The organism is Vibrio agarilyticus (assembly GCF_012641465.1).
GTDB classification, from domain to species: Bacteria; Pseudomonadota; Gammaproteobacteria; order Enterobacterales; family Vibrionaceae; genus Vibrio; species Vibrio agarilyticus.
In genome coordinates this window covers 57672-115342 of the sequence record NZ_JABAIK010000007.1, presented here as the reverse complement: position 1 = coordinate 115342, position 57671 = coordinate 57672, and the positions used below count along the sequence as shown (strand labels likewise).

Here is a 57671-nt window from a genome sequence, read left to right as displayed (position 1 = left end):
GCTGAGTTAACTGATGTAGCACTTCTCGGTAGCGAAGTTCGTCTTGAAGTGCGGCGGAAATCGGCGTTTTCTCGGCGGCGACTTTGGTACTTTGCCAACCTTGTTCATCAAGTTGCATCCAAAGCTGCGCTTCGACAGTGTCCGCTTCATCGAGCTGGGAGACGGTAATATCAAGCCTCTCATCATAAAGCGTAATGGCGTTATTGGGCGCTTGCCGCTCTGCCGCGTTTCCTACACGATTTTGAGCGCTCTCATTTGCGATGACAGCCGCGCTGAGGGTCATGGATGCGATTGAAATTAAAGCGATAGGAGTGTTCATTTACAAAACCTCTCTTGATATGCGATGTGTGCGAGCAAAACGAGACTGTCGGAATAGTAGTCTTGACCAGAGACACGCTGGTGGATCCCAGAGGATTGAGATGGTGCAACGATGGAGGCTTGAACCAATTCACCAACGGCAAAGGCACCCGCAGGCGGTGCGTAGTTTGCGGTTTTTCCCGAAAGAAGGTTGACCCACGCAACATTGTTTTTTTCCAGCCAATCGAGGTATTTGAGGCTCAAAAGGTGTTGATTGCCGCCCCAAATGAGATACAGCGGAATGCGATAACTTGAATAACTAAATTCGCTCAAAAAACCATCGGCAGGTTGCCATTGCTGGCGAGAAAACTGCAACCAATCGGTGGGCAGGCGAGCGCCACCATATTGATTCTTGCCCAATATTCGCAGTCCACTTTGCGCGACTTGCTGCCATTCCTGGCCAAAATAGACAAATTCATTGAATGCGGGATAGACCCAATAGGCTGGATTGACCACAGTGGCATGAGGCTTTTCAAAACCAATGGTTCCCGGTAGAAGCACTTGCTCGTCATCCAATGAGCGCAACTGAGTTGATTGCAGCTCGGTAATAATTGCTTTTGCATCGCCGAAATAGGGTTGATGACGCCATTTATCAAATGCTCGCAGCAGTGCCCAGGCAATAAAAACATCACCGTCAGAGGCGTTATTTTCGTCCGGCACATTGGGCGGCTGTTCTTGCCATTTCCAAGAAAATAAAGAGTCTTGCTCGCGTTGCAGGTGGGTTTGCGTCCAACGCCATAAGGTCTCAAAACTTTCTCGGTCACCAAAATAGACCGCCATAAGCATGCCGTACCCTTGGCCTTCACTGTGTGAAATGTTTTTATTACCGTTATCGATAATCCGCCCATTTTCGCTAAGAAAGCTGGCCTTATATTGCTGCCATTGTGCGTAAGGTTTTTTGCAGACTTTATCGATTTCAAGTGCATGCGTTAAAGGTGATTGTGCGAGCCATCCGAGAGCAACTGTGATGCCAATGGCTTTGGTGCGGAGGCGAAAATCGCGCGGTGTTAAGTTGGTCTTCATCGTTTGTTCTCCACAGCTCGAGCAATTATCCATGACAGCAGCCATGCGATTAAACAGACCATCACCGTAAGCAATGCGGGATAACCCCAAAATAACGCGGTGAAGATTTGATCAAATCCGGCAGCAAAAATATCTTCGGTTAACATACCGTTAGGTGTGTTTTTTTCTGCGGCGTTAAAAAAGTGCTGCCAACGCTGCAAATCGTAACTTTGCACACGGATGCCATACCAGTCGTTGTCGTTGTCTTGGTAGACAGATGCAATGGCGTCACGTGAGTGATGTTCGAGCGGACTGTGGCTTGAATATGAGAGCGGCGATGACGATTGAGCGCCGTTGGTGGTGCTGATAATGTCAAACAGCGCTTGGCGAATCGCAATTAAATGGGTCTGAGATTTGACCGATTCATCGTGGGTTGGAAATAACGGTGTTTTGTGCGCGGTTAAATCGAGACTGAATGGACGCTCAATTTGACGATTGTCGCTGATCAAAAGCTGAGTTAATGGCTGCTCGGTTTGGAGTGCCACATTGGCCAAAATGTGCCATAAAAGTTGCTGCTGGTCTGCCGCGCTGCTATCAACAATGATCTGAGCGTTGGCGCCGAATTGATCGCTGAGCGCAAGAAAATCATGCGCCGTAACGTTGTGCCCTTCGGTCGGAACATAATTGAGCCATGGCGCAAGCACCAAGTTGGATTGCTCTGCCATCAGCACTGGAAACGCGTTTAGGCTCTCATCGTTTTGCGCAGGACCAAAGACTTCTATGGTGATGTCATTTAATCCGGGGCGAAAGTGCGCCATCGAAATGTTGAGGCGATAGTGCTGCTGCTCGCGCCAAATACTTGAACGCAGTCGAACACTGCTAGCGTATTCGCCACCGACTCGAATCACCAGATTGCCGTCACCAGGTTGCACTTTGGGGTGGGTTAGCAAAAGGTTCATTTTTGCGATGGCACTACTGTCCATCACGGTATTTGCTGGTATGTGCACTTGGAAGTTGAGCGGCACACCAGTCAAATTTTGTTGCGATGTAAAGTATGCCATGGGGTATGAAATTGTAGGTTCAACATACCGTGTCGCAATGGTTTTCATCGGCATCGATGTGGTGTAGGTCTGATTTGGCAGCGACGAATGATGCGATGAAAAAAAGTGAATTGCTTGAGCGAGTTGCGTTTCATTATTTCCGCTGATGACGAGCTGGTACGATTCAAACTCACTGTCAGGATGCAGTCCAATGTATGGGCCTGTGATGGCTGCGGCGGCAGCCTGACTCAGCCGATTGTTCTCGATTAAAGCCGCTTTAGTACCAAACCATAGCGTGAGTGTTGAAAGCTGCGCTTTGGTTTTGTTCTCATCGTTCTGTTTCATCGATGCAACATGTTCAGTTAGTGCCGAATTATAGTGCAATGAACTCAGCTCAAAACCAGCTCTCAGCGTTAAGCCTTGAACTAACATGGCGGCATGAGACAGTGAAGTCGGGGCGGTATTATCGCCAACCGATTGCAGATGAACCGTATGACGGTGGAAATAGCCATTGCGCAGCATTTTTTCAAAGTTTGCCAATGTGTTGCCAAGTGGCATCGTCGATTGTTCGCTGGTGAGCCGATAGAATGAATCGGTATTGCTGATCGTGGTGACTAACTGGCTGCTGTCGAGCCACTCTGCGCCACTGGGTACCGTATGTTTAATTTGCACCGTCAGCACCGCGTTTGGCTCACTAAAGACCGATTTTGGCACCACCATATTGATGTATTGGTAACGATCGACCTGTTCAAGTTCGACTTGAGCCAGTGGTAAACCGGCCTGAAACAGCCACAATTGAGAGCTCAAAATCGGGTTGTTATTGTAAACCGCGAGGGTTAATTCGAGGTTTTCAATGGCTTCATTTTTGAGCAGTTCAAACGGAATGTCGACACTTTGGCTTTCTCCGCGCAGCACGGTTTGCGCGTCAATGCCTGACGCGAAATTAAGCGGAACGGTGAGCGCCCAAGCGCTGGAGTGCCATATGAGCATCGCGATGGGTAGAAGTATCAGTTGTAGTAGTCTCATTTTTCAATGACTCCCTTCATGGGTTTGCGTGAGTCAACGTGGCGGGTATGCCAAAACATTCGCAGCAAACGTGTCACGTGCGACGCTGCGAGAGTGAGCAGATGGTGAATCGAACCAACGACCGAGCGCGCCATTTGTTCACTTGCCAATCGAGAGTCGCGCCAGGGCTGACTATCCGCATAGGTCTTGCGATACAGCGCTGTGAGCATCGGCAGCGTCGTGTTTTCGGCTGAGGTGGCGTGTGATGTGTTGTTTGGTCGGTCAATCTGGCAACAGAGCTGAATACCTTGAGCACGTGCGTTTGAGCTGCTGACCATCATGGGCACAGTGACGCGTGTGAAATGCGGTTTCGCCGCGTGACTTGTCGCTGAATTCACCATGTACTGTACATCGATGCGATCGTTGCGTTTGGGCCATTGTGGCGGTGCCGCTTCGATATGTTTTTTGTCTACAATTGACCCGAGCTGGTTTTCAGCCACACTATTTATCGGCTTTAAGCTCAAACGGGCGCCATTCATTGAAATGTCTTGCAGTTTTGCGCTAAATCTGTGGTCACCAAATCTGACTATCGCCCGTTCATTTGTGGCCATTCGCGGGGCTTGGCGGCGCTGTTGGCGCTCAAGCATGCCTCCGAGGCAAAGCACCACAAGCACGAGGTTAATGCTGTTAAAAATCAGCACCAAAATTAATTGGCTTTGCTGCTCTGCGAAGCTGAAATAACGATACAGCCCCCAAAGTTGCGCCGCGCTTAATAAAGCAAGCGTTGTCACCATAATTGGGGTCAGCTTTGAAAACGTGGTTTGCTGAGTGGTTTCTCCTTTTGGTGTCACCTTAAAACTGGGTTTTTTCGGCTGCACTAACACCGCAAGGGTCGGCAGAAGTAAATAAATTGAAAGTGCGGTTTCATAAAGTTCCGAAAAAAAGGCTTGTCGCGTGCGGCCGAAAATTTGCTGGGTGAGCGCCATACTGATTAGCAGATGCGGAATGACGTACACCATGAAATCCCATGCGCTGCCGACGAAAATCTGTAAATCGAACAGCAGGTAAAGCAGTGGCGATAGCAAAAAGACGCTGCGGAAAATCGGAAAGAACCAATAGAGCGTTGAGTTGAGGTAACACAGCCGCTGTGGCAGTGTTAGCCCTGAGCGCAGCATAGGGTTATTAAGCAAAAATATTTGAATCATGCCTTGGGCCCATCTGGCACGCTGGGTCACGTAGGCGCCAAACGTATCGGGTGAGAGCCCGGCAACCATAGCGATGTTGAGATACGCACTGTCCCAACCTTTGGCATGAATATTCAGTGCGGTATCGGCATCTTCAGTGATGGTTTTGGTATCAATGCCGCCTACCTCAAGTAGCGCTTCGCGTCGAATCACCGCCGCTGAACCACAGAAAAAGCAGCCGTTCCAATAATCCATGCCAAGGAGGATTTTGTTATAGAACATCTCGTTTTCGGGCTGCACTTGGTTATCGATGCCAAGGTTTCGATCAATTGGGTTAAGCGTGACAAAAAAGTGTGGCGTTTGAACAAAGCCAAGCTTAGGTTTGGCCTGAAATAGACCGACGGTATTGGTCAAAAAATCTCGCGTCGGGACATGGTCGGCGTCCAAAATCAGCAGCAATTCACCGTGAGTACACCGCAGTGCATGATTGATGTTTCCCGCTTTAGCGCCCTCGTTATTCGGCCGTGTGAGGTACTTTGCGCCCACATCAGCGCAAAATGCCTGAAGGGTATTCGCACGACGTTTGGCCTGTTGCGCGGTTGCAGTATCGCCATGGAAAAGCTTTTCGTGTGTGCCGCCGTCATCCAACAGGTACACATTGACAACACCTGCGTAATCAAGCTGGGTGGCGGCTAAAATCGTGGGTTTGACCACGTCAGGGCTTTCGTCATAGGTTGGAATGTAAACGTCTATGCTCGGCAGTGGTTTGCTCTTATCTATCGGCGTCACTTTTCGCTCATAGGTCTTGAGTGTGACCACCATCCCTAATACATAAATCAGCACGCCATAACACTCGGCAAACAGCAGCAGTAAGGCAAAAGGCAAGTCCAGCGCGCTTTCCCAAGGCAGGGATTCGGAATAACGCCAGACAATGTAACGAATGGAAATAAAGGCACCGAGCAGCATCGTAAACGCGCGAAGATGGCTCGATGTGGTTTTTGTAAAGGCGACCACGACGACAAACGCACTGACGGAGAGCCACAAATGCGTTTCAACCGACACGTCCATTTGCACCAAATAAAGTAACACTGTCACAAACGCGGCGGTTAATAGAACTCGACCGAACGTTTTAAGTGGGGAAGCGTTTTGTTGAGCCATTTTATTGCCCCCAGCTTAAGGTTGGTTGAGAGGAAGGTGCAAGCCATGTTGGGGTTGGTTGTGCACTGATGTCACTGCAGACGTGAGTAAACAAAGAGATCCATTGTTCTTGTCGCCTTTGATACTGACTGGTGATAGTGCAAATTTCATTTTTGGCTTTGCTTGAGCGCCACACTTCGAGTGGGCCAAGAGCATTAAGCGATTTTTGACTATTGCTATCAGGCGTAACAAAACCAAAACGCGAAGGAGGTTGCTGTATCGGCTCTTCTGCCACAATTTGGACGATGATGTTTTCACCTTGTTGGCTGGATTCGTTGGGCAATAGACTCCAAAACCATGTTTGTTCGGGTTGGGTTTGTCGGTAGCTTTGTAAAATAAACCCATCGCTGATTGGAACGGGCAGCTCATAAGCGCTGATCCGTTCTGGGTCTTGATAAGCGTGGCTGAGTTTCGGGCTGGATTGGCAGCCACTCAGTATGAAGATACTGAAGGCTGCGGCCAGCAGTGTCCTTTGGGCCATGATGTTATTTCCTCTTCCTGATAAGCCGAACTTAGTAAGAGCAAGGGGTCTGCCAAGCTTGAGTGGATAAGGAGACTTTTTAATAAAGCGGAGAGAGATCAGCGGATTGGCACGATTAATGTGCTACTTGACTCATAATTTTATGTGCTCATTTGCGTATGTTTTGCAATATGCCACTTATTTTGACAATGAAATTTCAAAACGCATCAGCGTGGAAAGGGAAGTGATACGTTTGTTTGCGTATTTAAGTATTTACTCAAAAGCAGAGATGGTGTGTTATAACTGCGGTCGTCAAGTAGGACGGATATATACCCAAACAACTTAGAGATGCAGGTAGGCGGCAAACGAACAAAGCCTCTGAGCACTTCGTGAACATAGATACACTATGTGATGAGGCTTGTGAGAGCCAGCCAACGCCGCGGCAACGCCAAGTAGGACAGATATAAAATCAAGGATGATGATGGAACATATAGAATGGAGTGACTTCCTAAAAGTCGATATTCGTGTCGGAACGATTGTTGAAGTCGAGGCGTTTCCTGAAGCGCGCCGCCCCGCTTACAAGTTGATGATCGATTTAGGGCCAGAACTTGGCGTCAAAAAATCCAGCGCACAAATTACCGCTCTCTACACCAAAGAAGCTTTACTCGGTAAGCAAGTGCTGGTGGTGGTGAATTTCCCCCCCAAACAGATTGGGCCGATCATGTCGGAATGTTTAGTCACAGGCTTGTATCGAGAAGATGGCGCAGTCGTACTCTCTAGTGTTGACCTACCCATGCCAAACGGCGCGCGATTGGCCTAAGGTTGATGACGCGCGCCGTTTAAAACTAACGCTAAGCTTTGCGCTGGAACTGCTTAATACTTTTTTTATTTTGAGTGCGCCGATTGGCTTTTTTGTCTTTAGGCGCGCGCTTTGCCGTTCCCTCGGAAGGGGTGTCAGTAACAGGAAACCCATCGAGCGGGCGTAGTGGCAGTTCGCGCTTGGTTAGCGTGCGAATGGCTTCTAATGCGCCCGCCTCACTGTGACAAACCAGAGATAACGCGGTCCCGGTTGCGCCAGCGCGTGCTGTGCGACCGATGCGGTGAACATAGACTTCACTGTGCTGCGGTAAGTCAAAATTGATAACCAAAGGCAGTGCATCAATATGAATGCCTCGTGCTAACACATCTGTCGCTAACAATACCGACACCTCGCCAGCTTTAAATTGCGCCAGGGTTGACTCTCGCTCGGCTTGTGTCTTTGCACTATGGAGTGCCTGAGCTGAAATACCCGCTTTAACCAATTTTTTGCATAGGCTATCGGCGCTGCCTTTTTCACCGATGAAGGCCAACGCTTGAGCGTCACTATGCTGTTTGAGTAATGCAATCAGTGCCTGTGGTTTGCTGCCCTTATTGACAAGATAAAGGGTTTCATCAATCGGGCTGCTGTGAGCGTCGTGACCATGCGTGGCATCATCAACACCATGAGTTGGCGCAGCGTGTAGCTCGACAGCGTGTGGCATAAGCTGCTTGGCTTTGGCCTTAAGTTCATCTGAGAAAGTGGCAGAAAACATCGCAATTTGGCAATTTGATGGAATACGCGCAAAAATCGCGACTACATCGGACCAAAAGCCCATATCTAACAAACGATCCGCTTCATCGAGTGTCACCATAGCCAATGCAGATAGTGGAAGAAGTGCCGCGCTCTCATCGTCTTTCATCAAATCGAGCAGTCGCCCGGTTGTGGCAACCAATAGACGCGGGCGTTGTTTTAGTGCGTCGATTTGGGCGGATTTGTTTTCACCACCACACAATGCCATTGTTTCAATACCCAAAGGCTGAGCAACGCGCTCAAGGGTCTCTTTCACTTGGATCGCAAGCTCTCGAGTGGGGACTAAAATCAACGCGCTGACAGTCGGTGACGCAAGCAACTTCTCAATCACAGGTAAGCCAAAGGCGAGCGTTTTACCACTGCCAGTATTTGCTAACGCCAGCACGTTATTGCCTGTGAGCAGTTTTGGAATCGCAAGGCGTTGAATTTGAGTAGGTTGCTCTATATCGCGTGGCAAAGCGCTAAGCACTTGAGGGCTGAGTAATACGGAAAAAGACATGTGCGTTACCTATGAGTGTGCCTTAAGCGTCAAGTTGTTTGGGTATGTACCACAAAATGTGGATAAAAAAAGTCAGCCATTTTGACAAATCGCTGACTTATCTTCAACTGAGGTGACGCAGTGTCTGCATTCTCAAGTGGATTAGGTTATTTCTGCGTTGCGGCCTTCATCGCGCTAATGAATTGGGTCAGTTTTGCTAGCATGGTTTCAGGGGCATCGCGATGTTGCTCAATTATTTTTACAACCGCCGAACCGGAAATGGCGCCAGCCGCTCCAGCGGCAATCGCTTGAGAGACTTGAGCTGGCTCGGAGATGCCAAAACCAAGCAGCGCTGGTGGCGCATGGTAGTCACGTAATTGGTCGAGCAGATGCTCCACTGGCATATTGGCTTTGGTCTCAGCGCCAGTCACGCCAGCGCGCGAAAGCAAATAAGTATAGCCTTGGCTCAATTTGGCCACTTGCTTCAATGTTTGCGCACTTGCCGTTGGTGGTGCAATAAAAATAGGGTCGATATCGAAGCGCTTAGCGGCATCAACGAACAGTTCGCTTTCATTAGTCGGAACATCGGCAATCAGTACTGAGTCGATACCTGCGTTTTGACAGCGTTGATAAAAATCCTCTACGCCACGAGCGTAAACCAAATTGGCGTAGACTAACAAACCGATGGGCAGTTGCGGGTAGCGCTGACGAATGGTTGCAATGATCTCAAAACAGATATCTGGGGTCGCACCTGCGTTAAGAGCGCGCACGTTTGCCCCTTGAATTGTCGGGCCATCGGCGAGCGGGTCGGAAAACGGCAGACCTAATTCAAGTGCATCGGCACCGGCGCGCACAAGCGTGTCAATAATCTCAAGTGACAGCTCCGGATTTGGGTCGCATACCGTGACAAAAGGAACGAATGCCCCTTGATTTTGGCTGGCTAGACGATCAAATAGATTCTGATAACGACTCATTAGAGCACTCCTTTCTCTTCGAGGATCTTGTGGACGGTGAAAATGTCTTTATCACCGCGGCCAGAGAGATTCACTACCAATAACTGTTCTTTCTCTGGGTTGTCATGCGCCATACGCAGTGCGGCTGCAAGCGCGTGAGACGATTCCAGTGCGGGAATAATGCCCTCATGGCGAGCGAGCGCTTGAAACGCCTCCAGCGCTTCATCATCAGTGACGTTATCGTATTCTGCGCGACCAATGGCGTTGAGATAAGCGTGTTGCGGCCCAACCGATGGAAAATCGAGGCCGGCTGAAATCGAGTAGGACTCTTCCACTTGACCATATGAATCTTGCATTAACGGCGCTTTCATACCAAAGAAAATGCCGGTTTTGCCATGTTTTAATGGCGCGCCATGCTCGCTGGTGTCGATGCCTTTGCCAGCAGGTTCAACGCCAATCAAGCGTACACTGGGTTCGTCGATAAAATCAGCGAACATGCCAATGGCGTTTGAGCCACCACCAACGCAGGCAATAACCGCATCGGGAAGGCGGCCTTCACGCGCGAGAATTTGATGTTTGGTTTCTTCACCAATGATGCGCTGAAACTCACGTACTATGGTTGGGAAAGGGTGGGGGCCTGCAGCAGTACCGAGCAGATAATGCGCCTCTTGATAACTGGCCGACCAATCACGCATCGCTTCGTTACAGGCGTCTTTTAAGGTCGCAGAGCCTGAATGAACCGGAATGACTTCGGCTCCCATCAAACGCATTCTAAAGACATTGGGACTTTGACGTTCGACATCTTTTGCTCCCATGTAGACGCGGCATTTAAGCCCCAGCAACGCGCATGCTAGCGCGGTCGCAACGCCATGTTGGCCTGCGCCGGTTTCCGCAATAATTTCGTTTTTGCCCATGCGCTTGGCGAGAAGCGCTTGACCCAACACTTGGTTGGTTTTATGCGCGCCACCGTGCAATAGATCTTCACGTTTAAGGTAGAGTTTGGTTTTTGTACCTGCGGTGAGATTGCGCGTTAGCGTTAATGCGGTTGGGCGTCCGGCGTACTCTTGCAGCAGTGACATGAATTCGCTACGAAACTCGGGATCTTCTTGAGCATCGATAAACGCTTGCTCAAGTTGATCAAGAGCAGGAACCAAAAGCTGCGGTACAAATTGGCCGCCGTATTCGCCGAAGTAGGCATCAAGTATTGCCATGATGAATGTCCTTAATATTGTCGAATTGCAGTAAATGCACGCTGCAATTTATCCTGATCTTTGGTGCCCGGAGTGCTTTCCACTCCGGAGTTAAAATCGAGTCCCTGAGTACCAAGCTGAGCTGCGCTTTGTGCGTTAGTGGGGTTTAGCCCTCCTGCGAGCATGACTTGGCTAGGTTTAGCGATGAGCTGCCAATCAAAAGAGGTGCCAGTGCCACCGCTTTGCTTGCCAACTTGAGCGTCGAGTAAATGGCGATCAACGCCGTATTCGATGAGTTTTGGCACGTCCTGACTGACGCCATACGCCTTCCAAATTTGAACCTCTTGGGGTAACACGGCTCTTAGCTCTGCAATGTATTGCTCGGTTTCGTTGCCATGCAGCTGTACCGCATAAAGTGCCAACTGCTGCGCGTGCTGGGCAACAAAGGACACGGTTTGGTTTTGAAACACGCCCACATAACGTAACAACGCATGGCGTGTGATGCTTTTCGCTTGCTCTAAAGTAACATGCCGCGGCGACTCAGGCACAAAAATGAGTCCGCCAAATACCGCACCGGCCTGATAGGCGTATTGAGCATCTTGGCCAGATGTAAGGCCACACACCTTGTTGTCGCCCAAAATCACCTGACGTACTGCCAATTCAAGATGGTCACTTGCCATGAGTGAACTACCAATGAGAAAGCCATCGGCGTAGTTAGCCAGATCGCGCACTTGCTGGTGGGTGTAAATACCAGATTCGGAAATCACAATGCTATGGGGAGCTTGCGCGCGCAGTTGCGGCGCAAGTTGCTTGGTGCGATTAAGATCCGTGGTCAAATCTCGTAAATTGCGGTTATTGATGCCAATTACGCGAGCGTTTAGTGCCACCGCGCGAGTCAGTTCCGCCTCGTTACTCACTTCTGTTAACACGCCCATTCCCAACTGGTGAGCAATGTCGGAAAGTTCAGTGTATTGAGCATCGTCTAACACCGAGAGCATCAGCAAAATGGCATCAGCTTGATAGTGACGCGCCAAATAGACCTGATAAGGCTCAATCATAAAGTCTTTGCACAATATCGGTTGTGAGACTTGGTTGCGCACTTGTGTAACAAACTCAAATTGACCTTGAAAATACTTTTCGTCGGTCAGTACTGAAATGGCGTCAGCGTGGTGGCGATAGACACTGGCAATGGCATCTAAGTCGAAATCGGCGCGAATCAGCCCTTTGGATGGCGAGGCTTTTTTGCATTCCAAAATGAACGCACTGTTCTCACCACTCAGCGCTTGATAAAAGTCTCGATCGGACGGGGTCAACGTTGACTGAAAAGTGTTCAGCGGCTGAGCGGCTTGGCGCTTGGCAACCCACAAGCGTTTGTCGACCACAATTTTAGCCAATACCTCAGCCATTGCGGCTTCTTGTATCGAGACATGCTCAGAGAGCTGTTGATTATTGTGTTCCATTTTTATCCTCGCGCAGCCAACTGCTGAACTAATTGATACGCTTTGCCGCTGTTCATCGCCTCGAACGCTTTTTCGGTATTGGCTTTAAGATCATCATGACCAAATAAACGCATTAACAGGGCCACATTGACCGCGACGGCAGACATCTGCGCTGGCGTGCCTTGACCATTTAAAATTTGCGTCACGATAGCGCGGTTTTCATCAGGGCCACCGCCTTTGATTGCATCCAAAGGAAAGCGGTCCACGCCAAAATCTTCAGGAGAGAGGCGGTATTCATGAATTTCATTATCACGAATTTCTGCGACTAGGGTGTCGCCGTGAATCGCCACTTCGTCCAATTCACTGCCGTGTACCACAGCAGCGCGTTTCATACCCATTTGTAACATGGTTTCTGCAATTGGGCGTACCAGTTCTTCGCTGTAGACCCCCATTAATTGAATGCTGGGGCGAGCTGGGTTAATCAGTGGACCTAAGATATTAAAAATAGTGCGAGTTTTTAGAGTCTGACGCACTGGCATCGCGTGGCGCACTCCACCGTGGTATTGCGGCGCAAATAAAAATGCCACGCCAAGATCATCGACCGCTTGACGGGTATTTTCAGGGCTCATTGCCAAATCAATACCAAAAGAGTCGAGTAAATCCGAGCTGCCTGATTGGCTAGAGACGGAACGATTACCATGTTTGGCGATTTTTAGCCCGCAAGCGGCAGCAACAAATGCCGCAGTCGTAGAGATGTTAATCGTGTTGTGACCATCACCACCGGTGCCAACAATGTCAGCAAAATCGTAATCTGGGCGTGGAAACGCTTTGGCGTTTGCCAGCAGTGCTTGGGCGGCTCCTGCGATTTCATCGGGTGTTTCGCCTTTGACTTTTAATGCTGTGAGCGCCGAGGCCATCACAATAGGATCCATTTCACCGCGAATGATCTGGTCAAACAGTTGTTGGCTTTCGTCTTGAGTCAGTGATTGTTGCTCATAAAGCTTATTGATGATTACGTCCATTATCCTAACTCCTGTCGTTGCGGTTTGGTGGTGCTTATTTGTCGGTCATGCTTGTTCTGAGCCCATTCAATGGCGTTGACCAGTAAGTTGGCGCCAAAGGTGGTCATAATCGATTCGGGGTGATATTGGAACCCACACACGCGATGGTCTTCGTGAACCACGGACATCACCAATCCATCGACTTCGGCTGTGATTGTCAGGCTCTCAGGCACTTGCGTCGCGACCAGTGAATGATATCGAGCGATGGCGAGAGGGTTGGGCAGGCCTTGATAGATAGCGTGGTTTTCATGGGCCATCATCGAGGTTTTGCCATGAACGATATTCCCTGCGCCTTCGACAACACCGCCATAGGCTTCGACAATGGCCTGGTGCCCCAGACAGATACCAATCATAGGGACTTTGCCTTTGAGACGTTCAATCAGTTCTGGCATGCAGCCAGCGTCGCTGGGTTTGCCAGGGCCCGGCGATAGCACGACGACGGGGTTTTCCATCTGGCTTAATGCATGAATGATGGTATTGGCGTCAATATGATTACGATAAATGGTCACTGGGTAGCCAAGCGCGCGAAACTGATCAACCAAGTTATAGGTAAAAGAATCAAAATTATCGATAAATACAATCTGGGTCATATTAGGCTCCTTGGTGCGCCGCTTGAATGGCAGTGAGGACCGCCTGCGCTTTACCTCTGGTTTCATCGGTTTCGGCAATGGGATCTGAGTCAAACACCACACCAGCACCAGCTTGAACATGGGCGATGCCTTGCTCAACGTAAGCGGAGCGAATCACGATACAGGTATCTAATGTGCCATCGCCCGTGAGATAGCCAACTGCGCCGCCATAAGCACCACGACGACGGCCCTCAACTTGGCGAATTAACTGCATTGCGCGGATTTTGGGCGCGCCAGTTAATGTGCCCATATTCATACACGCTTGATAGGCGTGAAGCGCGTCAAAATCGGGGCGCAATTGGCCGACCACGCGAGAAACCAGATGCATGACATGACTGTAGCGGTCAACTTTGAGAAGGTCGGCCACGTGACGTGTGCCCGGCGTCGAAATGCGTGCGACATCATTGCGCGCAAGGTCAACCAGCATCATATGCTCTGCGTTTTCTTTGGTATCGCTGCGCAGTTCCAACTCAATACGGCTATCCAAATCAAGATCAATCGTACCGTCGGCCTTTTTACCACGGCGTCGCGTGCCCGCAATCGGATAAATCTCGACTTGGTTACTCTGAGCATCGTATTTCAGCGCACTTTCTGGCGACGCGCCAAACAAAGTGAAGTGTTCATCTTGCATGTAAAACATGTAAGGGCTTGGATTGGTTTGTTTTAGTACTCGATAAGCCGCCAGTGGCGAAGGGCACGGCAGCGTAAAGCAGCGTGAAGGCACCACTTGGAACACGTCGCCGCGCACTACGTACTGTTTTAAATCGGACACAATAGTGGCAAAGTCGTTATCACTAATATTTACCGACACCTTGAGCGGGCTAGTGGTCTGTGCAATGGGCGCGGTATGAACACCGTGGCTTTGCTGTTCAATCTGATTTAAGCGCTGCTGTATCTGCTGCGAAATCGCCTGTGTCGTATCAAACAGTGAAGCTTGTAGAAGGCAACTTTGCGCTTGGTGATCAATGACGAGCAAAGTTTCGGCGACGTAAAAAACGTAATCAGGACAGTGATTGTGTTCATCTGCGCTACCTAACGGCTCAAAGTTAGCCACGAGGTCATAAGCAAACAGACCACCAACAAACAGAGCGTACTTATCATGTTCGGGTAAGTTAACACTGGTACGTATCAAGCGCAGAGCGTCAAAGGAGGAGCTTTGATGCAGCTTGGTATCTTCATCAAGCGCATTGTCAGCAGGAGTAAAACCCAGGGTAAGTTCTGTATAACCTTCGCTTTGACTTAATTGAATTGAAATCGTATCGGCTGACGTTTTTTCTGCGGCGAGATGACGATTTACTGCGTGAAGCAGGCGATCGCCATTGGCCGTGAGGGCGCTCAGTGTTACTTGTTGACCGCGACATACGATGCGCACCGCGGCATCGACCAGCAGTAAGCTTTTGAGATTTTGTTTCGAGTCGATCTCAGCCGATTCGAGCAGCAAACTGTCGCTTTTATCACCGCACAGCGTTTGAAATAGTGCCGTAGGGTCATCACAGTACGCTAGCGGTCGCGTCATCACAGTCAGCTCTGCAGCAGAGCGCGCGCTGGTAGCGGTAATATCAAATCCTGTTGAACTCATCGCGTTAGTCACAAAACCTCCTAGGATGCACATCGAAAAATAAAAAACGCCCGTGTTAACGGGCGTTTAAATGGAAACTTCGCGTAATTTACGCATACCAAAACGCCCAAACTGATTGGCACCACAATTGCCACTTCACGCTGTCGCGCGAGACGGAGATAAGTTTGTCATTCTTATTTGCGTTAAATTCTTGTAACATGGCAATTCAAGGCTGTGGTCGTGTTTGCGTACTAGTAAACAAGTACAGCAACAAAATGTCAACCCTTTGAACAAAAAAATGCGAATAGATTTACACAGCCATACCACTGCCTCCGATGGGCGTTTGACTCCTACCGAATTAGTTGACCGCGCGCTACAGTTTGAACTTGACGTGCTTGCTATCACGGATCATGACACGCTGGCAGGTCTTGACGAAGCGCGTCACTACATTACTCAGCACAATTACCCACTGACGTTGATTAACGGGATTGAAATCTCGACCGTGTGGTATAACAAAGACATTCATATCGTAGGATTGAATGTCGACCCGGAAAATGCCCAATTGCAGGCGTTAATTTTTGAGCAGCAGCAACGACGTCATGGTCGTGCGGCAATGATTGCCGAGCGCTTAGAAAAGGCGACGCGGCCAGGTGTCTTAGATGAGGTTAAAGATATCGCCGGTGATGCGCCAGTGACACGGGCTCATTTTGCCAAGTGGTTGGTTGAGCAAGGCTTTGCTAAAAATATGCAGCAAGTGTTTAAGAAATTTTTGACGCGCAATAATCCCGGTTACGTTCCACCCAATTGGTGTTCAATGGCAGAGGCGATTAAGGCCATTCAGGCCGCTGGTGGGCAAGCGGTACTTGCGCACCCTGGACGTTATGGCTTTACCGCAAAATGGTTAAAACGGCTATTGACGGATTTCAGCGCAGCCGGTGGCGATGCAATGGAAATTGCGCAGCCGCAGCAATCTCAGCAAGAACGCAGGCTATTGGCGGATTACGCTATTAATTATCAACTATTGGTATCGCAAGGCAGTGATTTTCATTATCCCTCACCTTGGATGGAGCTAGGGCGAAATTTATGGCTCCCTTCGGGTGTGGCGCCTGTATGGCAGAATTGGTCATTACCTACAAATAAGGGAGTGAACGACGCGACTTAGGTCGACAAAATAACGTGATCCAAAGCGCATTCATCGCGTATAATCATCGCGTTGAATGTGTGATTTTACACACATGAGCGCTCAATTATGGCTTACTCATGAAGCATCACGTTGCTCAGTGCGTCTGGCCGTTATTCATAAGAAAATTACAAGGACAGACGATGAGCCAGTTTTTCTATGTTCACCCAGAAAACCCTCAGGCACGCTTGATAAGTCAAGCTGTGGCAATCATTCGCAATGGTGGCGTGATTGTTTACCCGACAGATTCCGGCTACGCGCTAGGTTGCCAGCTTGAAAACAAACAAGCGCTAGAGCGTATTTGTCAGATTCGCCGCCTCGATGAACGACATAATTTCACGCTATTGTGCCGCGACCTCTCTGAGTTGTCGCTTTATGCTCGTGTTGATAACAGCGCATTTCGTTTGCTGAAAAATAATACCCCCGGGCCGTATACCTTTATTTTTAAAGGTACCAAAGAGGTGCCGAGACGTTTAATGAACGCCAAACGTAAGACCATTGGTATTCGAGTGCCAGATAATAAAATCGCGCTGGAATTGCTTGAGGCGTTAGGTGAACCTTTGATGTCTACCTCGCTGATTTTACCGGGCAACGATTATACGGAATCGGATCCAGAAGAAATACGTGACAAACTTGAACACGCGGTTGATGTGATATTAAACGGCGGCTATCTCAGCTCTCAGGCGACGACTGTGGTCGACTTCAGTGATGATGAGCCACAAATTGTCCGTTTAGGATCTGGCGATCCTAGCGCATTTGAATAGTCTTTCTACCCGTTCCACTTGAAGCCGTTTGGGTCTCCCTTGTTTTTGTAAAGCGTCGCTGGCAACAGGGCGCTTTTTTAGTTCACGAGTAAGACGTGTACGCGAAAATAGGCCAAATTGGGGCTTGTGACCTAATTTGCAGAGTGCGCATTTCTTGAAAATGGGCCGCTTACAATTGACGGAATTAGTGATATACTGCGCGGCCGCATCGACTGATGCATTACCCTCATTCAGCAATGACTCCAAAGGCTGATGAGCGTATCATTCCATCCCGATTGTCTCTTAATGAGACAATACGACGTCTGTGAAGACGACAAAAAGGCAGATTGAAGATAAATGAACGAAAAATTGCAGAAGGTGCTGGCTCGTGCTGGCCACGGTTCACGTCGCGAACTTGAAGCTTTGATTAAAGCCGGTCGTGTTAGTGTTAACGGCGTGGTCGCTAAGCTTGGCGAACGACTGGAAGAAGAAAGTGCCGTTGTGCGTATTGACGGCCATATTGTGTCTGCGAAGGCGCAAGAAGAGGTGATTTGTCGAGTGCTGGCTTATTACAAGCCGGAAGGAGAACTTTGTACTCGTCATGACCCGGAAGGTCGCCGTACTGTGTTTGATCGTCTGCCAAAAATCCGCGGTTCACGTTGGATTTCCGTTGGTCGTCTTGATGCTAACACCTCGGGTCTTTTGCTCTTTACCACAGACGGTGAATTAGCCAATCGCCTAATGCACCCTAGTCGCCAAGTGGAGCGTGAATATTTGGTGCGTGTGTTTGGTGAAGTCAACGAAGCCAAAATTCGTAACCTTGTCAACGGTGTTCAGCTTGAAGATGGCCTTGCCCGCTTTGAGGACGTGGTTTACACCGGCGGAGAGGGTATGAACCACACGTTTTATGTGGTGATCAACGAAGGGCGTAACCGTGAAGTGCGTCGTTTGTGGGAATCGCAAGATTGTACCGTGAGCCGACTGAAACGTGTTCGTTACGGTGATATTTTCCTTGATAAAAAGTTACCACGCGGTGGTTGGATGGAACTCGACCTTAAAGAGGTGAACTATCTGCGTAACTTGGTTGAATTGCGTCCAGAAAACGAAACCATGATGGATGAAACCAAAGCGAACAGTTCACGCAAACGTGAGCGCGCTCGTAGTCAGAAGATCCGTCGTGCAGTTAAGCGTCATGAAGAGCGTGTCAGCGCGCCAAAAGGCCGCAGTAACAATCCTCGTCGCAGCAAGAAAGCGGCAGGTGAGCACGGCGCTCGTAATAAAACGCGTTGAGTGTTATTTCGTTGATGTATACCCGTCCTACTTGAAGTTGTTTGGGTATAAGTTATAAAAAAGGCTTTCAAATGAAAGCCTTTTTTGATCTCTATACCCTAACCTTTTCAAGGGTAGGGATAGATTGAAATCAATTAATCACGCTTCCACAGCATGAAGCACGATTTTTCATCAGGATCACGACTGATTAGCATACGAGCGAACACATCATCAAGCTCGTCATTCGCTTCGTTGACCAAACCGATACGAATTTCAGCGTAACGTTCTTTATCGACTTCAAAGCCCGTATGAGCTTCCCAGTCATCACCCGTTTCAACCCATTCGGCAGCGCCACGATCTTCAAACTGCGCTGTGAATAAAATCACATCGGCGGGTTCAAGGTTGTCAGGCGCCATTTCAAGGAAGATGTCGTATGCGGCATCAATGGCATCGTCGTAAGAAATCAGCTCAGCCATGATTACGCTCGGTTCATGTATTTGCGCTCTGCCGTGTTGATCACGACACGGTCACCCGTTGCAATGTATTCAGGTACTTGTACGACAAGGCCTGTTGCGAAACGAGCTGGCTTAGTGCGAGAAGAGGCCGATGCACCTTTGATAGAAGGGTCTGTTTCTTCAATGACAAGCTCAACAGACGAAGGCAGCTCAAGACCTACCGCCGCGCCGTTTACGAGAATCACTTGCAGGCCTTGGATCTCTTCTGTGATGTACAGAAGATCGTCTTCGATGTCTGCGTGCTTGAAGGTGTACTGAGAGTAATCTTCGTTATCCATGAAGATGTAGTCATCGCCATCAATGTATGAGAACGCTGCAGAACGCTTGTTCATTTCAACAGTCTCGAGTACATCGTCAGACTTATAACGTTCATCAACACGTGCGCCAGTGATAAGATCAAGGCAACGCATTTTGTAAATTTTTGCGCCGCCGCGACCACCTGGTGTTGTCACTTCGATGTCTTTTACGAGCAGTGTTTTGCCATTAGATTCAATTGCAAAACCTTTTTTAATTTCACTTGCCTTTGGCATTTTGTATTCCTACTTGATCGCTCTTGTCCCAGTCCTATCTGAGGTTGCAAATTGCCTCCTCAAGTGGGAAGGGTATATTGAGCGTTGTGAACAAAAACGCGCGGATTATACTATTGAGCGCGACGATGATCATGTCTTTCAATGCATTTATTCTACTTTAGCTTAAAATTTGATGGGTTCTTATTGCTGTAACGCGCTCAAAGACTTGCGTTGACCACAGGGCTAGGCGAATATATCGGCCCCAGCGCTATGAGTGAGAGTGTGTCATGTTGGCGGTCATTGACCCTAAACTTCCTTTTCAAACTGAGTTTCAACCGGTAATTAATGATTTGCAGCTCTGCTTGCGCGGCGCGCTTGGTGACAATTTGCACAGCATTTACCTCTTTGGCAGTGTTGCGCGTAAGACTGCGCGGGTGGGTCTGTCCAATATTGATGTGGTGGTGGTGACTCAACGAGATTTGGCCGGTGAGCGAGCCACACTCACTAACAGTGTTAAGTGGCGCGTGCAACGTCACTTTACTCAAGTGGTCGGTATGACATTACAATGTACGACAGTCAATGAAGTGGCTAGCTTAACCAGCTTATTCAGTTGGGGTTTTTTACTTAAACATTGCGCAGTTTGCATTTATGGCGATGATCTTGCCGAATGCTTTGGCGAATATGAGCTTAGTTGGGAAATTGCCAAGCATTGGAACGACGATGTCGCTGATTGGTTGGCAGTGTATCGTGACAAAATTGCGCTGGCGAATATGCCAGCGATTCAAAGTGCCAGTCAATTTGCCATTGCGCGTAAATTGTTGCGGGCCAGCTATGCGTTAGTCATGCATAAAGAGCAGCGTTGGCTTGAAGATCCCATCGCTTGTGGTGAAGCGTTTTTGCGTTACTACCCAAATAAAGCGCAAGAAATTGAGCGCCTGACAATTTTGCTCTCAGGCCGAGTGATTGCAAAGCGCTCGGTGATTGGTTTGCTCGACAGCTATGGTCAATGGTTATCTGATGAATACCGCAAAACCGAATTTCGTATCGGCTGAGGTCAAAATAACCCTAGTTGGTGGCCGACGAGTTGTTCAAAATCTTTTCCCACAAACGGTAAAATGCTATCGGCAATCGGTTTGAGCTGCTTGTCGATATAATGCTGATAATCGATGGCGCTTTGCTGATACTCAATCGGCTCAGGGCCGTTGAGTGTAATGATGTATTCGATTTGCCCTCGATTTTGATAACGTAACGGTTTACCTAACCGCTGATTTTGCGCGTCGGCTAAACGTGCTGCACGCACTTGAGGTGGCACGTTTTTTTGATAATCCGCCAGTTTGCGTCTCAAACGTTTGCGATAAATCAGTTCACTGTCAAATTCTCCCGCTCGTGTATTGTCAACAAACTCGCGTACAAACGTATCGGGTGATTGATGATGAAAAATCAGTTGATATAGGCGGTGTTGAAACCGCTGTGCCAGTGGCGTCCAATCCGTTCTGACGCTCTCTAACCCTTTAAAAATCAGCCGCTCTGTTTCGCCATCACCGACTAAGCCCGCATAGCGTTTTTTCGAACCCGTTTCTGCGCCACGAATGGTGGGCATTAAGAAGCGGCGGTAATGGGTTTCATATTCCAATTCTAGAATTGAGGTGAGGTTGTAGCGCTGTTTTAGCTCATTTTTCCACCACTCATTGATGTGCAAAACGAGTTGCTGGCCGACTTTATCAGCAGCGTCTTGTGTGTAGCTGCTGCCAAGAGAAACAAAGGTCGAGTCGGTATCACCATAGATAACTTGATAACCTTGCGCTTCAATCAGTTTACGCGTGGTCTTCATGATTTCATGGCCACGCATTGTGATGCTTGAGGCGAGGCGAGTGTCGAAAAATCGGCACCCTGACGAGCCAAGAACGCCGTAAAAGGAGTTCATTATGATCTTAATTGCTTGAGAGAAAGCCAACTCTTGTTGCTGTTTTGCTCTATCACGGGCGTGCCATAACTTTTCGATCATTTGTGGCAAAAAATGCCGACTTCGATGAAATTGACCACCGCGAAATCCCGCCACGGCTTGATTGTCGTTAGGACCGACCTCAAGCTTGAGCCCTTCAATCAGCCCCATAGGGTCAATTAAGAACGAGCGAATGATCGCAGGATAAAGACTTTTAAAGTCAAGTACTAACACAGAGTCGTACAGACCGGGCAAAGAGTCCATCACATAGCCGCCCGGACTTGCGAGCCAATTCTCTGGGTGCAGATTAGGCGCAACGTAACCCGAGCGATGAATCTGGGGCAGGTAGAGGTTAGTAAAGGCGGCGACCGAGCCGCCAATGCGATCGAGCTCTAGCCCAGTAAGTTTGGCGCGCTCGACCAAAAATGCCAGTAAGTGCGTATGCTCAAAAATGCGATTGACCAGCACACAATCTTGCAAGTTGTACTTAGCGAGGGCTCGCTTATCGTAGCGAAACATATGATTAATTTCCGCCATACGATTGTCGACATTATGGATCGCTTTTCCTTCCCCTAGCAGCGTTTGCGCGACAGATTCTAAAGACCAGGAGCGAAAGTGATAGGTTGCGGTCTTCAGAGCGTCAATGCCATCAATGACCACGCGGCCTGGCAGAGTGACAAAGCTTTGCTGATTTTGGGCACTGGAGCGAAAAAAGCCAGTTTGGCGACCTCGTCCTAAAATGAGCGGCAGTTTATGAAATTCAGCGCGATGGAATAAGAGGCGAAAGTCAAAATCAATCACGTTCCAACCGATGATGACGTCGGGATCGAATTTTTCAAACCAATCCATCAAGGCTGCGAGTAATGCTCGTTCGTCGTTTACCCACTCTATCGGGGTTATCTTGCCACTCTGACTTGCTTCCGCGAAAGACCTTGCCTCACCTATCATAATGACGCGCTCGTCTTGTGGACTGGCCAGCCCTATCGAATAGAGCAGCCCTTTTTCAGAACACTCGATATCAAGGGAGACGACGTGAAGCTTAGGCTGATAATCGCTTGAGCGACATTTGACTTGGCGGAACTGTGCATGAGAATGCGTTTTGGTTTGACGCAGGCCAACGTACTCGATGGACCCTTTGATAAATCGTTCCATTAAGTAACGGTCTGCGAGGCGAATATCGTGCTCGAAACAGACGATGTCGTGTTCGGCAAAGAGTTGAATCATGCGCTGCGCCAGTGAAATGCTGGCGCAGTAACAGCCGCAGATAGCCGTCGCGTCAAAGGTTTGCATTCTTACGGTGCGAATGTCTGCGTGAAGCCCTTGGGAAACGATAAGCTGAGTGGCGCGCTCAGCGTCTGATTGCGCGATGAAAAATACCGTCTGTTCACCTTCGATAAGCAATTGAACAGGGCCGACGTCGCTGCTTAGCCACAATTCGATAACGCTTTGGCCGCGTATATCACGCGCTTGCCGAGTGAGAAGAAAACCTTGCTGAACGCTCAATCACAATACCTAACATCTGATAGCTCAATCGCTAAGTATACCGAACTCCTGTGGTGGCGTATGCCATATTTGCATCGCGCTGTTGGGGTAACTGGAAAAGCACTATTTAGCCCGATATACCCCTTCTACTTGAAGTTGCAGCGCTTTCCATTACCAAGTAAGTGGCTAGCTCTCACAAACCTCATTACATAGTGTATCTATGTTCACGAAGTGCTCGAAGGCTTTTTTCGTTTGCCGCCTACCTGCATCTCCAAGTTGTTTTGGTCTATGTTTTTGGACGCAAAATTATACGCTCACAGTTTAATATTCGAGACAGCGCTTCTTTTGCAAGATCTTCTTGTCAAACTAATTGAGCTGCGTTGCGTTTTCGCAAGAATTAGTTCTTGATAAACTTTTTGTTTCGGCACATATTCATTAAGAGCATTTGTGTGTTAAATGCCGTAGAATGTTTCGAGCAATTTGAATACACCTCTAATTTGATAAGCCCATCACGCTTTTTATCTACTGGTTCACGCAATCGTTGCCGTTGAGTGACGAGCGCAAGGAATGGCCCATAGGTATATCGCGATGAGGTGGCTGATTTGAATTGTTTCGATACACACATACTGTAATCCACAAAAGAAGTGGGTGCAGAGCCATACATGAGCGTGGAGATACAAGTTTGATTAATGTTTTCCTTGTAGATGATCACGAGCTGGTTCGCACAGGGATACGACGTATTATTGAAGACGTCCGTGGTATGAACGTAGCAGGGGAAGCTGAGAGCGGTGAAAATGCAGTGAAATGGTGTCGAGCGAATCATGCCGACGTCGTTTTGATGGATATGAACATGCCGGGGATTGGTGGGCTAGAAGCGACCCGCAAGATCCTGCGCATTAATCCTGAAGTAAAAATTATCGTGTTAACCATACACACTGAAAATCCATTTCCGACCAAAGTCATGCAAGCCGGAGCCGCTGGCTATTTGACCAAAGGGGCGGCGCCGGATGAAATGGTGAATGCAATTCGTATTGTGCACAGTGGTCAGCGTTATATCTCCCCCGAGATTGCGCAACAAATGGCGCTGAGTCAGTTCTCGTCCGCATCTGAAAATCCATTTAAAGAACTGTCAGAGCGTGAATTGCAGATCATGATGATGATCACTAAGGGGCAGAAAGTTACCGATATTTCGGAGCAACTGAATCTAAGCCCTAAAACGGTCAATAGTTACCGTTACCGCCTGTTTAGCAAGTTGGACATTAGCGGTGATGTTGAATTGACTCATTTAGCAATTCGTCACGGCATGCTTGACACTGAGACTTTGTAGTGAGTTTGGTGTTTGACTCGACCGCCTTTTTAAAGACGGTGACGAACCAGCCCGGTGTATACCGCATGTATAACGCCGAGGCTGTGGTTATTTATGTCGGAAAAGCCAAAGATCTCAAAAAACGGCTGTCGAGTTATTTTCGCAAAACACTAGACAACGAAAAAACCAAAGCATTGGTGAGTCACATTGCCAAAATTGATGTGACCGTCACGCATAGTGAGACCGAAGCGCTCATCCTCGAGCACAACTATATTAAGCAGTACCTGCCGAAATACAATGTGCTGCTACGTGATGATAAATCCTACCCTTATATCTTTATCAGCCAGCATCGTCATCCCAGATTAAGTATGCACCGTGGCGCAAAACGGCGCAAAGGTGAGTATTTCGGCCCTTATCCCGACTCCGGCGCAGTACGCGAAACGCTGCACCTGATTCAAAAAATCTTTCCTGTGCGCCAGTGTGAAGACACGGTTTATGCTAACCGAACTCGCCCTTGTTTGATGTACCAAATTGGTCGATGTGCAGGGCCTTGTGTCAGTTCGATCATTTCAAGTCAAGACTACGCCGATTTGGTCGATTTAGTGCGGCTATTTTTGCGTGGTAAAGATAACCAAGTTTTGCAAACGCTCGTCGAGCGAATGGAGCAAGCCAGCCGAGACCTTCGCTTTGAGGATGCGGCGAAGTGTCGCGACCAAATTCAAGCGATACGTCGTGTACAAGAGCAGCAGTTTGTTTCAGAAGATAGCATGGAGGATATGGATGTATTGGGTTTTGCGCAGGAAAAGGGCATTGCTTGTATTCATATTTTGCTCATACGCCAAGGCAAGATCCTTGGAAGTCGCAGTCACTATCCGAAAATTCCATCAAATACCGAACCGTTTGAGGTGTTTGAGAGTTTTCTAACTCAATATTATCTCAATCACAATGAAGCGCGAACCATTCCGAATCGAATCTTATTAGCCAAAGATTTGGTGTTCGATTTGGCACCGTTGCAAGTGGCATTAACTGATCTTGCCGGACGAAAAGTCCAGTTTCATGTGAACCCGACAGGAAGCCGCGCGCGTTACCTTAAGCTAGCAACCACCAATGCCCTTACCGCGATCACAACCAAAATAAATCACAAAATGACGATAAGCCGTCGATTTAATGCGCTTCAAGGGGTGCTTGGGTTAGATGAAATTCAGCGCATGGAGTGTTTTGATATCTCCCATACAATGGGCGAAAGTACGATCGCGTCATGTGTGGTTTTTAACCATGAAGGCCCGGTGAAACAAGAGTATCGGCGGTATAACATCACCGGGATCACCGGAGGAGATGATTATGCCGCGATGGGACAGGCGCTAGAACGCCGCTACGCCAAGCAGCTTGATGTTGAGAAAATTCCCGATGTGATTTTTATCGACGGGGGGAAAGGTCAACTTAACCGAGCGCACGATATTATTGTGCGATATTGGACGGATTGGCCTAAACGACCGTTAATGATTGGTATTGCTAAAGGTGTTACACGCAAACCGGGTTTAGAAACGTTAATCACAACGACAGGCGAGGAGTTTCACTTGCCAAGTGATGCGCCTGCACTGCATCTTATTCAGCATATTCGTGACGAAAGTCATGACCATGCGATTGCTGGGCATCGAGCTAAGCGAGGAAAAACGCGACGTACCAGCGCACTGGAAGGCATCGAAGGGATCGGTCCCAAACGGCGTCAGGCTTTGCTAAAGTATTTGGGTGGAATGCAAGAAATTAAGCGAGCGACTGTCGAAGAAATCGCCAAAGTGCCCGGAATTAGTCGATCTTTAGCAGAAATTATTTATCAGGCATTGAAAGAGTAAGTAAAATCCAGCACCATTGGCGCGCAATCCAACTGAGAACAATAATATGCGTTTGAACATCCCTAACATACTGTCACTTATGAGATTATTTCTCATCCCAGTGTTTGTCGTTGTGTTTTACCTGCCGTATTCTTGGGCGCCTTTTGCAGCGGCAATGATTTTTTGGGTCGCTGGATTTACCGATTGGCTCGACGGTATGTTGGCGCGAAAACTAGGGCAAACATCGCGTTTTGGTGCGTTTATTGACCCTGTTGCAGATAAAGTATTGGTGGCTACTGCGCTTATATTGATCACTGAAGAGTATCACACGATCTGGGTCACCATTCCTGCCGTTACTATGATTGCACGTGAAATTATTATTTCAGCCCTGCGTGAGTGGATGGCCGAAATTGGTAAACGCGCTAGTGTTGCAGTGTCTTGGATAGGGAAAGTTAAAACCGTATCTCAGATGTTCGCCCTTTGGGTGCTAATTTGGCGCTACGATGATTGGATGGTTTGGCTTGGCTTTGCTGCGCTTTATATCGCGACCGTATTAACTTATTGGTCTATGGTGCAATATCTCATGGCAGCAAAAGACGACTTACTCAGTGAAGAGAATCAATAATAAAATAAGCAATTAAGATCCTTTTGTCCTATGGGGTAGTGCGACGAAACGTATGAATTTTAGCCCCTTAGCGCAAAATCTGCTCAAACAAACCAAAATTAAAAAAATAGTGTTGACTCAAAGGGATGAATCCGTAGAATGCATCCCGTACCCAAGAGGAAATGCTCTTGAGTATAACGAAGGCGCCTTGGCAGAGTGGCCATGCAGCGGATTGCAAATCCGTGGACCTCGGTTCGACTCCGGGAGGCGCCTCCATTTGCGACACTAGCTCAGTTGGTAGAGCGCAACCTTGCCAAGGTTGAGGTCACGAGTTCGAACCTCGTGTGTCGCTCCAAATATTGGAATGTGGCGATTGCGACATTCGGTCTGCAAAGCAGGCAAAAATTTGTGTGCCCTGGTGGTGAAATTGGTAGACACAAGGGATTTAAAATCCCTCGACTTTCGAGTCGTGCCGGTTCAAGTCCGGCCCGGGGCACCATCTCATCAAATAGCGAATTCGTCTTAAGATGAATCGTTTGCGACACTAGCTCAGTTGGTAGAGCGCAACCTTGCCAAGGTTGAGGTCACGAGTTCGAACCTCGTGTGTCGCTCCAAATTGAAAACCCAGTCTTCGGACTGGGTTTTTTCGTTTTCTAATTTTTAAACGATTTTCCTTAATAGAGCCTCATTCTAGCCCACAAGCACTTTGGTCAGATTAGGCTTATGGCAGCGTATATGATTCTGTTATTTTGTATCTATAAAGTAATCTCGAAAAACAAATATAATGGCGCACAAGCCAGCCAGAAGTACAATGTAACCGATGGTGAGTGCTTTCTCATATGACACAGCGTATTTAGCATGGTCCTCCTCACGAATGATTTCATTGTCATCGAATGCTTGGGTGAAATGAGTAGCAAAATGTTTTGGTAACGGCTCTATGGAAAGGTTACCTAACGTCATAATAGCAATGAGTAAACGTCCAACTCGATATGCGAATTGATTACCTCCAACTAGCAGGATATGCGCAATTACTTCAGCCATAGATCATTCCTTGGTGTCTGGGTTTCTTATCGTATGTCGTTAGCGCTTTTAGTTTGTCGAGTGAGTTCAAATAATTGCTGAAACATATATTCTCAAAAAGTGAGTTCACTAAATAAGGTAAAAACTAGGAAAAGAAGCAGGACGATTTTTCAGGCTCTCGGTGTCAGAAATGCCACAAACCGACCGACCAAAGCTTGCCAGACCAGAACGTTTCTGTGGCGACTCTTGGGCATGACAAAGAGTAGTTGGCTTGCCTCCATTCAGCTGGAGCTGGGCAGAATCCTACCCGCGAGACAAATATGCTCGTAGGCTTGATTGTGACTCCTTTATATTAAACCAGATAAGTAAAATAAGGTTGTGTCGCACCCCATATAAATTTAGTTGCTAACATAGTTGTCTGGTTATATAACAGTCAATATACCTGTATCACTTGAAGTTGCAGCGCGTTTCTCTACAAAGTAATGGGTTTGCTCTCGCAAAACCTCTTGCACAGTTTGTCACGTTCACGACGTGTTTAGTGGCGTTGCTCGTTTACAGCTAATGGTAACTCCAAGTTGTTTGGGTATAGATCATTTCCGAAGATATCCTTGTTTACTTGATGTCATCCACAATGGCGGGTATATACACTGCCGTCTTACGGTGTGCGTCCTGTGGGTACTTGAGGTGTATCGACTCACAATGAGTGATTGGGCAGTTTTTATTTACGTTTACAGGAGTTCGTGATGAAAGAAGTGCTGCTTAAAGACGCGTTTTTGGCGCAGGTAGCGAGTAATAACCCAAACCAACCGGAATATTTGCAAGCAGTGACAGAAGTGATTGCTTCAATATGGCCATTTGTCGAGAAAAACCCGAAATACATCAAAGCCGGGATTTTGCAGCGTCTCGTTGAGCCTGAGCGTTTGGTCCAATTTCGTGTCAGTTGGGTGGATGATGCCGGAAATGTGAATGTTAACCGAGCATTTCGCGTGCAACATAACTCCGCGATTGGGCCTTATAAAGGGGGCATGCGTTTTCATCCATCAGTGAATTCATCGGTACTCAAGTTCCTTGCTTTTGAACAAACGTTTAAAAATGCGTTAACGACGTTACCAATGGGTGGCGGTAAAGGCGGCAGTGATTTCGACCCGAAAGGAAAGAGTGTTAACGAAATCATGCGTTTTTGTCAGGCGTTAATGTTGGAGTTACACCGTCATCTCGGTTCTGACACTGACATTCCAGCGGGTGATATTGGCGTTGGTGCACGCGAAGTCGGCTTTATGACTGGAATGATGAAAAAACTGACCAACAGTGCAGAGTGTGTATTTACCGGCAAAGGGCTGTCGTTTGGAGGAAGTTTGCTGCGCCCTGAAGCTACGGGTTATGGTTTGCTCTATTTTGTTGAAGCCATGCTTAAAGAGCGTGGTGAATTACTGGTTGGTAAGCGTGTTGGTGTTTCAGGCTCCGGTAACGTGGCGCAATACGCGATTGAGAAAGCGATGGAGATGGGCGCACGTGTTGTTACTGCGTCAGATTCCGATGGCACAGTTTATGATCCTGAAGGCTTCACACCTGAAAAACTGGCATTGCTGATGGAGATCAAGAACGTTCAGCGTGGCCGCGTTGTCGATTATGCGAACAAATTAGGATTAACCTACAGCGCAGGCAGTAAACCTTGGCAGTTCCCGATGGATGTTGCTTTACCTTGTGCGACTCAAAACGAACTGGATAGCCATGATGCTGAAACTTTGGTTGCAAATGGTGTGCAGCTAGTGGCAGAAGGGGCGAACATGCCAAGCACCGCAGAGGCGGTGGCGGTATTTAACAACGTTGGTGTGGTTTACGCACCGGGTAAAGCCTCAAACGCGGGCGGTGTTGCCACGTCGGGCTTAGAAATGAGCCAAAACGCGGCACGTTTGGGTTGGACTCGATCTGAAGTAGACCAACGCCTGCAAAGCATTATGCGCAGTATTCACGACACTTGTGTCGAATATGGCCGCGATGAGTCTGGTAAAATCAATTACGAGCTAGGCGCAAACATCGCAGGCTTTGTGAAAGTGGCGGATGCAATGATGGCACAAGGTATTTACTGATTATAAATTGCTTGAAATGAAGACGCTGGGTCCTTAATCAAGAATTAAGGCCCAGCTTTTTTATTTTCTGACGTCGTTACTGCTATATTTGATGCCACCAAATAATGCAACGGCAGTCACAATAATTGGTTTTGGCATTTTCTATTTGACTTGCTCTTCTAAGTCAAATAGTGATACCCGTATTATTTAAAAGCCATTTATTAATGGTGATTTAATTAACAAGGGTATAACACTGGTAAGTGATTAAATAACATCAATCACTAAAGAAACTAATAAGAAGCGGCCAGAACGCACAGGAGGGGCGACGCGACGCGCTGAAAATTGTGCTTTGCGAAGTAAGCGCTCTACTGCAACGGGTGATACGGTGATCAATTTTTTAGCGCCGTGCCGCTTGGCAATATCTAATGTTGCTTTAAGCAGTTCAACCGTGCTTTCGTTGGAAAATTGGTTTGGTGCAATGTTAGGTGATTGCAATGCTGGATTAAAACTGGTGAAACGTGACAACTCCCAAATATCCGAATGTTGTGGCGCAGCTTGGCCGTTGAGCAGCTCGGGAAACACTTCTTGTAATAAGTATGGCTCTGTTGTTGGCAGCAAACGCGCACAGCCAACAATGTCGTCTTGCTCTTTGGCTACGACATAGAGAGTATCTTCGCTATCGTATTGATCTTTTTCTATTTTATCTGACGTTGAACCAAAGCCTGGTACGACATCCCATTCGAGGTGGTTAATAAAAACGTCATAACGGTAGTGAAAAAGTTCGGCAAGTTGAGTGGTTGAAAGCTGCGCTGCAGTGCCAGAAAAGTAATCCATACGTCGACCAAATCCATGGTGTAGGTTCATAGTGGCATATTACGGTTCTGCAGCGTTTTTTTCGCCTAGGTGATTCCCTAGTTATTTAGTGCAATGATTTATATAGATTTTTCTTGATTGTGTTTTGCCAGCCCCAATGTTCAATTTCTGACACCAATCGAAGGGTGGTGGCTTCGTGAGACATCACTAAGCCAGAGTCAGTTCGTAGGACGAAATTGCAGAATGGTTCGCCGCATAAAACAATTGCGCCATTGCGCACTTCCCAGTCAAAGCCAATGGAAAGGCTCGGGGTATCACCATATTGCCACTCAGCAAAGCCAGAAAGATCACAACTACTCGATTCTTGAGAAAATTGGCAATCGCTGTCGTAAAGGCCCATTTCCAATAGCGTAAATTTTTTACTTCGGAATCGTTGCATCGAGCATTCGATGGGAGATAGAAGTAGTGAATTTGTAATGATTAAATTGTCATTTTGATCCATGTTAGTGTGCTCCAGAGCATTTTTTTTTCACTTTTTACTGTATAAAATTATAGGTTGAAAACAAAACTAAGATATGGAACTCACTTCAGATTATGGAAACACAAGACAGAATTGCCATTGAAAATTTGGTTGAAGATATGGCGCTGTGTGACGATAAAAATGCGTTTATCAAATTAATGGATAAAGCGTGTGATAATTTGGGGTTTGAGCATTTTGCGTTTGGACTAAAAAAACGTGCGCCATTTGCCACATCAACACTTGCGATGGCAAATAATTATACCGATGCGTGGAATGATAGATATCAAAACCAAGGCTTAGTGTTTAACGATCCTTTAGTCGGCCGCGCGTTACGTTCTTCAAGTGCCATTGATTGGAATGAGCTTTATGACGAAGGATTGCCATTTTGGCAAGAGGCTCGAGTGCACGGCTTAGTCAGTGGATGGTCAAATCCGGTTCACAGCCCAGATGGCACAGGTTCGATGATTTCATTTTCACGAGGGCAGTCAAGTTATTCCAAGCAGGAGCTAGTGAGAAAGACGCCGTATATGCTTTGGGTTTCTCATGTCGCGGATCAAAAGTTTCGTCAGTTTATGTTAGATAAACCATTAGAACCTGCTGATTACCAGCTTACACGCCGTGAAGTGGAAATGCTTAAGTGGGCTGCAGATGGCAAAACCACCTTTGAAATTGCCATGATCTTAAATATTTCTCAAAAAACCGTCGAGTTTCATCATGGGAATGCGATGCGCAAATTTGGCACTCCCAATATTACCGCAACCGTGGTGAAAGCCATGCTTTCAGGGGCGATTTAATCCCTTAATCGCGCGAACGTGTAACATCACGTTGTTAATTAGTGAATGATCTTAGGTTTAAGAGCATTATCTCCATCGAATTTCGCTAGGCTTTAATTAGATTTTGAGTAAAGCGAAGGTGGTATGGCGGAGAAGCGAGAAAACAGCGAAGAGGGCGCATTAATCTATTGGGTTGGTGAGCCACTGGATTCGATAGCGATTGACGGCGTTCACTATGTGACGAGTGTCGATGCGATCCCTGCTGAAATGGGGGGATTGGCAATTTTTCATCAGCCAGACCCGCTAGCGTTAAAACGGACGTTAAAGCAATTTTACTCCCATCTAAAACGTTGGTCTTGGCAGGTGTTGGTGACGCACGAGACGCCTTATTCGCAAGCGATAACGGACGGCCGCATCGACAGTCAGTCCGTCGAGCAATGCCTTGACGAGTGGCGCCAGTTTCGCCAGAGGTTGGCAGTCATGGCTGACGTACAACATATTGATGCGCTCGTGGGTTGGCTTGGGCTGGATCGCAAACGTCGTTTACTTCCATTTAAAGATCTCAATTCCCACAGTATTTATTCGTTTCCGCTCATTGAGGCACTCTATCCCGATTTGTATTCAAGCTATCGTTATGTGCTCGCAGAGCATGCGCGCGGGCTGATTGACAAGGAAACATTAATCGACCGCATACGTAGTTGCCACCAGTGTCATAGTGCGCATTTGAATTACGTAGAAGTGTGTCCTAACTGTGCCAGCATCGACATTGATACCGAAATCGCATTGCACTGTTTTACCTGTGGGCATGTAGGCCCGCAAGAAAGCTTTCAAAGACGTGGCAAACTTGAATGTCCCAACTGTTTAACGCAATTGCGCCATATCGGTGTCGATTATGACAGGCCGCTGGAAAACCACGTTTGTCACAGTTGCCGTTTTCGATTTGTTGAGGCAGAAACCCACGCCCATTGCTTGAGTTGCCGAACAGATAACAAGATGGATCAGCTGGTTGTGCGGAAAATCTATCAATATCGACTTGGTGATGTGGGTGAGTATCTGTTTCGTTATGGCCGTTTTCAACAAGCGCCGCAGCTGTCAATCAAGGGCAAGCTTGAGGCGAGCTTTTTCCAAAATGTACTCGCATGGCAAAATAAAGTTGCTCAGCGGGACAAAAAAGACACCCACCTGCTGATGGGGCTGCACTTGCCTTCGCTGGACAGTTACGGGCTGCGTTACGGCGACAGCAAGCTTTTTGCTTTGATGGATCAGTTGATTGCTCGACTTGGTAACCTGTTTCGAGAGACAGACATCTGTTGCCAATTTCGAACTGACGTTGTGTTCGTGTTGATGCCCAACACGCCTTATGCCAGTTTTCAAGTGCTACAACAAAAACTGACCGACTTACGGGCGTTGATTGAAGATGACACCTTTGAGCTTAATGTCTATTTTTGGTCATTGCCTGATGAGCAGATCAATGCGGATCCAAGCCAATGGTTAAGAGCAAGAGTCAGTGAAATTTATGCTCCAAGATAGTTTAAGTTTATTGAGTTTTCTCAAAGGGACACTACTGCACAACACTGAATTATGGTTAGTGGTGTTCCCAGTTATGATTGTTATTGAATTGCCACTTTACTTGCTGGTACTGACAGGCATTTTTCGCTGGTCCTATCAGCCTAAAGCCGCTGAGCTTCAAGATTACCCATCGATCAGTTTTGTCATCACCTGCTATGGGGAAGGTGAGGCGATTGGTATCACTATTGATACTTTGGCGGAACAAGTTTATCCCGGGAACATTGAGATTTGGGCGGTGGTGGATGGTGCGGTGCAAAATGCACAGACTTATCAAGCCGCTTTAGCTGGTGAGCGCCGCCACGCGGGCAAACTGAATCGCAAAGTTCGCGCATTACCAAAATGGCAGCGAGGGGGGCGTGTCTCGACATTAAATGCCGGGCTTGCTGTGGCAACTGGCAATATTGTGATTAATGTGGATGGCGATACTTCTTTTGATAATGACATGGTTTACACCATGATGCAGCAGTTTGCCGATCCTAACGTGATTGCCAGTGGCGGCGCACTTCGAGTGCGCAATCATGACGCCAACCTTCTTACCAAAATGCAGTCGCTTGAATATATGCTGTCGATGCAGGCAGGAAAAACTGGCATGGCCAAATGGGGCGTTTTAAACAATATCTCCGGAGCCTTTGGCGCTTTTCGCCGCCCATTGTTGCAGCAAGTCGGAGGTTGGGACACGCACACCGCAGAAGATCTCGACTTGACCATGCGGTTAAAGCAGTACAAACGGCGTTACCCTAACAACACGTTAGCGTTTGCGACTCATGCGGTGGGCCATACGGATGTTCCCGACACTTTAAAAGGGTTAATTTTGCAGCGTATTCGATGGGATGGCGATTTGCTGTTTCTGTTCTTGCGCAAGCATAATGAAGGGTTAACCCCACGGCTGTTAGGGTGGGGCAATTTTATATTCACTATGGTGTATGGCATTGTGCAAAATGTACTTTTGCCGCTGTTGGTGGTGATATTTACCGTCTACATGTTAATTGTTTATCCGGTGGCGTTGGTCGCTGCGTTACTGGTGCTGTTGTATCTGATTTACCTTGTACTCTCCGGCGTGATGTTTGTGGTTTATATCGCACTGGTTTCAGAGCGCGCCAAAGCTGATGTTAAGTTTACGAAGTGGTTATTTTTATATCCGATTTATCAATTTTGCATGCGTCTTATTACCGCATTCTCAATGGTAAATGAGGTCGTGCGGCGTGGTCATGAGGAGTCGAGCATGGCGCCGTGGTGGGTGTTAAAGCGAGGCAAGAAGTTTTAATATGAAAGTCAATTTCCACCTAGATAAAAAGAAAAAACCGCAATCAGAAAGTGGTATGAAAGTGGTCTACGGTCAAGCAAAACGGGGCGGGTATCGTGTACGCTGGTACTTGATTTTGGCGGTGGTGATAAGTCCGCTGTTAATCATGGCGTATTATCTGGCAAAAACACATTTGCTTGTAACAGCGCCAGGCATCGTGACCTTTTATCCATTGACGATTACCGCAACACAGCCGGCTCTTGTGGGGCACTTATCGGTTTCTGTCGGCAGTCAGGTCAGTCAGGGCCAAGCGTTATTGTCATTGACTGACAAAGCACTCGATGAAGAGGTGGATTTTATACAACGCGAGTTAGTCGCACTGTCAGATAGAGAAGTTCAGAGTGTTGATGACCTCTACCAAGTCGCGATTGCCAATACCAAGCAAAGCTTAAGTCGCGTGAAACAGATCCAGCAAAATTACGATAAATTTCGCCAAAAAGGACAGGTTTCAGAGGTAGATTATGCCGCGATTGTTAATGTCAGTAATGCGCTAAACAGTCAGCTGAGCGACCAAGAAATCGCCTACGCAAATGCCAAACGTGATCAACAACAGTTAGCGTTAGCTGGGCCCATTTCTCAGCAGTATCGAAGTTTAATGCAAGAGCTCGTGGTTAAGCGGGCGCAGCAAGAGAGTCTAACGTATGTTGCCCCATTTAATGGGCGAGTGTTGGATGTTCATGTTCATCCCGGCCAGCGCGTGGTAGAGAGCGCGCCTTTGCTTACGTTAGCGCAAAATATCACACCAGAAATTACCGCCTTTTTGGACCCACGCTATCTTGATTACGGCAAAGTAGGGGAAAAAGCCACTGTTGTCTTTCCTGACGGGCAGCGTTTTTCAGCGTCGGTCTCTCGTCCAATTGAGGTCGTTAACAAACTGCCTCAAGAGTTGCAAAAGAGCCCGTTTCAGGGACAACCCGCTTACATCAAAGTGACATTAAGTTTTGACGCTCCCTTACCAAAAGAGCGCTGGATTGAAGGGGTGGGGGTCGAAGTGCGCTTCTAACGGTTTCACTCAAGCTTTACCGAAATTTACCATCGCTTTACATTAGTTGAATTTGGAAATGGTAGGTTGGCGTAGTCTTTATCGCTTGAGAAAATATTATGTCGTTACTTTTTCGACGCCACACTCGTCGCTTACGTGCTTGCCTTGTCGGGGTGCTGGCTCTTTCGCTGGTCGCACCAACGTTTGCCGGTCCTATTGTGGTGCATAAACCGCATAAACGGCCCAACAAAGTGATTGTGGTGAAACCGAATAAGAAGCCTGCTTACAAAAGACCGATTGTTATCGTGCCCAAAAGGCACCGCGCTTATCATAAGCATCATCTGCCCAAAGCGGCTGCGTTTATCGCTATTGCGGGTATCACTTATGCGGTGATTAACAACGCGTATTATCAACGTCAAGGTGACCAATATATTCATGTGGAAAAGCCGATGGTTGCAAATAGCGGGGCTTTGAAAAGCAGCATCGCTGCAACATCACCGGGGGTTGTGACAAAACACCTGCCTCATAATGCAAGTGAAGTGACGGTCGATGGCACTGTTTTCTTCGTCCACAATGGGCAGTGGTATGCGCCAATTGCAGGCTCAACCGATTATGTTACCGTGGCCGCGCAGCTTTAAGGTTTGCTGCCTGCCTCTAACTTCAAGTTGTTTGGGTATATGTGCATTTTAAAACGGTAAATACATTGAGTCACCATCAACCTTGGCGCTGATGGTGACTCAATTTTTTGATTTAATCATCAGGGCGATGTTTAATCGTCGACGTAAGTTTTGCCACCCTTGGCTTGGCATTTGGTCACTTCAATAGAGCCTTGGTATTCACCGTCGATATAGCAAGGAACAATTGGAATGCCGCTACCGCCGCCACTACCACCACCGCTTGCGTTGACCGATAGGGGAAGAGCAAGAGCAAAAATAAGTGCCAGAAATTTCATGAGCTCACCTCTTGTTGACTAGATTACTTTATTGACTGCAGCGCCTTGTTAACTCAGTGTTCCACGGTTAACCAAGTGCCTTATATACATTAAGCTTGATTGGTTCATTGAGCTTTATTGCAACGCATTTGTTAACTGCGTCACAAAAAAAGTTAGTTAAACCGTGTCATTTGTCAAACGATTAACGCGTCAGACGAATAGCGTAAATATGAATAAATCGAGGTGAGGGTTGTTAGTCGTGAGGTTGTTCACTGCGTGCAGCTACCGTAGCATGGGCGCTGCACGTAAATAGAGAGAAGTTCTCGCGATGTCTCTTCCCAAAGGGGGATTAACGGCGCAATTGGGTTATGTGCATAAATGACACAAAGCTCTTAAGATTAAGTCTGCCTTTTTCCCAAGTCACCGCGTCTTATACCTAAACAACGTCAGTTGTACCCGTCCCACTTGAAGTGGCAGCGCTTTTCTTTGCAAAATGAAGGGACTGACTCTCACAAACCTCATCACAGAGTCGGTCTATGTTCACCAAGTGTTCAAAAGCTTTGCTCGTTTGTCGCCTACCTGCATCTTCAAGCTGTTTGGGTATAGAGCCGCTTAAGGACGTTCGCCAGCGGCAAGTCGTTTTTCAATATCGACGATCACGCTAGGTAAATCTGAAATTGTATCAATGAGGTAATGCGGAGCGCTCTTTAGTAGTTTAGCGCGCGCGGTTTCGCGAGCGCTTTCCAGTGTGGTTTGGTCAGCAGCTTGGAATTGCTCTAAAGTGAGTCCAGCTTCATTTCCAGACAGGAGCAAGCCGACAGTCCACATGCCAGCGTTATGGCCTTCTTCAATACCTGGGTTTGAGTCATCCACTTTAATGCACGCGTTGACATTAGTGACGCCCAATTCAATCACATTTTTGAGCGCCATAAAGGGCGCGGGACGCGCGCCTTGCGGCAGATCGTCTGATGCAACAACATAATCAGGACGATAGCCGTATTCGGCTGCTGCTGGAATGAGAATGTCCATCACTTCACGCGGATAGCCTGAGCAAGAGCCAATCTTAATCCCTTTTTCGCGTAATGACGCCACAACCTCGATGGCATTGAGGATGGGCGCGGCATGATCCGCAACTTTGGCTTTTTGTAGCGGCATAAACGCCGCGTAAATGGCATCAATATCGGCGGTGGTCATCGGCTGGCCAAACTGCTCAATCCAACGTGCGTTCACCGTTGGTATGCGCCCAACTGCCTGAATATGAGCCCATTTACTTATTCCCATTGGTTCGCGAGCTTCGTCGAGAGTGACGTGAAAATCAAACCCCTGTTTAAATGCTTCAACAAAAATACTGGTCGGTGCAAACGAGCCAAAATCGACAATGGTGCCTGCCCAGTCAAAAATAACGGCTTGAATTGGAGAGTGAGTGTTAGTCATGGTCTGTTCCTAAAAATAAGTGGTGATAGGCAGTGGTTGAGGTCACTGCTTTGCTGATGGTGCGTAATTTGAATCAATCCCTTGCTGAGCATGAGCTATCGCATTCTCAAGAAGGTTTAGCGCGTGAGCCAAAGCATCACGCTCAATCGTTAGTGGAGGGCTTAGCTGAAGCACGTTGCCTTGTGAAATTTTGAAGCTTAGCCCATGAGATAAGCAGTGATAGAGCACAGCTTCTGCAGCGTCATGCGCGCGTGCCTTGGTTATTGGGTCGCTAACCAGCTCAATACCCCAAAGCAAACCAATGCCGCGTACATCTCCCATCAAGGGGTACTTGGATTTCATTTCGAGTAATCTGCGCTGAATAAATTGGCTGTCTTGGCGGCACTTAGCTAACAAGTTTTCTTGCTCAATGACTTCAATCGTTGCCAGTGCGGCTGCGCAACCCATCGGGCTTTTTTCATGGGTATAATGGCCTAACGATATGGTAGCCGCTGTGTTGTAAGCGTCTTTGGTAAGCATTGCGGCCATAGGCACAAGACCACCGCCCAAGCCTTTGCCTATACAGAGAATATCTGGTTCAATATCAAATGCTTGATGAGTAAACCAATGGCCGCTGCGGCCCATTCCATTGGGAATGTCGTCAATGATAAGCAGCACGTTGTGACGGTTGCAGATCTCACGTACGCGCTGCCAGTACGCACGGCTTGGTACTTGAACGTCGGTATTGCGAACGGCCTCAGCGATAAACGCGCCAACACCACCTTCTTTTTCAATGACATACTCAAGATAATCAGCGTAATGCAGATCAGAACCGTCAGGGCTGTGTAATGCGCCGCGATAAGAGATAGGTGGTGGAATGCGTTCCACACCCGCCATTAGCGGTCCCATATTATGGCGAAAACAGGCTTCGCCACCGACGCCAATTGCATCTAGCGACGCGCCGTGAAATGAGTCCCATAGGGAAATGACTTTGTAATTGCCAGTCACATGACGCGCCAACTTGAGCGCCATACCAATGGCCGAGGTGCCCCCTGGTGCAAATAATACGCGAGATAATTCGCCGCCAGCGATGTTGACCAATTTTTCCGCGCAGCGCACGGCGATCTCATTGGTAAAACGGCGCGGTGAAAACGGAAGCTGGGCCATTTGTTGCTGAACTTGGTTGACCACATGCGGGTGACCATAGCCAATTTGGTGCACGTTGTTGCCGTGAAAATCGAGATACTGCGCGCCATCACAATCGGTTAAATAGCTGCCGTGCGCGCTCTCAAGCGCAGTGAGACAGGGAGTTGACATCGCTTGATGCAAAAACACGGCGCTATCTCGCGCAAGCAGCTTTGTTGTTTGGCTGCTAGTGAGACGCGCTGCTGCTTTGGCATCTTGCCACTGCGTTCGCGCAGGAGTGAGGTTGATGTCTCCTTCACTGCGCCAGTGGCTGGGCTCAAGGGTTGATTCGCTCATGTGGCTGTTCATCATCTTCTCCATATACATCACTGATGTGACATCGTTTGGGTCGTTGAAGGTTGTCAATATCGAAACGCTATGCGCTAGCCGCAGTGCAGGCTGCGCCCGCTAAACTCGGCGCGCGCCAGTACATCGCATTTTCAATCGCGATGAGAAGACGCTCGATGTCATCGAGATACACTTCGCCGATGTTGCCAATGCGAAAACAATCGGCATGAGATACCTTGCCGGGATAAATCACAAAACCTTGCTGTTTGAGCGCGTTGTAAAAAGTTTTAAATTGAAATTGTTCGCTGATTGGCGAATAGAATGAAGTGATGATCGGCGAGTGTTTGTCCTCTGCGAGTAGCGGCGCAAAGCCCAGTGCGCGCATACCATCGACCAAGCGTTTTTGATTAGTCTCATAGCGTTTATGACGGGCAGCAATTCCACCCTCTTGTTCAAGCTCGAGTAAAGCTTGGTAAAACGCGCGCACCGTATGGGTTGGCGAGGTAAAGCGCCATTTGCCATGTTGCTGCTCCATGCACTGCCATTGGTCAAATAAGTCCAGGCTCAGTGAACGCGCGCGCCCTTGGCAAGGCATCAAAGCACTCTTTTTGGCGATGACAAACGCAAATCCCGGAACGCCTTGAATGCATTTGTTGGCCGAGCTGATCATAAAATCAATGCCGAGTTCACCAATATCCATTGTGATGCCACCAAAGCTTGACATCGCATCCAGTATCACGACTTTGCCATAAGACTTCGCCAATTTAGCGATTGCTTCGATAGGGTTGAGCATGCCCGTTGTTGTCTCACAGTGGACCATCGCCACGTGAGTGATGGCTAAATCGTTTGCAAGTAGAGCTTCAATCTCAGTTAGATTGGGTTTTTCGGTCTCACCTGGCGCGACGACGACGCAGTCAATGCGGTAATAGTCAGCAATTTGTTTGATTCGCGCGCCGTATGCACCGTTATCAATCACCAAAAGCTTGTCAGAAGCGCCCATCGCACTGCCTATCGTGGCTTCCACTGAAGTCGTGCCGCTACCTTGCATTAAGACGCTGGTGTAGCCTGCGTGATGAGTGGCCAGTTCAACCAGCTTTTGACGAATGACTTGTACGATGTCGACATTGTATTCATCGTCCCATGTGCACCAGTCTTTGAGCATGGCTTGGCGAACGGTGGCTGAGGTCGACAGTGGACCAGGAGTCAGTAGTAGGTAATCGTTTTTCATTATTTTATCCATAAAGCGCCGAGGTTAGCGTGTTTTGGTGTATACCAGATTTGCGGTTTACTCTAACAGCTCAGTGGAAAGCACGTAAATGGGGCATAGAACAATTTCATAAAACTTTCATATCAGGCGTTAGCGAGGCTGACGCTAAGCGTCAGTTTTTCTTGCTCGTGAGTTGGACTGACACTTTGTAAAGTAATCGCAAATAAGCAATTAACCTGCAAAGGACACAGATATGAGCCATGCTGCTTTTTGGTTTAAACAAGCGATAGAAAAAGAGCAACCCACCGCGGCGCCAGCATTAAGCCACAATATTGAGACCGACATTTTGATAGTGGGAGGGGGGTATACTGGGCTGTGGAGTGCGATTTTAATCAAACAACAAGCACCGCATCGCAAAGTCACATTAATTGAAAAAGGCTTGTGTGGCAGTGGTGCGTCGGGGGCCAACGGCGGCTGCATGCTCACATGGTCGACCAAATTTCCTACCTTAAAGCGCCTGTTCGGTGAACAACACGCGGCGTGGTTGGTTGCAGAATCTGAACGAGCCGTCGAAGAAATTGCCGCATTTTGCGCGCACTACGCTGTTGATGCGGAACTGTCAAAAAAAGGGGTGTATTACACAGCAACGAACCAAGCGCAGTGCGGCTCGATGGCGCCCGTTGTGGATGAGTTAACTCGATTAAACGTCAATAGCTGGCAACGCTGCAATAGCGCAACATTGCATCAAAAAGCAGGTTCCACGCGCCATGTGGAAGGGTTTCACTCTCCTGTTGCAGCCAGTGTTCAACCGGCTTTACTGGCGCGTGAATTACGTCGTGTTGCATTGGCGTTGGGGGTTGAATTATACGAAAACACCGCGATGACCCGTTTGGAATTTGGCCAGCCAGCGACAGTGACAACGCCGCAGGCAAACATTCGCGCCAACAAAGTGATTTTGGCGCTGAACGCTTGGATGGTGGAGCATTTTAGAGAGTTTAACAATACGATAGTGGTGGTCTCATCTGACATGGTGATCACCGAGCCTCTTGCTGATAAATTACCTAAAGTGGGTTGGGAGCGCGGTTCGAGTGTCTTAGACTCACGTATTTTCGTCCATTATTATCGTGATACGCCGGATGGCCGAATGATGTTGGGTAAGGGGGGAAATAAGTTTTCTTTTAACAACCAAGTTGATCCTATGTTTAACGTGACGTCGAACTATCGTCCGATGTTGGAAAAAGCATTTAAGCAACTATTCCCAAGCTTAGCCAACGAAAAATTGGCCGATTGCTGGACCGGCGGATCTGACCGCTCGGCAACGGGTTTTCCGTTTTTTGGTCAATTACGAAAACAATCTAACGTGGTGTATGGCCTAGGCTATTCAGGCAATGGCGTTTCTCAAACACGAATTGGTGGAAAAATTCTCGCCTCAATGGCATTGGATTTAAACAATGAGTGGACGCAATGCGGCCTTGCGCAAGGGCCTTTGGGGCATTTCCCTCCGGAGCCGTTTCGTTGGTGTGGGGCGATGATGGTGCGCAATGCGGTGCGTCGTAAAGAAGAGGCCGAAGATCGTGGTGAGAACCCGTTTATCATTGATAAATGGCTGGCAAAGTTGGCAGGTGCGGCGGGTAAAGCCGATAAAATAGAAGGCTAACGATCTATTAAATCATAAGGTTGAGTGTCATTAATCTGTCATTGTCACCTCATAAACTCGGCGAAATTGACCGTGGGTGTTTGATAGATAATGCACAATTTACCGCCTCTGAATGCGCTCAAAGCGTTTGAAGCAACCGCGCGATTGCGCAGTTTTACCAAAGCGGCGTGTGAGCTCAATGTGACACGCGCCGCAGTGAGTCAGCAAGTAAAAGCGCTTGAGCAATATTTGAATGCGACCTTGTTTGAACGCACCGCGAGTCAGTTGCAATTGACGCAAGTGGCGAGTGACTACTTAGTGGTGGTTAATCAAGTTTTTGCTTCGCTTTCAAGCACCACCGAACATCTCTTTTCCCGTCATCAGCGTCAGCAACTGGTTCTGCATGTTGCACACAGCTTTTGTGTTCAATGGCTTATGCCACGCTTAGCCGATTTTTATCGTCAATACCCGCAAGCGAGTTTCAAAATTTCGACGACCGCCAGCACCATGCCAAATGCCAGCGATATGGCTGACATCGAAATTATTAATGGTTATGGCGGGTGGATAAGTCACGAGAGCCGCCCCCTCACCGATGAGCGTTGGATAGTGGTAGCCAATCCATACTGGCTCAAACGCTTTCCACAAAACACGCTTTCTTGCCTTGCTAACGCTCCGAAACTGGCAACCGGAGGGTATCAAGAAACGTGGCAAAGTTGGTTTGATTATCAAACGCAATATCACAGCGTTGGACAGAAAAGCGATATCGATAGCCCGTTGCCGACCTTTGGGTGCTTGAAACGAAAAGTGATCGCTGAATTTGAGCACTCGGCGCTGGCCATTGAAGCGGCCATCAATCAGCTTGGTGTGCTGTTGGTGCGCGATCTGTTAGTGTCCGATCCATTAAAACAAGGGGAACTGGTTCAAGTCGGAAGTTGGAGTATGCCAAGTCGCGGGCAGCACCATCTGGTTGTGCGTAAGAAAAATAAGCCTTTAGTGCCTGAATTTGCGAATTGGCTTCTTACTTGTTTTTCGCCTGACTAATCGGTTTTAATGCTTTTAACACAAAGAGTTGGGCATATTAGTCACGTCTTGGCCATGGTTTCGCAAAACTGCCACGGTTTAGTCACCAATTCGTCATCTTAGGTCGATATCGTAATTTAAATTCTGGTGCAGACCAATTAGAGTGGTGGCGTTGCATCAACCTTTAATGAATGACTTGGAGACAGTAATGAACAACCGTTTGATGAAAGGAACAATGGCGACACTACTTGCTTTGCTAGCAAATCACGCTTTTGCCGCGCAAGAGGTCACGGTATATACCGCATTTGAAACCGATATTCTGGCAAAGTACAAATCCGCGTTTGAAAAAGAAAATCCGGACATCAAAATCAAATGGGTGCGCGATTCTACCGGCATCATGACAGCGAAATTGCTAGCAGAAAAAAACAACCCGCAAGCTGAAGTGGTGTGGGGGCTTGCCGGTTCTTCCATGGCGCTGCTAAAGCAAGATGGGCTCTTGAAACCTTATACTCCAAAAGGGTTAGATGATCTTCATGACAATTTAAACGACCCTCAAGACAATCAAGCTTGGTTTGGAAATGACGCGTTTTTTAATGCTATCTGTTTTAACGAGATTGTCGCTCAACAGTTAAATCTACCCAAACCGACCTCGTGGAACGATCTGACAAACCCTATCTATAAAGGTCATATTGCGATGCCAAACCCAGCATCGTCAGGCACAGGTTATATGCAAGTTTCTGCTTGGCTACAAAATATGGGTCAAGAGCAAGCTTGGGCTTATATGGAAAAGCTTGATCACAATATGGCTCACTATACACACTCAGGTTCAAAGCCATGTGTGCAAGCGGGAATGGGCGAAGTGGCGATCGGTATTTCAATGGCAAGCCGCGGCGCTAAACTAAAAAGTCAGGGCGCTCCTTTAGCGGTGATCACCCCAAAAGGCATTGGCTGGGAGTCCGAAGCAGTAGGACTCGTGCAACCGTCAGAAGCGGCAAAGCGAGTGGTTGATTGGTCGATTTCTCAAGCGGCAAATGAGCTTTATGTACAAATGTACCCGGTTGTGGGCCATAAAGCCGTGAAAGCAACAGCATCGAACTTTCCGAATGTTCAAGCTAATATGGCGAAAATGGATTTCGCCGCTATGGGCAGTCAGCGTGCAGCGATTCTAGCAACGTGGTCAGCCAAATTTGATGGTAAATCTGAGCCAAAATCATAAAATTTTATTGTGTTGTATTGTTGAGTCGCCTGTGCGTTTGGTGAAGCGTGCAGGCGCTATTTGCATTAGCGGATTCAAAATTGTCATATTACTGCTGCAAATCTGTCATTTAAGCGTCATAATTTACAATTAACTTTGGTGTATACCAAAGGAGATTGTGTAATGACAACAACCCAACCTTATCTCGACATTCAAAATGTGGTGAAGCATTTTGGTCAATTTACCGCACTTAAGCAGATTTCGCTGGCGATTGAAAAGGGCGAGTTTATTTGTTTTCTTGGCCCTTCGGGCTGCGGCAAAACCACATTGCTGCGCGCCATTGCAGGTCTTGATTTACCCTCTTCTGGGCACATTTATCAAAATCGGCAAGAGACGACCTTTTTGCCCCCAGAGAAACGCGACTTTGGTATTGTTTTTCAATCCTATGCTTTATTTCCCAATTTGACTGTTCAAGAAAATATCGCAATTGGTTTGAAAAATCAGGGTATGTCCAACCACGATGCTTTGGCAAAAGTTGAGTATTGGCTCGCCACTATTGGCTTGCCGACATCAGGTGAAAAATACCCAAATCAATTGTCTGGAGGTCAGCAGCAGCGAGTGGCACTTGCGCGCGCGTTAGCGTTATCGCCAGGCTTATTGCTGCTCGATGAACCGCTTTCTGCGCTCGATGCCAAAGTGCGGGTTCATTTGCGAGATGAGATTTGCAATCTGCAACGTAAGCTAGGTATCACCACGATTATGGTAACGCACGATCAAGATGAAGCGTTATCAATGGCCGATCGCATCGTGGTGATGAATCATGGTGTTATTGAGCAAGTAGGGACGCCTCAAGAGATCTATCAGCAGCCTGCAACGCGCTTTGTGGCCGAGTTTGTAGGTTGTATGAATTTTATCGAGTGCTCAGTTGCCAGTGACGTCCAGCTGCGCGTCGCAGAAACTTTGCTGCCACTGCCTCAACTTACTAATCGCGAACTTCGCCGTGGCGATCGCTTTGATTTGGCGGTGCGTCCACAGCAGATCCAATTTGTTGATTCTTATTCTAAAACCCTGCCTGTGCGAATTATTGCGAAAGAGTTTTTAGGCGCTTTTTTTCGCGTTGATTGTGTATTGCAAAACGACAGTGGCGCCGCGCCTATTGTTGTTGATGTGCCTGTCGATGTAGTTGAGCGACTGAATATTGCCATTGGCGATATTCGTTACATTGCACTTGCCCAGCAAGGGCTTCATGGTTTTGATTGTCAAAATTACGCAGTTAGTGATGAGCAAGCCGCTTAACGTCAACACGGAAATTCATTTATGACGGTAATGTCTATGACCACTCAAACTCAGATCCTTAGCGTAAAAGTCCAAACGCTGTTCAACCGCATAAGTCGAGACAATCTTGTACTCTTTTGTTTACTGACATTAATGGCAGCTTTGATGGCGCTGTTTATCATCATGCCATTGTGGGCGATGTTGACCAAAAGCGTGCAAAGCAACGCCGGAGAATTTGTCGGTCTTGCCAACTTTGCGACTTATTTTGCTTCTGCTTCGCTTTGGGTTTCGGTCGGCAATACGGCGGCGGTGGGCATATTAGTGACCTTAGTGGTCGGTATCATGGCATTTGGTTATGCCTACGCCCTCACACGCTCGTGCATGCCACTAAAGAGTTTGTTTCAGATTCTTGGGACCGCGCCCATTTTAGCGCCGTCACTGCTTCCGGCAATCAGTCTGATTTTTCTATTTGGTAATCAGGGTATTGCCAAAAGCCTTCTTTCGGGGCATTCGGTATATGGGCTTATCGGTATTGCGCTAGGCCTGATTTTTTGGACATTTCCACATGCCTTGATGATTTTGACAACGTCACTGCGCACGTCAGACGCGCGTCTTTATGAAGCCGCTCGTGCGCTAAAAACATCACCACTGAAAACCTTTTTTGTCGTGACACTTCCAGCGGCTAAATACGGCCTAATCAGTACACTAATCGTCGTGTTTACTTTGGTTATTACCGATTTTGGTGTCGCAAAAGTTATTGGTGGGAGTTACAACGTCTTAGCCACTGATATTTTTAAGCAGGTGATTGGTCAGCAGAACTTTGCTATGGGCGCGGTAACAAGCCTGATTTTATTGCTGCCTGCTTTACTCGCGTTTACCGCAGATCGCTGGGTGCAGAAAAAGCAAAAAAGCCTATTTGATACGCGCTCTGTGCCTTATGTGCCCTCACCAAATCGTCTTCGTGACGGATTTTGTTTTGTGTATTGTGCTTTGATTTCTGCTGCAGTTTGTGCGCTTCTTGCAATGGCTGTTTATGGATCGCTCGTCACTTTTTGGCCATGGAATAAAGCGTTAACTCTGAATAACTATAATTTTGCCGAGATGAGCACCTATGGCTGGCTTCCTTTCTTTAACTCGCTGACATTGGCGGGTTGGACAGCACTGTTCGGGACAGTCTTGATATTTATCGCGGCGTATTGCATTGAAAAAGGGCGTGCTTTTGGTCCAATTCGTCAAACGCTGCAAATGATCAGTGTCGTGCCAATGGCCGTTCCCGGCATGGTGCTTGGCTTGGGTTATATTTTTTATTTTAATGATGCTAATAATCCGTTTAATTGGCTTTATGGAACAATGGCGTTTTTGGTGATCAACACAGTGGTGCATTATTACACTGTTGGGCATATGACGGCCTTAACAGCGCTAAAGCAGCTGCCAAGTGAAATTGAAGCGACGGCTGCGTCAGTGAAGTTGCCGCAATACCGCCTTTTCTTAAAAGTGACCTTGCCAGTCTGTTTACCTGCAATCTTGGATATCGCCACTTATCTGTTTGTTAATGCGCTAACCACCACTTCTGCGGTAGTATTCCTATATTCAACTGACACCATTCTTGCTTCCGTCTCTATTTTGAATATGGACGATGCAGGCCAGACGGGCTCAGCAGCAGCCATGGCGGTTATGATCATGATGGCTGCTGCAACCGCTAAGATTGTTCAGATGGTGGCAGGTAAATGGTTAAACACGCGAACGCAGGCGTGGCGCAAACGATAGGGATTCACCGTGCAATATGTAAAAATCAAAGATGCGATAGTCGAACAAATTGATGCGGGAATGTTGGCGCCAAGGCAAAAGCTCCCGGCCGAGCGTAGTCTTGCCGAGTCGTTTGGTACGACTCGAGTGACGTTGCGAGAAGCCTTGTCTCTGCTTGAAGCGGAAGGGCGCATTTACCGTGAAGATCGCCGTGGCTGGTTTATATCACCAGAGCCACTGCGTTACGATCCAACGCAGACACTGAATTTTCCCAATATGGCTCGAGCGCAGCAGCGCGAACCAAAAACGGTGCTCATTGCGGCAAAGACCAGTTTGGCAGATAAGCTCGCTTCACGATTATTGAATCTAGCGCCATTTTCAAATGTTTATCGAGTTGATCGAGTCCGTTATCTAGAAGACCGCCCGGTGGTTTACGTGATCAATTATGTGCGCGCTGAGCGCTTCCCTCATTTGTTGGATTACGACTTAACTCACTCGTTAACCGATATTTACCGTGAACACTATGGCGTGATTTATCAAAAAACCCAGTATCGAATTAGCACCAGTACGTTGCTGGGTAATATCGCTCAAGCGCTGCGAGCGACGTCGGGGACTCCGGCAATGGTCGTTGAGCGCACCAATTATAATCAGCATGGGGAGTTGATTGATTGTGATATCGAGTATTGGCGTCATGACGCGATTTCGATTGAATCGGTGGCAGAGTTGACAGGACGTTGAGACAAAAACGCCAGTCGATAAGACTGGCGAACTTAGATTCGAACTTATTTTGTTACCGCTTTATTTTGGTACAACTGTGATTGACTCGACGTTTGAAAAAAGATCATAGTGCACATTGATATGACTTTCCGTTCCTTCAAATGACATATCGTCAAAGTCGGTCATGGTGATTTTAAACCCTCGATCAGATAGCAAGCTTGTCACTAAAGTACGATTGCGAATTTCCATCGCGGACGTGATTAAGTTTTCCATTGTTCTGCCCTTTTTATTAGTTATGTTTTTGTACCAACCTTTCACTACATTCTACTGATTCCCCGATTTTAGCGGTTCCGTTCGTGTTTCTGTTACAGCCCATCTCCCTGACTGAGTTCGACGATAACGGAGCGCATACAGTAGTTGTGAATGAAAAATCTTTAAGGTACGGCTACAAATTTAAGTCACTTTTTCAAATAATGCTCACTGATGGATCAAAATTTCTATTTTTTGCATCACTATTGTTAAATATTGTGATGTTATTCAACTTGTGGCGCATCAAGTGGCATTTTTCACTTCGTGGTAGCAAAGCTAACTGGCCTGATAGCAAGCAGCAATCGCGTTGATAACTAAAATCAACTGTTCTCTGTTAAAACCCCACGTTATGCTGGTGAAAAATTTGTGAGGAAAATGCGATGAAAGCCTTGGTTGCTGAAGGCGGCGCTATGCGAGGCGTGTTTGCCGCTGGTGTGCTCGATACGTTTATTGATATGGAATATAAGCCATTTGATTTTGTGATTGGCGTGTCTGCTGGTGCGTCAAACTTGATTGGTTATCTTTCCGACTACCCTCATCGCAGCATTAATGTCATTACTCAACTGGCGACCAGTCGTCGATTTTTTGATTGGGCAAGATTTATGAAAGGGGGGGATTTAATCGATGTTAAATGGCTCTTTGAAGAGTCTAATCGTTTATATCCGGTTGACCCTGAAAAATTGTTTGATGGTATTCCTTTTCTTGCCGCAACCACGAACATCGCGACAGGCAAGGCGGACTATTACCGTATTGATCGAAACAACTTTCATCACGCCATAGAAGCCACTACCGCGCTACCGATTGCGTATAAACAAACGCCTTGTTTTTCTGGCGGCTGCTACACCGATGGTGGAGTGGCGGATTCGATTCCGGTTCGCGAAGCGTACCGCCGCGGCGCGCGTGAAATCACCGTGATTTTGTCACAGCCGCTGAATTATTCAAAAAAGTCGCTGCAGACGCCTTGGCTAATGCGCAAACTCTTTGCCGAGTACCCGAATATGGCTGAAGCTATGCTGCAACGTTCAGAAAATTATAATGAGTCACTGGAGTTTATTCGTCAGCCACCAAAAGGCACGGTGATCCGCGTGATCGCGCCACCTGACGATTTTCGAGTTCAGCGTTTAACGATGCGCAAATCCGTGCTGTTAGAAGGCTATGAAATGGGCCTTGAGGAAGGGCGCACGCATCTACGCAATTTATCTGGTGAGCATGGATTAACGCGCGAAAATTGCCATTTTTGTCTCTGAGATGGTTTGATGCATTTTTAAGTGACTTTTTTCCAATGACTCAGGTATAAATGCAGTAGGGCTATGTCATAAGACGCGCTACTCCACGAGAATAATTTAGGTTGCTAATATCATCTTAAAGGTACCAAGATGTCATCAGATTACACAGGAAGCAGTGCTGCATATGCACGTTTAGAGCATGGATATCGTGAAAAAGCACTGAAGCTTTACCCTTGGGTGTGTGGTAAATGCACGCGAGAATTTACTTATTCCAATCTGCGCGAGCTAACGGTGCATCATATTGACCATGATCACACCAATAACCCAGAAGATGGCAGTAACTGGGAGCTACTCTGTTTGTACTGTCATGATCATGAACATTCGAAATACCTTGATCATGAACGTTATGGTGTTGAGAGCACCGCACGCTTAGACGATCATCAATCGGCGACCTACAATCCGTTTGCTGATCTCGCTAAGATGATGAAGAAGTAATTTACGGTCATTAATTCCTAACCAGTTATGAAACGCTCCTCAGCCAGGAGCGTTTTTTTTATGGCCGCTATCTCAGCGCTGAAGCATCGTGATACCTCGTGGCTTCTTATACTTTTTAACGCATTGTTGCGATAAGGAGTCGTCATGCAGGCGCTAACAGAATATTGGTCAGGGGAAGAGTATGACTGTCAGTACGCGCATTTGTATCAAAAAAGCGTGGCGTTCGTGCGGCGACAGATTATTGCACAGGGTGCGCGACGACTACTGGATGTCTGTTGTGGCACCGGACTAGTCTCTATTCCGTTAACGCGATACGTTCTTGACGCTACGGGCATCGATATTAGCCCTGCAATGTTACGACATGCGTGTTACAAGTCGCGGCGTATCGATAATATAAATTTCGTTAAAGGCGATGCTCGAGACTTCCAACTTGGCGCGCCATATGACATCGCCGTTGTCTCTGGCAACGCCTTACAATCGTTCACTCGCGATGCTGACGCATTGCGTATGCTGCGTAATATCGCTCGTCACCTCAGTCCTAACGGGCGCCTCATCTTTGATAGCCGCTTGCCCCTTCGTCACAATGTTGAACCGTCGTTAGATTATGATTTTGGCGGTGTTTATTTTAGCCCTGGTGGGGAAAAAGTGAGCTATTTTGCCAAGCGCGAACGCTTTGATGCGCAGCGCAGTATTATGCATTTTCGTAAGCGGCGGCTTTATCCTAATGGCGATGTTTATGAATCTCTACAGCAGATGCGTTACCGCTCGGTCAAGACAGTGACCTCACTGCTTAATGCCGCAGGCTTTGGCGTCGAAAATTTGCACCGCAATTGGAGCGGTGATCTGCTTAAACCGACCTCATTGCAAATGGTCTGTGTGGCACAAAAAGGCTTGGTATCCACCCGTTGAGGATATAGAGGCGAGTTTATGGAATACGTTTGGATAAAATATTGCCATCTGCTTTCGATATTAATTTTAACCGCCATGATAGTCACTCAATGGTTTTTGGTGCGCCCAACCATCAGTCGCCGACGCTTAGAGATCATCGCGGCGATTGATGCCACGTATGGTTTAGCCGCGCTTGGCGTGTTGATGAGTGGTGTCGGGCTCTGGTTTTGGGTTGGTAAGCCACCGGAGTACTACACGGATAACCCACTATTTCATCTTAAAGTGACGCTTTTTGTGGTCATGGCGTTAGTCTCTTTGTACCCGACGGTGCAATATCTAAAATGTCGACGTTCGCTACGTTTTCAGTATGATGATCCCGGTGAAATAACACTATCAGCGAGATTGCGCTCATACATTAGCGTGCAAATCGCGCTGATTTTAATAATTCCTCTGCTTGCGGTTCTCGTCGCGCGTGGTTTTTCATCGTGGCCATAATGCATTAACAGGGGGAGTGAACCAAAAGAGATTGTAATGAAAAAAACAATTCAGTGGAGCGGCATTGTCGGTGGTGTCCTCGTGCTATGCCTGCTTTCTTTGGCCCTAGGCCTAACCACGGCTCAAGTCTGGTATCTGTGGCCATTGGAAGTGCTCAATGGGATTACGTTTTCACTTGCCTTTGGGCTTGGATTTCCTGTCTGGCTAAGTTACACCACGGCATCTGTGATATTGGTTGGAATTTTCTATTTGGGTTATCGTCTCGGAACAGCAGTGGCACGATATTTCTATCGCTAGTTTCTATCGTTAAAGCGAGCACGGGAGTCATTATGGCAACCAGCTTAAATCGGCTGTCGCTGATCTTTACTTTGTTTACCATTTCATTGGTGCTTTTGGTTGCGGCAATAGTGACTCAGGGTAACACGTTGCAAAATCTCACCCATTACCCGCTTGACGTTGCAGCCTTATTATTACTGATCTGTGTCGCCTTTATTGGGGCTCGGCTCTGTATTGGCTGGGTTTTTCGCGGTAGATCGCTGCTCGCGGGTTTATGGTTATTTTGTTTCTACCTTCTCGCGTTTGGTGTGATGGCCGATGGCGCAACGGCAGACATAGAACATTCGACGCACTTGATAGAAAAATTGGCATTGAGCCTGGTTTACATCTCGCTGGCGATTTTCAGCTTTTTTATTCCAGTGCTTATGTTGGCGATCAGCGCGCTGCAAGTGTTTGTATTACGCTGGTGGTTTTTGCGGCAAGCGCGCAAGCAATCTGCGCGCTGACTTTAACTATACCCTTTCCACTTGAAGTTGCAGGGTTGTTGGCTGGTTCTCACAAACCTCATCACATAGCTCGTCTTTGTTCACGAAGTGCTCAGAGGCTTTGCTCGCTTGCCGCCTACCTGCAACTCCAAGTTGTTTGGGTATAACACATCACAGTGTTTTGAAAATTTCATCCATGGGTAGCCGAGATTTGGGTAAACCGTAATTATAGTCTTCGCCCGGGTTGGCATAGCCAAAGGCTAGTGCCACATCACAGATGTAGCCATCCAACTCATCAGCAAACTCCGCTGCAATCAGCTCACTATCAACCCCTTCCATTGGGGTTGAATCTATGCCTAATCTGGCGAGGACGCATAAGGCATTACCGAGCGCGAGATAGAGCTGCGCGCGGGTCCACTGACTGTTGATGCCATATTCGTTTGTATTAACTTCAACAAACGTAAAACTGCCTTCAAGGCGTGCGTCGTACATGTCATCAGGCAAACGACCCGCTTGTCGCTCTGCTTCTAAACGTTGAATGAAGTCCTCGCGAGTGTAGTTAGGCTTGTGGGCAAATAAAATGATGTGTGATGCTTCAAGAGCGTGGTGTTGGTTAAATTGGTATTTGATAGCAAATGTGTTGTGAAAACGCTGTTTGGCTTCGTCACTTTCTAAAAGAAGAAATTTCCACGGTTGGGAGTTAATGGAAGAGGGGGTTAACCGAATCGCCTCTTTTAATATTTCGATTTTCTCTTCTGGGACCCGTTTGCTAGGGTCGTATTGCTTAGCGGTATAGCGTTTTAGCAATTCATTGATGATGTCATGCATACAGACTCTCTCCCCATAGTGTCGTGATGTCCCCATCCCACATGAAGTCCCAACACTTTTCTTTGTTGACAGCTTATTGCGATTCCACATGGTTTGGGTATCGTTTCAAACTGGTTTGACGCAAGAGCATTATCAAAGCGCTTGAAACCCGCTCTAAAGTGTAGATAAAGCCGCTTCGCAAATTTAATAAAATGGTTAAAGAAAAGGGAAGCCTAAGCTTCCCTAAAACAGGTTATTCCACCGCAAGGTCGATTAGTTATCGCCAAATTCTTTGCCTGACGCCCATGCGTACATGAGTTCAAGTGCGATAGTGGCTCCTGCGAGCGCCGTCATATCAGCGTGATCGTAGGCTGGCGAAACTTCTACCACATCCATGCCAACGATGTTCATGCCGGCAAATCCGCGTAAAATTTTCAATACCTTATCGGAATTTAACCCGCCCATTACTGGGGTGCCGGTGCCTGGCGCAAAGGCAGGATCAAGACAGTCGATATCAAATGTGACGTAAACAGGTTTGTCGCCGACAATGCGTTTAACATCAGCCACGATTTCCGCCGGTGACAGATCATTGGCTTGCATCGCATTGATCACGTTAAAACCATGGTGCTCTGCATTGTATTCGGTGCGAATACCAATCTGCACAGAATGCTTAGCTGAGATCAAACCCTCGCGCGGTGCATGATAGAACATAGTGCCGTGGTCGTAGCTGCTGCCATTTGAATAGGTATCAGTATGAGCATCAAAGTGAATCAGTGCCATTTGACCGTGGTGTTTGGCATAGGCACGCAAAATCGGTAGTGTAATGAAATGATCGCCGCCGAGCGCGAGCATGGTTTTACCACTTTTTAAGATTTCGCTGGTGGCCGCTTCAAGGCGATAAGTGAAATCTTCCGCGTCGCCGCAGTCAAACACAAGATCTCCAGCGTCAATTACGCGCGCTTTATTGAAGACGTTAAAATCCCAAGGAAACTTTTTGTGCTCCCACGCAAGGTTAACCGATGCGCGGCGAATGGCGTCTGGCCCCATACGAGCGCCAGGACGGCCCGATGTCGCCATATCAAGTGGCACACCGAATACCACTAAATCCGCATCAGCATTTACTGGATTACGCACATGCGGGCGACGCATGAACGACATCGAGTTGGAATAGAGTGAATAATCAGTCTTTGTGAACAAATCATTCATTTAAAAATCCTCAAGATAAGTGTAGCCCGCGAGCCCTTGTTCAAGCTCAGCAAGGATTTGACTTTGTTCTGGTGCCGCGACGCGCTGAGTCACCAGTTGTTTGTAGTTGTCACGAATACGATCAACATCGATATGGACGTAACGCATCATATCTTCAACTGTGTCACCTTCATTGATCTCATCGATATGAATGTCACCTTTTTCGTCGATAACAATCACGGCACTGTGCGTATCGCCAAACAAGTTGTGCATGTCGCCTAAGATCTCTTGGTACGCACCGACTAGGAAAAAGCCAATCATATAGGGCTTATCCGGGCTCCATGGCGGCACGGGCAGAGTCGTTTCAATGCCTTGGCCATCAACATAGTTGTCAATCGCACCATCTGAGTCACAGGTGATGTCGAGCATCACAGCGCGGCGGTCTTCGACTTGCTCTAGGCCTGTGAGCGGTAGCACCGGAAATACCTGATCGATGCCCCATGCATCAGGCAACGATTGGAACAACGAGAAATTGACAAAGAACTTATCGGCCAATCGGTCGCTGAGTTCATCCAAAATTGGGCGATGAAAGCGGTTCTTAGTGCTCATCAAACGGTGCAGATCATAATAGATCCGCAATGAGCATTGCTCAGCCCAAGCACGTTGCTCAAGGTTTAATACGCCTGTTGCGAACTGAGAGTGCACTTCAGCCAAATCACTTTGCGTATCATTGTAAATTTCAATTAAAGCGCGTGCGTCTGTACCGTCGTGCAAATGTGCCCAACTGCTCCACATGTTTTGTAATAACAGTGGCGCATCTTCCTTAGGCGGTTCGATGGTTTCAGGGCGGTAGGTTTCAGTACCAATGACGTTGGAAATCAGTACCGCATGGTGCGCCGTCAAAGAGCGTCCTGATTCAGAAATAATCACGGGCATTGGCTGCTTATACTGACGGCAGACATCGCCAACGGTATTCACAACATTGCGGGCGTATTCAGTTAGACCGTAGTTCATTGAGTTCGATGATTGGCTGCGCGTACCATCGTAATCGACTGCAAGACCACCACCAATATCGAAATAATCAATTGATGCGCCGAGTTCGCGAAGTTCGCAATAAAAACGGGCAGATTCATTTACACCGTTGCGAATATCACGAATATTGGCCATTTGTGAGCCAAGGTGGAAGTGAACCAATTGCATGGAATCAAGTTGATTTTCTTGCTTGAGACGCTCGATAACGGTTAACACTTGTGAGGCTGAAAGGCCAAATTTCGATTTTTCGCCGCCGCTTGCTTGCCATTTACCGGCACCTTGCGAGGCGAGGCGAATACGCAAGCCCAAACGCGGTTTCACTCCAAGGCTTTTGGCTTCACGAAGCACCATGTCAAGCTCAGAGAGTTTTTCCAGGACGATAAACACTTTGTGGCCGAGCTTTTCACCAATCAACGCGAGACGAATGTACTCACGATCTTTATAGCCGTTACAGACGATCACCGAGCTGGCTTGTTGCGCGAGCGCTAAAACGGCCAATAATTCCGGTTTGCTGCCTGCTTCAAGACCAAGTTGTTTCGTTTCAAGCTGAGCTTGGCTGGCTAAAATTTGGTCAACCACTTCACGCTGTTGGTTCACTTTAATCGGGTAGACCAGCAAATAGTTATTAGAATATTGATATTCTTCAATCGCTTGGTTAAAAGCGTGACAGATGTTGTGAACGCGTTGGTGAACGATTTGAGGAAAGCGTACCAGCAGTGGCATGTTGATACCACGTTGCTCGAGCTGCTTCACAATTTGGCTAAAGGGCACTTGGTGTGCTTTATCGGAGCGGGGGGAGACATAAACCTCACCGCTATCATCGATACCGTAAAATCCTTGACTCCAATAGTGCACGTTGTAGTCCGCACGAACGCGGTCTAATTGAGATGTTTTTTCCACATCGACTCTCACAGATCATACCCAGAATAGCCTTAAGTGTAGAAGGCGAACGGCACTGGGTATAACAAACACACATGATTGCCCGCAGCGAAGGGTTTGACGCTGACCGCTTTGGTGATATTTGCTGGTTTTTCAGCAAATAGAACAATCATGACCTGGCACGGTGTCCGTGTTGGCGGCATTAACGGTTAAAACGCGCAGCGAGTCTAGTTATTAAATTTTGTCGTTAAGATTGGGTTTTTGTATTCGAATGGTCTGTTTTTGTTCAATAACGTGTTGTTTTGGTATTTCAATTTGGCTTTACTCCTCGGTTTGATTACTATGTAGAGCTATTTTAAAGACAGTTAATCCTTCATGGACACTACCCCAAGGTAGATGAGGAAACGATGCAACATCTAGAAGAGATCATTGCTAACGCGAACGCGGCGATTAACGCAGCAGATTCGCTCGTCGCGCTTGATGAAGTGCGTGTTCAGTACCTCGGCAAAAAAGGTGAGCTTACCACTCAGCTTCAAAGCTTAGGAAAATTGCCACCAGAAGAGCGCCGTGAGGCAGGCCAAGAGATCAATAAAGCGAAGGGCGTTGTGCAGCAGGCGATTGCTGCGCGTAAAGACGCGTTGCAAAGCGCTGAGCTCGAAGCGAAATTGGCATCGGAAACGATTGATGTGACCCTGCCAGGTCGTCGCATTGAAAATGGTGGTTTGCACCCAGTGACCCGCACGGTTGAGCGAATCGAAAAATTCTTTGGCGAGCTTGGTTTTAAAACCGAATCTGGTCCAGAAATTGAAGATGCATTCCACAACTTTGATGCACTGAATATTGCAGCGGATCACCCAGCGCGTACTGATCACGATACCTTCTTCTTTAACCCAGATTTGATGCTGCGCACGCACACCTCTGGCGTGCAGATCCGCACGATGGAAAATGGCAAACCACCATTTCGTTTCATTGCTCCGGGCCGTGTTTACCGTAATGACTACGACCAAACGCACACGCCAATGTTCCACCAAGTGGAAGGCATGCTGGTTGACGAAAACGTCAACTTCGCGCAGCTAAAAGGCATTTTGCATGATTTCCTATGCAACTTCTTTGAAGAAGAAGTGCAAGTCCGTTTCCGTCCTTCATACTTCCCGTTCACTGAGCCTTCAGCTGAAGTAGACGTAATGGGTAAAAACGGCAAGTGGCTCGAAGTACTAGGCTGCGGTATGGTTCACCCGAACGTACTTCGTAGCGTCGGTATCGACCCTGAGAAATACTCTGGTTTTGCATTCGGTATGGGTATCGAGCGTCTCACCATGCTGCGCTACGGTGTAAACGATCTTCGTTCATTCTTCGAAAACGATCTTCGTTTCCTAAAACAGTTCAAG

General features: G+C 47.6%; 53 protein-coding genes and 4 tRNA genes (2 of these 57 cut by a window edge). 31 read left to right on the top strand and 26 right to left on the bottom strand.

The window, feature by feature from the left end; translation table 11 throughout:
* The 5 genes in view from HGP28_RS08890 to HGP28_RS08870 are tightly spaced (at most 1 nt apart) and all read right to left on the bottom strand, a layout consistent with a single transcriptional unit that may run on beyond the window.
* Nucleotides 1–319, bottom strand: the 5' end (the start) of a protein-coding gene (locus HGP28_RS08890) for a tetratricopeptide repeat protein (protein ID WP_168836095.1). The gene continues 1196 nt to the left of window position 1, outside the view; 319 of the gene's 1515 nt are visible here — the first part of the coding sequence; the start codon lies at nt 317–319; its stop codon lies off the left edge, out of view.
* Nucleotides 316–1380: a family 8 glycosyl hydrolase gene (locus tag HGP28_RS08885; RefSeq protein ID WP_168836094.1), complete on the bottom strand. Its 1065-nt coding sequence runs from the start codon at nt 1378–1380 to the stop codon at nt 316–318. The genes HGP28_RS08890 and HGP28_RS08885 overlap by 4 nt, the downstream gene beginning before the upstream one ends.
* Nucleotides 1377–3425, bottom strand: coding sequence for a cellulose biosynthesis cyclic di-GMP-binding regulatory protein BcsB (locus HGP28_RS08880; RefSeq protein WP_168836093.1), 2049 nt, complete (start codon nt 3423–3425; stop codon nt 1377–1379). Before HGP28_RS08880 ends, HGP28_RS08885 begins: the two co-directional genes overlap by 4 nt.
* Nucleotides 3422–5746 carry a UDP-forming cellulose synthase catalytic subunit gene (gene bcsA, locus HGP28_RS08875; RefSeq protein ID WP_168836092.1) on the bottom strand — a complete coding sequence of 775 codons (2325 nt, stop codon included), beginning with the start codon at nt 5744–5746 and terminating at the stop codon, nt 3422–3424. The genes HGP28_RS08880 and bcsA overlap by 4 nt, the downstream gene beginning before the upstream one ends.
* 1 nt (nt 5747) lies before the next feature.
* Nucleotides 5748–6266, bottom strand: coding sequence for a hypothetical protein (locus HGP28_RS08870; protein ID WP_168836091.1), 519 nt, complete (start codon nt 6264–6266; stop codon nt 5748–5750).
* Between the two features lie 460 nt (nt 6267–6726).
* Between HGP28_RS08870 and HGP28_RS08865 the strand changes: the two genes are divergently transcribed.
* A complete protein-coding gene (locus HGP28_RS08865; protein WP_168836090.1) occupies nt 6727–7065 on the top strand; it encodes a tRNA-binding protein in 339 nt (112 codons plus the stop codon).
* A 31-nt stretch (nt 7066–7096) separates the two neighbouring features.
* On the opposite strand, the gene HGP28_RS08860 is transcribed toward HGP28_RS08865, so the two are convergent.
* The 7 genes from HGP28_RS08860 to HGP28_RS08830 all read right to left on the bottom strand — a co-directional run bounded on the left by HGP28_RS08860 (nt 7097) and on the right by HGP28_RS08830 (nt 15120).
* Nucleotides 7097–8353: a DEAD/DEAH box helicase gene (locus tag HGP28_RS08860; RefSeq protein WP_168836089.1), complete on the bottom strand. Its 1257-nt coding sequence runs from the start codon at nt 8351–8353 to the stop codon at nt 7097–7099.
* 146 nt (nt 8354–8499) lie between these two features.
* Entirely contained in the window at nt 8500–9306 is an 807-nt protein-coding gene (trpA, locus tag HGP28_RS08855) for a tryptophan synthase subunit alpha (RefSeq protein WP_168836088.1), read from the bottom strand.
* Nucleotides 9306–10496, bottom strand: coding sequence for a tryptophan synthase subunit beta (gene trpB, locus HGP28_RS08850; RefSeq protein ID WP_168836087.1), 1191 nt, complete (start codon nt 10494–10496; stop codon nt 9306–9308). Before trpB ends, trpA begins: the two co-directional genes overlap by 1 nt.
* Nucleotides 10497–10507: 11 nt before the next feature.
* The gene (gene trpCF, locus HGP28_RS08845; protein WP_168836086.1) at nt 10508–11935 is read right to left on the bottom strand and encodes a bifunctional indole-3-glycerol-phosphate synthase TrpC/phosphoribosylanthranilate isomerase TrpF; all 1428 of its coding nucleotides are present in this window, start codon (nt 11933–11935) and stop codon (nt 10508–10510) included.
* 2 nt (nt 11936–11937) lie between these two features.
* Nucleotides 11938–12936, bottom strand: coding sequence for an anthranilate phosphoribosyltransferase (gene trpD / locus HGP28_RS08840; RefSeq protein ID WP_168836085.1), 999 nt, complete (start codon nt 12934–12936; stop codon nt 11938–11940).
* On the bottom strand, nt 12936–13565 hold the full coding sequence (locus HGP28_RS08835; RefSeq protein ID WP_168836084.1) for an aminodeoxychorismate/anthranilate synthase component II: 630 nt from the start codon (nt 13563–13565) through the stop codon (nt 12936–12938). Before HGP28_RS08835 ends, trpD begins: the two co-directional genes overlap by 1 nt.
* 1 nt (nt 13566) lies before the next feature.
* On the bottom strand, nt 13567–15120 hold the full coding sequence (locus tag HGP28_RS08830) for an anthranilate synthase component 1 (RefSeq protein ID WP_439333847.1): 1554 nt from the start codon (nt 15118–15120) through the stop codon (nt 13567–13569).
* Nucleotides 15121–15460: 340 nt separating this feature from the next.
* Between HGP28_RS08830 and rnm the strand changes: the two genes are divergently transcribed.
* The 3 genes from rnm to rluB all read left to right on the top strand — a co-directional run bounded on the left by rnm (nt 15461) and on the right by rluB (nt 18375).
* Nucleotides 15461–16324: an RNase RNM gene (gene rnm, locus HGP28_RS08825; RefSeq protein WP_168836083.1), complete on the top strand. Its 864-nt coding sequence runs from the start codon at nt 15461–15463 to the stop codon at nt 16322–16324.
* 161 nt (nt 16325–16485) lie between these two features.
* Nucleotides 16486–17106 carry an L-threonylcarbamoyladenylate synthase gene (locus HGP28_RS08820; RefSeq protein ID WP_168836082.1) on the top strand — a complete coding sequence of 207 codons (621 nt, stop codon included), beginning with the start codon at nt 16486–16488 and terminating at the stop codon, nt 17104–17106.
* 336 nt (nt 17107–17442) lie between these two features.
* Nucleotides 17443–18375, top strand: coding sequence for a 23S rRNA pseudouridine(2605) synthase RluB (rluB, locus tag HGP28_RS08815; RefSeq protein ID WP_168836081.1), 933 nt, complete (start codon nt 17443–17445; stop codon nt 18373–18375).
* A gap of 134 nt (nt 18376–18509) precedes the next feature.
* Here rluB and HGP28_RS08810 read toward each other — a convergent pair whose 3' ends face one another.
* On the bottom strand, nt 18510–18830 hold the full coding sequence (locus tag HGP28_RS08810) for an HI1450 family dsDNA-mimic protein (protein WP_168836080.1): 321 nt from the start codon (nt 18828–18830) through the stop codon (nt 18510–18512).
* Between the two features lie 2 nt (nt 18831–18832).
* Nucleotides 18833–19399: an elongation factor P-like protein YeiP gene (gene yeiP, locus HGP28_RS08805; protein ID WP_168836079.1), complete on the bottom strand. Its 567-nt coding sequence runs from the start codon at nt 19397–19399 to the stop codon at nt 18833–18835.
* Between the two features lie 266 nt (nt 19400–19665).
* On the opposite strand from yeiP, the gene HGP28_RS08800 reads away from it, so the two are divergent.
* Complete coding sequence (locus tag HGP28_RS08800) at nt 19666–20430, top strand: nucleotidyltransferase domain-containing protein (protein ID WP_168836078.1); 765 nt, start codon at nt 19666–19668, stop codon at nt 20428–20430.
* Nucleotides 20431–20432: 2 nt separating this feature from the next.
* Here the strand turns inward: HGP28_RS08800 and HGP28_RS08795 are convergent, their stop codons facing one another.
* Complete coding sequence (locus tag HGP28_RS08795; RefSeq protein WP_168836077.1) at nt 20433–22823, bottom strand: DNA polymerase II; 2391 nt, start codon at nt 22821–22823, stop codon at nt 20433–20435.
* Between the two features lie 661 nt (nt 22824–23484).
* Between HGP28_RS08795 and uvrY the strand changes: the two genes are divergently transcribed.
* The 7 genes from uvrY to HGP28_RS08760 all read left to right on the top strand — a co-directional run bounded on the left by uvrY (nt 23485) and on the right by HGP28_RS08760 (nt 27158).
* Nucleotides 23485–24129: a UvrY/SirA/GacA family response regulator transcription factor gene (uvrY, locus tag HGP28_RS08790; protein ID WP_168836076.1), complete on the top strand. Its 645-nt coding sequence runs from the start codon at nt 23485–23487 to the stop codon at nt 24127–24129.
* Entirely contained in the window at nt 24129–25961 is a 1833-nt protein-coding gene (gene uvrC, locus HGP28_RS08785) for an excinuclease ABC subunit UvrC (protein WP_168836075.1), read from the top strand. The genes uvrY and uvrC overlap by 1 nt, the downstream gene beginning before the upstream one ends.
* Before the next feature lie 46 nt (nt 25962–26007).
* Complete coding sequence (gene pgsA / locus HGP28_RS08780) at nt 26008–26565, top strand: CDP-diacylglycerol--glycerol-3-phosphate 3-phosphatidyltransferase (protein WP_168836074.1); 558 nt, start codon at nt 26008–26010, stop codon at nt 26563–26565.
* Nucleotides 26566–26746: 181 nt separating this feature from the next.
* A tRNA-Cys gene (locus tag HGP28_RS08775) sits at nt 26747–26820 on the top strand.
* A 3-nt stretch (nt 26821–26823) separates the two neighbouring features.
* Nucleotides 26824–26899 (top strand) — tRNA-Gly (locus HGP28_RS08770).
* Nucleotides 26900–26956: 57 nt separating this feature from the next.
* A tRNA-Leu gene (locus tag HGP28_RS08765) sits at nt 26957–27043 on the top strand.
* A gap of 39 nt (nt 27044–27082) precedes the next feature.
* Nucleotides 27083–27158 (top strand) — tRNA-Gly (locus tag HGP28_RS08760).
* Between the two features lie 130 nt (nt 27159–27288).
* Here the strand turns inward: HGP28_RS08760 and HGP28_RS08755 are convergent.
* Nucleotides 27289–27585: a hypothetical protein gene (locus HGP28_RS08755; protein WP_168836073.1), complete on the bottom strand. Its 297-nt coding sequence runs from the start codon at nt 27583–27585 to the stop codon at nt 27289–27291.
* A 722-nt stretch (nt 27586–28307) separates the two neighbouring features.
* On the opposite strand from HGP28_RS08755, the gene gdhA reads away from it, so the two are divergent.
* Nucleotides 28308–29654 (top strand): NADP-specific glutamate dehydrogenase, encoded by a 1347-nt coding sequence (gene gdhA / locus HGP28_RS08750; protein WP_168836072.1) that lies wholly within the window; start codon nt 28308–28310, stop codon nt 29652–29654.
* 243 nt (nt 29655–29897) lie between these two features.
* On the opposite strand, the gene HGP28_RS08745 is transcribed toward gdhA, so the two are convergent.
* Nucleotides 29898–30467, bottom strand: coding sequence for an acyl-homoserine-lactone synthase (locus tag HGP28_RS08745; RefSeq protein WP_168836071.1), 570 nt, complete (start codon nt 30465–30467; stop codon nt 29898–29900).
* Between the two features lie 85 nt (nt 30468–30552).
* On the bottom strand, nt 30553–30885 hold the full coding sequence (locus HGP28_RS08740) for a DUF4902 domain-containing protein (protein ID WP_168836070.1): 333 nt from the start codon (nt 30883–30885) through the stop codon (nt 30553–30555).
* A gap of 155 nt (nt 30886–31040) precedes the next feature.
* Here HGP28_RS08740 and HGP28_RS19210 point away from each other — a divergent pair, with 155 nt between their 5' ends.
* The 5 genes from HGP28_RS19210 (at nt 31041) to HGP28_RS08715 (ending at nt 36231) form a co-directional block, all read left to right on the top strand.
* The gene (locus HGP28_RS19210; protein WP_168836069.1) at nt 31041–31760 is read left to right on the top strand and encodes an autoinducer binding domain-containing protein; all 720 of its coding nucleotides are present in this window, start codon (nt 31041–31043) and stop codon (nt 31758–31760) included.
* Nucleotides 31761–31883: 123 nt separating this feature from the next.
* A complete protein-coding gene (locus tag HGP28_RS08730) occupies nt 31884–33269 on the top strand; it encodes a TackOD1 domain-containing metal-binding protein (protein ID WP_168836068.1) in 1386 nt (461 codons plus the stop codon).
* Nucleotides 33256–34572 carry a glycosyltransferase family 2 protein gene (locus tag HGP28_RS08725; protein WP_168836067.1) on the top strand — a complete coding sequence of 439 codons (1317 nt, stop codon included), beginning with the start codon at nt 33256–33258 and terminating at the stop codon, nt 34570–34572. Before HGP28_RS08730 ends, HGP28_RS08725 begins: the two co-directional genes overlap by 14 nt.
* A gap of 1 nt (nt 34573) precedes the next feature.
* The gene (locus tag HGP28_RS08720) at nt 34574–35614 is read left to right on the top strand and encodes an HlyD family secretion protein (RefSeq protein WP_168836066.1); all 1041 of its coding nucleotides are present in this window, start codon (nt 34574–34576) and stop codon (nt 35612–35614) included.
* A gap of 98 nt (nt 35615–35712) precedes the next feature.
* Nucleotides 35713–36231, top strand: a complete 519-nt coding sequence (locus HGP28_RS08715) for a DUF6515 family protein (RefSeq protein WP_168836065.1) — start codon at nt 35713–35715, stop codon at nt 36229–36231.
* Between the two features lie 131 nt (nt 36232–36362).
* Here the strand turns inward: HGP28_RS08715 and HGP28_RS08710 are convergent, their stop codons facing one another.
* From HGP28_RS08710 to phnW, 4 genes are all read right to left on the bottom strand, one after another.
* Nucleotides 36363–36545 carry a hypothetical protein gene (locus tag HGP28_RS08710; protein ID WP_168836064.1) on the bottom strand — a complete coding sequence of 61 codons (183 nt, stop codon included), beginning with the start codon at nt 36543–36545 and terminating at the stop codon, nt 36363–36365.
* A 591-nt stretch (nt 36546–37136) separates the two neighbouring features.
* Nucleotides 37137–37958, bottom strand: coding sequence for a phosphonoacetaldehyde hydrolase (phnX, locus tag HGP28_RS08705; protein ID WP_168836063.1), 822 nt, complete (start codon nt 37956–37958; stop codon nt 37137–37139).
* A 42-nt stretch (nt 37959–38000) separates the two neighbouring features.
* On the bottom strand, nt 38001–39419 hold the full coding sequence (locus HGP28_RS08700; RefSeq protein ID WP_168836062.1) for an aspartate aminotransferase family protein: 1419 nt from the start codon (nt 39417–39419) through the stop codon (nt 38001–38003).
* A gap of 79 nt (nt 39420–39498) precedes the next feature.
* Nucleotides 39499–40638, bottom strand: coding sequence for a 2-aminoethylphosphonate--pyruvate transaminase (phnW, locus tag HGP28_RS08695; RefSeq protein ID WP_168836061.1), 1140 nt, complete (start codon nt 40636–40638; stop codon nt 39499–39501).
* Between the two features lie 232 nt (nt 40639–40870).
* Between phnW and HGP28_RS08690 the strand changes: the two genes are divergently transcribed.
* The 6 genes from HGP28_RS08690 to phnR all read left to right on the top strand — a co-directional run bounded on the left by HGP28_RS08690 (nt 40871) and on the right by phnR (nt 48227).
* The gene (locus HGP28_RS08690) at nt 40871–42274 is read left to right on the top strand and encodes an FAD-dependent oxidoreductase (protein WP_168836060.1); all 1404 of its coding nucleotides are present in this window, start codon (nt 40871–40873) and stop codon (nt 42272–42274) included.
* Between the two features lie 90 nt (nt 42275–42364).
* Nucleotides 42365–43294 (top strand): LysR substrate-binding domain-containing protein, encoded by a 930-nt coding sequence (locus tag HGP28_RS08685; RefSeq protein WP_168836059.1) that lies wholly within the window; start codon nt 42365–42367, stop codon nt 43292–43294.
* 187 nt (nt 43295–43481) lie between these two features.
* Nucleotides 43482–44489: a putative 2-aminoethylphosphonate ABC transporter substrate-binding protein gene (locus tag HGP28_RS08680; protein WP_168836058.1), complete on the top strand. Its 1008-nt coding sequence runs from the start codon at nt 43482–43484 to the stop codon at nt 44487–44489.
* 162 nt (nt 44490–44651) lie between these two features.
* A complete protein-coding gene (locus HGP28_RS08675; protein WP_168836057.1) occupies nt 44652–45764 on the top strand; it encodes a putative 2-aminoethylphosphonate ABC transporter ATP-binding protein in 1113 nt (370 codons plus the stop codon).
* A 36-nt stretch (nt 45765–45800) separates the two neighbouring features.
* Nucleotides 45801–47510 carry a putative 2-aminoethylphosphonate ABC transporter permease subunit gene (locus HGP28_RS08670; protein WP_246225674.1) on the top strand — a complete coding sequence of 570 codons (1710 nt, stop codon included), beginning with the start codon at nt 45801–45803 and terminating at the stop codon, nt 47508–47510.
* Between the two features lie 9 nt (nt 47511–47519).
* The gene (gene phnR, locus HGP28_RS08665) at nt 47520–48227 is read left to right on the top strand and encodes a phosphonate utilization transcriptional regulator PhnR (protein ID WP_168836055.1); all 708 of its coding nucleotides are present in this window, start codon (nt 47520–47522) and stop codon (nt 48225–48227) included.
* A gap of 60 nt (nt 48228–48287) precedes the next feature.
* Here phnR and HGP28_RS08660 read toward each other — a convergent pair whose 3' ends face one another.
* On the bottom strand, nt 48288–48479 hold the full coding sequence (locus HGP28_RS08660; protein ID WP_168836054.1) for a hypothetical protein: 192 nt from the start codon (nt 48477–48479) through the stop codon (nt 48288–48290).
* Between the two features lie 416 nt (nt 48480–48895).
* Here HGP28_RS08660 and HGP28_RS08655 point away from each other — a divergent pair, with 416 nt between their 5' ends.
* From HGP28_RS08655 to HGP28_RS08630, 6 genes are all read left to right on the top strand, one after another.
* On the top strand, nt 48896–49762 hold the full coding sequence (locus HGP28_RS08655) for a patatin-like phospholipase family protein (protein ID WP_168836053.1): 867 nt from the start codon (nt 48896–48898) through the stop codon (nt 49760–49762).
* 129 nt (nt 49763–49891) lie between these two features.
* Complete coding sequence (locus HGP28_RS08650; RefSeq protein WP_168836052.1) at nt 49892–50236, top strand: YajD family HNH nuclease; 345 nt, start codon at nt 49892–49894, stop codon at nt 50234–50236.
* Between the two features lie 144 nt (nt 50237–50380).
* Nucleotides 50381–51145 carry a class I SAM-dependent methyltransferase gene (locus HGP28_RS08645; protein ID WP_168836051.1) on the top strand — a complete coding sequence of 255 codons (765 nt, stop codon included), beginning with the start codon at nt 50381–50383 and terminating at the stop codon, nt 51143–51145.
* A gap of 18 nt (nt 51146–51163) precedes the next feature.
* The gene (locus tag HGP28_RS08640) at nt 51164–51619 is read left to right on the top strand and encodes a DUF2214 family protein (protein ID WP_168836050.1); all 456 of its coding nucleotides are present in this window, start codon (nt 51164–51166) and stop codon (nt 51617–51619) included.
* Between the two features lie 36 nt (nt 51620–51655).
* Nucleotides 51656–51916, top strand: a complete 261-nt coding sequence (locus HGP28_RS08635; RefSeq protein WP_168836049.1) for a hypothetical protein — start codon at nt 51656–51658, stop codon at nt 51914–51916.
* Between the two features lie 32 nt (nt 51917–51948).
* Complete coding sequence (locus HGP28_RS08630) at nt 51949–52401, top strand: hypothetical protein (protein ID WP_168836048.1); 453 nt, start codon at nt 51949–51951, stop codon at nt 52399–52401.
* A 150-nt stretch (nt 52402–52551) separates the two neighbouring features.
* On the opposite strand, the gene HGP28_RS08625 is transcribed toward HGP28_RS08630, so the two are convergent.
* From HGP28_RS08625 to speA, 3 genes are all read right to left on the bottom strand, one after another.
* The gene (locus HGP28_RS08625) at nt 52552–53208 is read right to left on the bottom strand and encodes a nitroreductase family protein (protein WP_168836047.1); all 657 of its coding nucleotides are present in this window, start codon (nt 53206–53208) and stop codon (nt 52552–52554) included.
* A 252-nt stretch (nt 53209–53460) separates the two neighbouring features.
* Nucleotides 53461–54393 carry an agmatinase gene (speB, locus tag HGP28_RS08620; RefSeq protein ID WP_168836046.1) on the bottom strand — a complete coding sequence of 311 codons (933 nt, stop codon included), beginning with the start codon at nt 54391–54393 and terminating at the stop codon, nt 53461–53463.
* Nucleotides 54394–56316 carry an arginine decarboxylase gene (gene speA / locus HGP28_RS08615; RefSeq protein ID WP_343033836.1) on the bottom strand — a complete coding sequence of 641 codons (1923 nt, stop codon included), beginning with the start codon at nt 56314–56316 and terminating at the stop codon, nt 54394–54396. It abuts the gene before it with no gap.
* Between the two features lie 374 nt (nt 56317–56690).
* On the opposite strand from speA, the gene pheS reads away from it, so the two are divergent.
* Nucleotides 56691–57671: the 5' portion of a phenylalanine--tRNA ligase subunit alpha gene (pheS, locus tag HGP28_RS08610; RefSeq protein ID WP_168836044.1), read on the top strand. The gene runs 3 nt beyond the window's last position; the window shows 981 of its 984 coding nt (coding positions 1–981); it begins with the start codon at nt 56691–56693; its stop codon lies off the right edge, out of view.

Bases quoted from the DNA above. Each gene is read 5' to 3' on its own strand.
- HGP28_RS08680 (WP_168836058.1), top strand. From the start codon at position 43,482: ATGAACAACCGTTTGATGAAAGGAACAATGGCGACACTACTTGCTTTG.
- trpB (WP_168836087.1), bottom strand. From the start codon at position 10,496: ATGGCAATACTTGATGCCTACTTCGGCGAATACGGCGGCCAATTTGTA.
- HGP28_RS08820 (WP_168836082.1), top strand. From the start codon at position 16,486: ATGAGCCAGTTTTTCTATGTTCACCCAGAAAACCCTCAGGCACGCTTG.
- pgsA (WP_168836074.1), top strand. From the start codon at position 26,008: ATGCGTTTGAACATCCCTAACATACTGTCACTTATGAGATTATTTCTC.
- trpA (WP_168836088.1), bottom strand. From the start codon at position 9,306: ATGAGTCGTTATCAGAATCTATTTGATCGTCTAGCCAGCCAAAATCAA.
- HGP28_RS08660 (WP_168836054.1), bottom strand. From the start codon at position 48,479: ATGGAAAACTTAATCACGTCCGCGATGGAAATTCGCAATCGTACTTTA.
- HGP28_RS08835 (WP_168836084.1), bottom strand. From the start codon at position 13,565: ATGACCCAGATTGTATTTATCGATAATTTTGATTCTTTTACCTATAAC.
- phnX (WP_168836063.1), bottom strand. From the start codon at position 37,958: ATGACTAACACTCACTCTCCAATTCAAGCCGTTATTTTTGACTGGGCA.
- HGP28_RS08710 (WP_168836064.1), bottom strand. From the start codon at position 36,545: ATGAAATTTCTGGCACTTATTTTTGCTCTTGCTCTTCCCCTATCGGTC.
- HGP28_RS08755 (WP_168836073.1), bottom strand. From the start codon at position 27,585: ATGGCTGAAGTAATTGCGCATATCCTGCTAGTTGGAGGTAATCAATTC.
- HGP28_RS08880 (WP_168836093.1), bottom strand. From the start codon at position 3,425: ATGAGACTACTACAACTGATACTTCTACCCATCGCGATGCTCATATGG.
- HGP28_RS08720 (WP_168836066.1), top strand. From the start codon at position 34,574: ATGAAAGTCAATTTCCACCTAGATAAAAAGAAAAAACCGCAATCAGAA.
- HGP28_RS08690 (WP_168836060.1), top strand. From the start codon at position 40,871: ATGAGCCATGCTGCTTTTTGGTTTAAACAAGCGATAGAAAAAGAGCAA.
- HGP28_RS08670 (WP_246225674.1), top strand. From the start codon at position 45,801: ATGACCACTCAAACTCAGATCCTTAGCGTAAAAGTCCAAACGCTGTTC.
- rluB (WP_168836081.1), top strand. From the start codon at position 17,443: ATGAACGAAAAATTGCAGAAGGTGCTGGCTCGTGCTGGCCACGGTTCA.
- HGP28_RS08865 (WP_168836090.1), top strand. From the start codon at position 6,727: ATGGAACATATAGAATGGAGTGACTTCCTAAAAGTCGATATTCGTGTC.
- HGP28_RS08625 (WP_168836047.1), bottom strand. From the start codon at position 53,208: ATGCATGACATCATCAATGAATTGCTAAAACGCTATACCGCTAAGCAA.
- HGP28_RS08740 (WP_168836070.1), bottom strand. From the start codon at position 30,885: ATGCAACGATTCCGAAGTAAAAAATTTACGCTATTGGAAATGGGCCTT.
- HGP28_RS08730 (WP_168836068.1), top strand. From the start codon at position 31,884: ATGGCGGAGAAGCGAGAAAACAGCGAAGAGGGCGCATTAATCTATTGG.
- HGP28_RS08870 (WP_168836091.1), bottom strand. From the start codon at position 6,266: ATGGCCCAAAGGACACTGCTGGCCGCAGCCTTCAGTATCTTCATACTG.
- HGP28_RS08655 (WP_168836053.1), top strand. From the start codon at position 48,896: ATGAAAGCCTTGGTTGCTGAAGGCGGCGCTATGCGAGGCGTGTTTGCC.
- trpD (WP_168836085.1), bottom strand. From the start codon at position 12,936: ATGGACGTAATCATCAATAAGCTTTATGAGCAACAATCACTGACTCAA.
- HGP28_RS08885 (WP_168836094.1), bottom strand. From the start codon at position 1,380: ATGAAGACCAACTTAACACCGCGCGATTTTCGCCTCCGCACCAAAGCC.
- HGP28_RS08630 (WP_168836048.1), top strand. From the start codon at position 51,949: ATGGCAACCAGCTTAAATCGGCTGTCGCTGATCTTTACTTTGTTTACC.
- yeiP (WP_168836079.1), bottom strand. From the start codon at position 19,399: ATGCCAAAGGCAAGTGAAATTAAAAAAGGTTTTGCAATTGAATCTAAT.
- HGP28_RS19210 (WP_168836069.1), top strand. From the start codon at position 31,041: ATGGAAACACAAGACAGAATTGCCATTGAAAATTTGGTTGAAGATATG.
- HGP28_RS08830 (WP_439333847.1), bottom strand. From the start codon at position 15,120: ATGACGCGACCGCTAGCGTACTGTGATGACCCTACGGCACTATTTCAA.
- HGP28_RS08675 (WP_168836057.1), top strand. From the start codon at position 44,652: ATGACAACAACCCAACCTTATCTCGACATTCAAAATGTGGTGAAGCAT.
- HGP28_RS08700 (WP_168836062.1), bottom strand. From the start codon at position 39,419: ATGAGCGAATCAACCCTTGAGCCCAGCCACTGGCGCAGTGAAGGAGAC.
- HGP28_RS08725 (WP_168836067.1), top strand. From the start codon at position 33,256: ATGCTCCAAGATAGTTTAAGTTTATTGAGTTTTCTCAAAGGGACACTA.
- HGP28_RS08685 (WP_168836059.1), top strand. From the start codon at position 42,365: ATGCACAATTTACCGCCTCTGAATGCGCTCAAAGCGTTTGAAGCAACC.
- phnW (WP_168836061.1), bottom strand. From the start codon at position 40,638: ATGAAAAACGATTACCTACTACTGACTCCTGGTCCACTGTCGACCTCA.
- speB (WP_168836046.1), bottom strand. From the start codon at position 54,393: ATGAATGATTTGTTCACAAAGACTGATTATTCACTCTATTCCAACTCG.
- HGP28_RS08645 (WP_168836051.1), top strand. From the start codon at position 50,381: ATGCAGGCGCTAACAGAATATTGGTCAGGGGAAGAGTATGACTGTCAG.
- HGP28_RS08715 (WP_168836065.1), top strand. From the start codon at position 35,713: ATGTCGTTACTTTTTCGACGCCACACTCGTCGCTTACGTGCTTGCCTT.
- trpCF (WP_168836086.1), bottom strand. From the start codon at position 11,935: ATGGAACACAATAATCAACAGCTCTCTGAGCATGTCTCGATACAAGAA.
- HGP28_RS08860 (WP_168836089.1), bottom strand. From the start codon at position 8,353: ATGTCTTTTTCCGTATTACTCAGCCCTCAAGTGCTTAGCGCTTTGCCA.
- HGP28_RS08800 (WP_168836078.1), top strand. From the start codon at position 19,666: ATGTTGGCGGTCATTGACCCTAAACTTCCTTTTCAAACTGAGTTTCAA.
- HGP28_RS08650 (WP_168836052.1), top strand. From the start codon at position 49,892: ATGTCATCAGATTACACAGGAAGCAGTGCTGCATATGCACGTTTAGAG.
- rnm (WP_168836083.1), top strand. From the start codon at position 15,461: ATGCGAATAGATTTACACAGCCATACCACTGCCTCCGATGGGCGTTTG.
- HGP28_RS08640 (WP_168836050.1), top strand. From the start codon at position 51,164: ATGGAATACGTTTGGATAAAATATTGCCATCTGCTTTCGATATTAATT.
- HGP28_RS08810 (WP_168836080.1), bottom strand. From the start codon at position 18,830: ATGGCTGAGCTGATTTCTTACGACGATGCCATTGATGCCGCATACGAC.
- HGP28_RS08635 (WP_168836049.1), top strand. From the start codon at position 51,656: ATGAAAAAAACAATTCAGTGGAGCGGCATTGTCGGTGGTGTCCTCGTG.
- gdhA (WP_168836072.1), top strand. From the start codon at position 28,308: ATGAAAGAAGTGCTGCTTAAAGACGCGTTTTTGGCGCAGGTAGCGAGT.
- HGP28_RS08745 (WP_168836071.1), bottom strand. From the start codon at position 30,467: ATGGATTACTTTTCTGGCACTGCAGCGCAGCTTTCAACCACTCAACTT.
- bcsA (WP_168836092.1), bottom strand. From the start codon at position 5,746: ATGGCTCAACAAAACGCTTCCCCACTTAAAACGTTCGGTCGAGTTCTA.